The organism is Arthrobacter sp. PM3 (assembly GCF_003352915.1).
Classification (GTDB): domain Bacteria; phylum Actinomycetota; class Actinomycetes; order Actinomycetales; family Micrococcaceae; genus Arthrobacter.
In genome coordinates, this window is record NZ_CP022314.1 from 2,896,679 (window position 1) to 2,950,896 (window position 54,218).

Consider the following 54,218-nt stretch of genomic DNA (forward strand, 5'->3'; position numbering starts at 1 on the left):
CGTTCGATCCGGTCGCTGATGCGCAGGGCGCCCATCTTGTCGCAGATCTGGATGATGTTGTGCTTCTCGTGCGTGGCGAACGCGACGTGGTGCATGCGGGGTCCGTTGCCGCCGGTCAGGGCGGTGTCGTGGACGGTCTGCTTGCGGTGCATCCAGGCGGCGTACGTGACGCCGTCGGAGTCCTGGATGTCTTCGGAGACTCGGAAGCCGAGGTCTTCGAGGTACTTGCGGCCGCGCGGGACGTCCGGGGTGACCTGGTTGAAGTGGTCCAGCCGGACGAGTTCGCCGGCGGAGTAGAGGTCGTAGCGCTGGGTGAGGCGCTCCACGTGCTCGACCTCGTAGAAGAACTCGTAGGGGAAGCCCAGCGGGTCCTCGACGCGGACGGAGTCGCCGATGCCCTTGGTGAAGCCGTCCTTGCGGCGTTCGGTGCGGCAGCCGAGTTCCTTGTAGTAGGCCTCGGCGGCGTCGACCTCGGCGGGGGATTTCACCCGGTAGGCGAAGGCGGCGACGGCGGCGATGGGGCCCTTGCGGAGCACCAGGTTGTGGTGGATGAACTCCTCGAGGGAGCGCAGGTAGATCGCGTTCTCGTCTTCCTCGGTCACGTGCAGGCCGAGCAGGTCCACGTAGAAGGCGCGGGACTTGGCGAGGTCGGTGACCACGATTTCCATGTAGGCGCAGCGGACGATGTCCGGGGCCGGGACGCTGGGGGTGGGGATGACGTTGCTCATGGTGTTCTCTCTTCGTTGAGTGAGGGTTCTGCTGCAGCGGCTGGATGTGGTCCTACTTGCGTGTGCCGAAGCGAGGGGAGTGGGCTTCGTTGAGATTGATCTGCACGGACTGCTGTGTCGTGTAGAAATCCACTGAGCGGTAGCCGCCTTCGCGACCGAGACCGGAGGCTTTGACGCCGCCGAAGGGGGTGCGGAGGTCGCGGACGTTGTTGGAATTGAGCCACACCATGCCTGACTCGATGCCGTTGGCGAAGTTGTGGGCCCGCTTGAGGTTTTCGGTCCAGACGTAGGCCGCGAGCCCGTACTTGGTATTGTTCGCGAGTTCGAGGGCCTCTTCATCGTTCTCGAAGGGTGTGATCGCCACGACGGGACCGAAGATCTCCTCCTGGAAGATCCGCGCGTCAGGGGCCACATCCGCGAAGACGGTCGGGGCGACGTAGTTTCCGGAGGTGAAGCCCTCGGCGCGGCCACCGCCGGCGAGGAGCCGGCCCTCGGACTTGCCGATCTCGATGTAGCTCAGGACCTTCTCGCAGTGGTTGGGATGGACGAGCGATCCTACTTCCGTGGCCGGGTCGCTGGGCAGCCCGACGACGATGTTCTTGGCGCGTTCGGCGAAGCGGGTGACAAAGTCGTCGTAGATGTCCCGGTGCACCAGCACCCGGCTGCCGGCGGTGCAGCGTTCGCCGTTGAGGCTGAAGACGCCGAAAACGGTGGCATCCAGGGCCGCTTCGATATCCGCATCGGCGAAGATCACGGCCGGGCTCTTGCCTCCCAGTTCAAGGGAAAGGCTCTTGAATTGCGGCGCGGCCGCGGTGGAGATCGTCGCCCCGGTCGAGCTGTCGCCCGTGAAGGAAATGATGGGCACGTCGGGGTGCCTGACCAGGTAGTCCCCGGCAACGCCGCCGGATCCAAAGACCAGGTTGAAGACGCCGTCGGGCAGGCCGGCCTCGCGGAAGATCTCCGGCCAGAGGACGGCGGAGAGGGGGGTGTAGCTTGCAGGCTTCATGACCACGGTGTTGCCGGTGGCGATGGCCGGGGCGAGCTTCCAGGACTCCTGCATGAACGGGACGTTCCAGGGGGTGATGAGGCCGGCGACGCCGATCGGCTTGCGGTTCACGTAGTTGATCTGGCGGCCGGGGACCTTGAAGGCGTTGTCTTCCTGGGCCACGATCAGGTCGGCGAAGAAGCGGAAGTTCTCAGCAGCACGGCGGGCCTGGCCCTTGGCCTGGGTGATGGGAAGCCCAGAGTCGAAGCTTTCGAGTAAGGCAAGTTCGTCGTCGCGGGATTCGACGATGTCGGCGATCTTGTGCAGCACACGCGAGCGTTCCCGTGGGAGCATCTTCGACCACGGGCCTTCCTTGAACGCGCGCAAGGCGGCCGCCACGGCGAGGTCGACGTCCTCCTCGTGGGCAGAAGCGGCCGTCGCGTAGTTCTCATTCGATACCGGGTCCAGGACGGCGAAAGTCTTGCCACTGATCGAGTCGACGAATTTCCCATCTATGAAGTGCTGCAGGTGTGTCGGGAGGTTTTCGGGAATGAAGTGTTTAGCGGTCTCTACTGAGGTCGTCATCGATGAAGTCCTTTTCGCTAAGGGTGGGCTGGTTGGTCGGAGCTTGCGGGGCGGGAGCTGAGGGCGGCAACCCGCGCCGAAGAATCAAGTACGAAATCGTATACGAAACTATGCACTGTCACTGTGATGCGGGTCAAGCTTTTTTCCCAGCCTCGCAACCCCCATGTCCGCGTCTTGTGGCTTGGCCCACAGTCAACCGAGCTAGTGCTCAATTGTTCTTTTATAGAATATGGTGTTCTATTATCGAACACTAAGCTAGCCACGAAGAAGTGAGGAAAGCCCGTGCAGTTCCACCATCACGGCTACGTATCCGGAGACCCGAGGGCCCAGGCGCCCGCGGGAGTCGGCATTGAGCGGCTCAGTGAGCTCCCTGATGAAGTCGATGTGCTCATCGTGGGCAGCGGGCCTGCCGGCATGCTGACGGCCGCACAATTGTCGCAGTTTCCAGGTGTTACCACCCGGATCGTCGAGCGCCGGCCCGGCCGCTTGGCCATTGGGCAGGCTGACGGTATCCAGGCCCGGAGCGTAGAGACGTTCCAGGCCTTTGGTTTCGCGGAGCAAATAACAGCTGAGGCGTACCGGATTACTGAGATGGCGTTCTGGAAGCCGGACCCCGCCGACCATTCAAAAATCGTCCGCAGTGCGCGGGCAGTCGACGACCCGGCAGGGATCAGCGAGTTCCCGCACCTGATCGTGAACCAGGCACGCGTGTTGGACTATTTCGCCGAGTTCATGGCCAACTCTCCGGCCCGTATGCGGCCGGACTACGGGTATGAATTCGTGGGCCTGGAGGTCACTGGTGAGGGTGAATACCCCGTCACGGTGACCCTTGCCCGCACCTCGGGCCCGGATGAAGGCCGCGAACGCGTGGTCCGTGCCAAGTACGTCGTCGGTGCGGACGGGGCGCGCAGTAAGGTGCGTTCAGCGATTGGTTGCACGTTGGCCGGGGACCAGGCCAACCACGCATGGGGTGTCATGGACGTGCTGGCAGTGACAGACTTCCCGGATATCCGTTTGAAGTGCGCCATACAGTCCGGAGAGGGCGGGAGCATCCTGCTGATTCCCCGCGAAGGCGGACACCTGTTCCGCATGTACGTAGACCTCGGAGAAGTCGCTGCCGACGATCACGGCGCGGTCCGCAAGACCACCATCGAGCAGATCATCGCCAAGGCCAACGACATCCTCCGCCCGTACACCCTCGATGTCCGCAACGTGGCGTGGCACAGCGTCTACGAGGTAGGCCACCGCCTCACGGACAGGTTCGACGATGTCCTCCCGGAGGAACGCGGTACGCGCAGTCCCAGGGTGTTCATCACCGGCGATGCCTGCCACACCCACAGCGCCAAAGCCGGCCAGGGCATGAACGTCTCCATGCAGGACGGGTTCAACATCGGCTGGAAGCTCGGTCACGTCCTGGAGGGCCGCAGCCCCGAAACCCTCCTGGACACCTATTCCGCCGAGCGGCAGATCGTGGCGAAGAACCTGATCGACTTCGATAAAGAATGGTCCACGCTCATGGCCAAGAAGCCGGAGGAGTTCACGGATCCCACCGAACTGGAAACCTTTTACACCAGCACCGCGGAATTCCCCGCCGGCTTCATGACCCAGTACGGGCCCTCCATGCTCATTGCCGAACCTAAGCACCAGGACTTGGCCACCGATTTCCCGATCGGCAAGCGCTTCAAGTCCGCCCCCGTGCAGCGGGTCTGCGATACCAACCCCGTCCACCTCGGCCACCATGCGAAAGCAGACGGCCGCTGGCGCATCTACGTCTTCGCTGATACCGCAACGGCCGGCACCCCGGGACCCGTGGCGGACTTCGCCGAGTGGCTCGCGACCGCGAGTGACTCCCCGCTGGCCGCGACACCGTTAGACCTTGATCGCGACGCCTGGTTCGACGTCAAGGTGATCTATCAGCAGGACCACACCGGTGTGGACATCAACGCCGTCCCGGCCGTCTTCAAACCCACCGTCGGGCCGTTCAAGCTCACCTACCTGGAGAAAGTCTTCGGAACCGATCCAGCGGCCGACATCTTCGACCAGCGCGGCCTCAGCCGCGACGGCGTGGTCGTCGTCGTGCGCCCCGACCAGTACGTCGCGAACGTTCTCCCCCTGACCGCGACGGCGGAACTGGCCCTGTTCTTCGCCGGGCTCCAGACCACGGCGCGGAGCTACGAGTTGGCCTAGAAACCTGAGTTCGCCAAGCGGCCTCCTGGCCGTTTAATGGTGACCTGACGGGATCGCGTCGAAGCATCAAGCTAAAGCGTTGAATAGCAGCCTAGGGGCGAACAAAAGGTGGCCTCGAACAGATTTGTTCGAGGCCACCTTTTCGTGAACCTACACTGTGCCGTGGGATGGCAGTCGCCAGACTTCTTCCCCTTCACTTCTCAAGTACAGACGGCGGCCGCCGCCGTCACTGAGGTGAAGCCAGAGGATTTCACCGTCTTCGGTCACGGTGTCCACCGATCCTGCTGACACCTCCGTACCGTTCATGACTAGCAGTACTTCATCACCGGGACCTAACTTCGTCCAATCAGAGATGTACTCGCCGGTTTCCGTACTTGGTTCCCCAACCTTTGGGTTCGTTCCACCCAGGGGTTGAATAAGGGACGGCCGCCGTCCCTGGAGCAGGGCACCGGGCGAGCCGTGGTGCCTCATGGCTGGCCTGCGTGCTTGAGCGAATCACCGGGGCTAAGGGCAAGACCGCCTGGATCGACTGATATCATCCCGCCGTCCACCGGTATCACGGCGGCATTAACGTAGGAGGCCTTGTCCGAGAGCAGCCAGGCGATAACGTCGGCTACTTCTGCGGCCTCTGCGGGCCTGCGGGCCGGCACAAAGGAGGTTGCTGCCTTGTATGCGTCGTCGGAGCTTAACCCCAGTTCTGCTCCGTATTCCTTCATCTCCATGTCGGCCATTTCGGTCCTTGTCCAACCGGGGCAGACGACGTTGGCCCTCACGCCACGGGGACCGTAGTCAACGGCGATGGACTGAACCAGCATCGCCAGGCCGGCTTTGGTTGCGCTGTAGCCGGCCGTGCCTGCCGTCGCCCTAAGGGCAGCCGCGGAGGACACGCCGACGATCGCGCCGTTGGTATCGAGCAAGTGGGGCATCGCTTCACGGATCAGGCGGAAAGGACCCGTGAGGTTTGTTCCGATCATGGCGTCCCAGTCCTCGTTCGACAATTCCCCTGCTGATCCCGGGCGGACAATTCCGGCGTTCAGAACCAGTCCGCTGACAGAGCCAAATCGGGCGAGCGCCGACTCGACAAGCCTGCTCACATCCTGCTGCAAGCAGGCGTCGGCTACCACCGGGAAAGCGCCGGTTGCCTCCGCTATCCGCTGCAACGGCTCGGCGCGGCGACCGGAGATTACCACCTCCCATCCCTGTGCCCTAAGCGCGCCCGCCGCGGCGCTGCCTATCCCCGTGCCTCCTCCTGTAACGATTGCGACTGGACGGTTGCTCATGTGGTTCCTTTGCATTGATGGCTAACGTGCTGTGTTAAAGACCGATGCCCACGCTTCAGGGGAGGCGTGGGCATCGGTCAGGTGCTTGGGTGCGTCCGGTCAGCCGTTGATGACTTGGGGGACACCGACGGCTTTGAGGCCTTCGACGCCGAACTCGAGGCCGTATCCTGATTGCTTGGCGCCACCGAACGGGATGCGGGGGTCAACGGTGCCGTGCTTGTTGATCCACACCGTGCCTGCTTCGATCCGGCCTGCAACTTCGCGTGCAAGGTCGAGGTTGCTGCTCCAGACGGAAGCGCCGAGGCCGACATCCAGGCCGTTGGCTTTCTCTACGGCTTCATCGATGGTGCTGTATTTGATGATTGGCAGCGCGGGACCGAACTGTTCCTCGGCGACGAGCGGGTTGTCGTTGTCGATGTCGGCCACGAGGGTGGTGGGGTAGAAGTAGCCGGGCTGGCCGGTGTCCGGGTTCCCGCCGAGCAGCACGCGCGCGCCGGAATCCTTGGCCGCGTTTACAAGGTTGGTCACGATGTCGTACTGCGACTTGTTCTGCAGCGGTCCGAGGACGTTTTTCTCGTCCAGGCCGTTGCCCATTGGCATGGCGGCGGCAACCTTGGTCAGCTCATCGCATACTGCCTCGTAGATGTCTTCGTGGACGTAGAGTCGCTTGAGGGCTGCGCAGGTCTGGCCGGTGTTGATGAATGCACCCCAAAAGACGTCCTCGGCGATGGCCTTCGGATCGGCATCCGGCAGCACGATGCCGGCGTCGTTGCCGCCCAGTTCCAAGGTCAGGCGTTTGACGGTGTCGGCAGAGGACTTGATGATAGCGCGCCCGGCGGCGGTGGAACCGGTAAACATAACTTTGCCGATCGCCGGGTGCTCAGTGAGGCGCGCCCCTACGTCCCGTCCACATGAAACAGCCGTCAGGATCCCCTCTGGCAGAGCTTCGTTAATAACCCTGACCAAGGCCAAGACGGACAGGGGAGTGTTCCCTGAAGGCTTGACCACCACCGTATTGCCCATCCGCAAGGCCGGCGCAAGCTGCCATACGGCGATCATCATGGGCCAGTTCCATGGTCCGATCGCGGCCACGACGCCGATCGGCTTGTAGTGGAGCTGGGCGCGGGTTTCACCGTCGTCGACGACAGTTTCCGGCTTCAGTTCGATGGTTGCCGCCGACCGCAGCCAGGCTGCGCAGGCGCCGACCTCGAAGCGTGCGTTGGGTCCGTTCAGGGGTTTGCCTTGCTCGCGGGAGAGGATCTGTGCCAGTTCCTCGGCTGAGCGTTCCACGGCGTCGGCTGCTTTCAGCAGCGCCTCGGACCGTCCCTCATGGCCGAGAGCGGCCCACGAGGGCTGGGCGGCTTGGGCTGCAGCTACCACCGTTTCCAGGTACTCGAGATCATGGATCGGCGCCTCACCAACAACCCCTCCGGTAGCAGGATCAAGAATCGTGCGCGTCGGGCCGGTAAATGAGGTGATGTCATCCAGTAGTGATTCGTGAGTTTTCATGTGGTTCTCCTCTTCGAGTGGTGTTTTGCGTTGTCCGGGGGGCCGGGCTGGAGATTTACGAGAATTCGAGTGCCGGTTGGGCTGATCGTGCCAAATATCCGAAGTCAGCGACGATGCTGGTCCCGTTGATGGGCGCGCTGACCGGGGATGCGAGGAATGCTGCGTGGCGCCCGATCTGCTGTGCATCAATAACGGGAAGCCCGGTGCCCGCAAAACCTTGCGGCCGACCAAGGTCCGCGCGGGACATCGGAGTGTCAACCACGCCCGGGCACAAGCAGTTCACCCTCAGTCCGTCGTGATCGACGCTCAGAGCCTTGGTCAGCATCAGCACGGCACCCTTGGAGGTGCTGTACGGCGTCATGCCCTCGAACGCCACGAGCGCGGAGTCGGAAGCGAGGAACACGATGGATGCAATGTCACTTCGCTTTAGCAGCGGTATGGTGTGCTTGGCGACCAGGAAGTTCCCGCGGACGTTGACAGCCATAACGCGGTCCCAGTCTTCGACGGTAATGTCCTCTGCCGTTGCCCCCACGGGGCCTGATACTCCGGCGCAGCCGATAACGGTGTCCAGTTGACCGTAAAACTCGTCCAACCTTTGCACGACGGCGCGCACGTCGCTTTCGTCCGTGACGTCCGCTTGGGCGAATTCGACATCATGGCCCCTGCTGATCAGCTCCTCCGCAACTGCAGCGCCCGCCGTGTTCCGGTCAACAATGAAAACCTTCGCTCCTTCGGCGGCAAGGGCTTCGACGCACGCCCGTCCGATGCCGGAGCCGCCCCCCGTCACCAGAGCTACACGGTTTCGCAGTCCCATATCCAAGGTCTTGTCCGATCTCCTGCTTACTGCCGGGGCCGTGGGCGTCCCGGCGCCCCACCTGGCATGGAGGAAGGTGCCCAGTCCCGGGCGGGAGGTGTCCAGCCGAGCGGCTGGACACCTCCCAATGATTAATGCTTGTGAGTGTCCGCCGGGTACACGGTGGTGTTAAGGACGCTGAGCCGCGAGTTGAACGGCAGGATGACCGGTTCGTTGGCGGGGTCGTCCCAACCGAACATCCGGCCAATGGAACGCTCCTCGCGCAGGTCAACCAACAGCACGGCCTCAACACACATGACCTTTTCCGTCCAGAAGAAGATGAACAGGTCCTCGGCAACTTCCCAGGTCATGCAGCGGTCAGTGTCAGCCAGACCGGCCTCGCCGCCGCGAATGCAGTTCCAAGTGAACGTGCCCGGGTTGAGGTAAATGTGCTCGTAGGTTTCGACGTCGCTGTAGCGGTAGAAGATCCGCTTGCCAACCAGGCCGCTGGAACGCTCGTGCTTCACATCGGCACCGTTGATGTTGACCTGGCTGAAGTCCGTGGTGCTGCGGGTCCTGCCGTCAACGTCGAGGAAGCGCGATACGCCGGTGGTGGCGGCGCCGGTGTTGCGGTCAAGGATGACGGTGATGTTTTCGGCGTTGAACCCTTCGCCCCGTACGAAGTCGATGATGAAGATGCCGGGCCTTGCCTCGATGGCCTTGTAGGTGGCCTCGCCGCTGGTCTTTTCCTCGCCCCGCCTCTCGGTCCAGAGAAGGGAGGACTCGTTCTGGAATGCGTAGTCGGCTGTGTAACCGTCGGCAGGCAGCGTCAGGGTCGTGCCCGCGAGAGCGGCGGAGGCCGGAAGGGTTTGGTCCCCGAAGCCTTCGAGCATGGCGGATACCGGCGGCCACTGATCTTCCGGAATGAAGTCCTGGATGTCAACTGAAGTCATGGTTGTTTTCCTTGTTCTTGTTACTTTGTGGGATGGACTGATGGAAGTTGCAGGCGGCGCTCAGCCGACGACAGCGGCGAAGTCAATTTCCTTCTTTTGTGCCCCTCGGGCGAGGCCGGCGACGAAGAAGAGGGGGATGGCCAGCAGCAGCCACCGGGCGGCACCGCCCGCGCCGCCGAGCAGCGCGTCGTAGTTATCCAGGGTCAGGTACCCGATGACGATGAAGGCGAGGAAGGACAACGCGGGCGCGATGACCGTAACCCAAAGGTTGTCCCGCATCCGGTTCCGTGCAAAGAACACGATGATCGCGGCCGAGGTGACCAACAGGATGGTGATGAATCCCGCGGTGCCCAGTGCGACGAACCAGGAGAAGACTGTGGTGATGGGGTCGGCGCCGGCAAAAAGGAAGGCGCTGATGATCAGCAGAACGACGATGCCGTTGATCAGGCCGGCAACGTGCGGTGCACCGGTCGTTGACACGGCAGACAGCCGTGCCGGCAGCGCCCCGGAGCGTCCGAGCGAGAAGAGGTACCTCGAGAACATGTTGGACAGACCCAGCAGCATGGCGAGGAAGCTGGTGACGACCAGGACCTGCATGGTCATGCTCAGCCAGTAGCCGGCACTGTTGTCCGCCAGATCGAAAATCATGCTGGCAGGATTTTCGGTCGCAACGGTTTGAATGTTGTCAATGCCGATGGCGCCACTGATGGCCCAGGTCGAGATGGTGTAGAAGATGCCGACGAAGGCAATAACGAAGTACGCGGCGCGGGGGATGGTCCTGCGCGGGTCCTTAGCTTCCTCAGCGAACACCACGGTGGCTTCGAAGCTTGTAAAGCAGGCGAAAGCGAACAGCAGGGAAATACCCAGGCCCGGACCAAAGACGTTGGCTCCGGTAAAGCCATCAAAGCTGAAAATGCCGAAGCCCTTTTGTGCGATGAGCGAGATCACGAGGGCTGCCACCGCGAATGCCTCACCCAGGATGAGAATCCCCAGGACCTTAAGGCTCGCGTCCACGCCCCGCATCGTCAGCCCGGTGACCACTGCAAGCAGTACAGCGATCCAGATGTAAACCGGCACACTGATTCCCGTAAGTCCTTCAACCAGGAGCTGCGCGAAGACACCAAACTGGGACCACAATCCGATTTGCAGGCTGAGGTACGTGACGATGGCGATCCCAGCACCGCCGGTAGCCCACTTGGTGCCAAGCCCTTTCGCCATGTAGGCGACGAAGCCGCCCGCGTTGGTGATGTGCTGGCTCATCCGCAGGTACCCCACGGAGAACAGTGCAACCAGAAGGGCGGCAATTACATAGATCACGGGCGTTCCAGCTCCGGTCGCCGAAAACAGGACGGGGCTGGCGCCTACCACGGCCGCCATGGGAGCTGCCGCAGCGATGGCAAAGAACGCGATGGCTATGACACCGAGCTTGTTGGCCCTCAACCGCACGGGAACGTCTATGGGGCCGTGCGCTTCAAGCCCGGGCTGCACTGCAGATACGACTGGTTCTTGATTCATCCGTTGGCTCTTTCAAAGAGTGCATGGCCTGTAGCCGATGCGGAAGACATATGGAAAATCCCTGCGCCACCCGCGCCGCACTGCGCTGGGGAAATGGGAGGGGAAACGTTCACTCCGGCTGCGGTCGGGGTAGTGATCCCAACCACAAGCGAAACTCTACGCTTGTTTAGTTCTTGCTGTCAACGACTCCTATTTCCCGCCCTGGGCACGATAAACTCGGTTCATGAAGCAACCTTCAGGCCGCCTGCCTTACGGCGACGGGCGGGAAGCCCTGCTCGCCGCTGTCATCGACGTGGTGGGCCGAAAGGGACTCAGGGGCGTCACCTACCGTGCCGTTGCGGCGAAGGCCGGCGTTAACCACACCCTGGTGACTCATCACTTTGGTTCAATCGAGGGCCTCTTGTCGGCCACCATGGAATGGGCAGTCCAAAGGTCCATCGAGGAAACAGGACTGGAAAGGATTGGGGACTTCGACGAGGAGTTTGCTGATTCGCTGATTGCAACCGTGTCGGCCGAGCCGGAATTGCAGCTGTTCCAGTTTGAAATGCTGCTGGAGTCGAGACGCAATCCTGAGGTACGGAAGCTGGTGCAGCGGCTGTACGCCAATTACATGCAGACCGTGGAGGACGCCCTTCTGAAGCGGGGGCTGCCGGCAGATGATTCGATATCCCTTGCCATCTTTGCCGCTTTGGACGGGCTCATGCTTCAGTTCCTGACAATCAGCGACCCGGTCAGGATCCGGGCCGCTGTTGTGCAGGTCGGTAAGCTCGCCGCCGAACTCGAAGCGCGACGCGGAGCGTCCCGCGACCCCGGCGATGAGGTCCAGCCGATATCGGAGAAGGCCGGGACTTTCCCCGTAGCTTAGCGGCGGCCCGGAGGAAGTCAGGCTATGCGGCGACGGTCGTGGTCGTGTCTCCGGGCGGGCTTGCCATGCTGGGCAATCCCGTGCCCGGCCCAGGCGCATCCCCACCCAGCGGCAAAACAGGGTGTGGACATTGTCAACACTTATATCCGCTTTATTGAGGGTAGTAGGGGCGGCGTCCGGTGTCAGGTTTGGACCTCCGGGGTCATTGTGGCTGAGTCAGAACAGAACGAAACCGAGCCAAATCCGACGAGCTCTCACCACAGCCTGGCGTCAGCTTGGGGCGTGCCTCAGCTGTACTGAAGAATATGTCCGGTTCTCCGAACGCCTCCCTTGGAGCCCTCGGTGGCGCGACCATTGGTTGCTGACAGATCGCGTTCACCCTTCGTCAGCTGAAGCTTCAGCATTCGGCGACGTTGAGTGCGAGGCGGCCCCGTGAAGTTTCTTTCTACCTGGGTGCACTGTAGTGCCGAAGCCCGGGCCGGTCTCCGGGTATGGATGGACGAAGCCCAGGGTGGCCCGGCCGTTCTCGTCGATGAGCCGGCCAAGGTGCTTGCTCATTCCGAAAACTACGCTCCGATCCACAATCCGGGCGCTGGGAACTGCTGCTTCCAGGGCCGCCTCGAACCGCATGACATCGGTGAGTTCCCGCAGCCATACGGCCACGACCATGTTGTACTGGCTTGCCACGGCCAGCGCCGTCCGGGCCTCGGGGATCCGCGCCATGAGTCCGTGCATTTGCTCGATGTGTTTGGCCGCGGTGCGCACGAAGTACCAGGCATAGACTGGCCAGCCGGTCACGCTTCTGGCCACGTCGGTACGGATCCGCAGTTTGCCGTCGGCTCGCATGCGGGCCATGCCGTCAGCCACCCGTTGTTCGCTGAGGCCGTGTTCGGCTGCGATGCGGCTGACGGGACGGCGGCCGTCCTCCATCAGGCAATGCACCAAGGCGAGTTCGACGTCGGGATGCACAGTCCGCGGTGCCCGCGCCCGAGGCGGCTTGGGCTTGGCGATCTTGGCCGCCTCCTGCGAAGAGAGAGAGCGCAGTCTCCAGTCGGAGGCCTCCATGATCATTTCGGTGACCAGATGCGTTTGGGTGTTCCGGATTCCTTCCAATGCGCCGATTTGGTTGGTGACTACATCCCAAACAGCCCTGGGGTTCTCGGCCAGTACGGTGGCGAGCAGGTCCCGCCCTCCTGAGGTGTGGTCGAGGGTCATCACGGCGGGTAGTTGCGCCATCTGACGTGCAACGTCACTGGTGTGTTGCGGCAGGCAGGTGATGTCCACCAAGGCCGAGGCGCCTGTCGGGAAGATCCCCGTGACCCACGCGAGGCCACGTTCCCGCAATGATTCCCAGCGCCGGGCCAGCGTCACGGCGTCAACGCCAATCACCGGTGCCAGCTCAGTCCACGGTGCCCGGCCCTCAATCTGCAGAGCATGGATCATGCGTTCCTCGAGCGGGTCCAGCACATATTCCTTCACAGGATGAAGACTATCCGGGGAAAGCTTCAATTTCACCTGTCAGAAACATACCCCCTTGATGATTGTGTGATCCCGTTCACTACTCATAAAAATCGGAGTGCACATGCGTTCACTTGCGCAGACATCCAAACCGGCTGGGGGAGTTGTTGGCTTTCTGGTTGTCATGGAGATCGGCAGCGGCATCCTGCAGGGCTGGCTGAGTCCACTGTTTTCCTCGATCGGACAGCATTACGGCGTGTCGGCCGCGTCCCTGAACTGGATCAGCGCGGCCTACCTGCTGTCCACAGCGCTGGTGGTCCCCCTGCTCTCAAAACTGGGTGACATCTTCGGCCACAAACGTCTCCTGATGATCTCCACCGCGATCGTCGCCGGCGCATCAGTCCTTGTGGCCGTGGCACCGAGCTACGAGCTGTTCCTTCTGGGCCGGGCCATCCAGGCGCCATTGGCCGTCTTCCTGCCCCTTGAGTTCGCGATTGTCCACCAGCGCGACTCGGAAAGATCAGGACGCAGCATCGGCAGGCTCGTGGCGGCCCTAACCTTGGGCGCCACATTTGGCGGTCTGCTGTCCGGCTTTGTCCTGGACGCCGTAGGCAGCCTCTCGATAACCCTGCTCGTGCCGGCCATCTTCGTTGCCCTCTGCGTCCCGGGTATCGCGATCTTCGTGAGGGAGACCCCGCTGCGCACCCAAGGCCGGGTCGATTATCTCGGAGCCGTACTGCTCGGCGGTGGCCTGGTGGCCGTCCTGGGTGGGGCATCCAATCTTGCAACGTGGCCTCCGCTGGCAACCGCAGCGGCCATGCTGGTGGGCGGCCTCCTGCTGGTGGCCTGGGTTGTGTCTGCCCGACGCATCCAACACCCACTGGTGGACCTGAACATGCTGCTCCGCGGCGGTATCGGTTTGCCCATCTTCGTCGCATTCCTCTACGGAGCCACGCTCTTCGGGGCCCAGGCGCCCATCTCCATCTACCTTCGCACAGATCCTTCCACCCAAGGCTTCGGCTTCGGCGCGTCGGCATCCACTGCCGGACTGGTACTGAGCGTCCTTGCCGTCGCAGCCTTCATTGGCGCTTCCCTTGGGGACCGTGTTTCAAGGGTCCTCGGAGGTGCACGCACCGTGGCGTTGGGCGGCGCGCTTGGGGCGATCGCATTCGTGCTGATGATCCTCATCCCAGGCAGCCTTGTAATCTTCACGGTGTGGCTGGCGGTCTCGGGCCTGGGTTCAGGCCTTGTCATCAGCTCTCTGCCAACGCTGGTGGTTCAACGCGCCAAAGCCGATTCAGTCGGCATCGCCTCGGGACTCTACAACACCGCACGCACGGCGGCAGGCGGCGTCGCGGGGGCGCTCTTCGCCCTGCTGATGGCGGCCCTTTCAACACCCACCACAACCGGCACACGCGCGGCCACACAGCTTTCTTTCCACGCGGTGTGGTGGATCTGCGCCGGACTCTCTGTCGCTTTCGCCCTCGCCGTCCTCTTCATCAAGCGCCCGCAAGCCGTCGCTCCGGCGGTCCAGCCGGTCGCCGTTGCCGAAACCCTCGAACCCATCAACTGATCAGGCAAAAGGAAGAACATCATGACAATTTCAGTGGACACCCGGACAATCAGCCAGCAACTGCGCGAGATTGTACGAACCTCGGTTGCCGACGCCGGACCTTCCCTCCTCGAACTCAGCCACAAGATCCACTCTCTCGCCGAGGTCTCCTGGGAAGAGCACCAATCCGCCTCGCTAGTAGCATCGTTCCTGCGTGAGAACGGCTTCGACGTCACCGAGGCCGCCTATGGGTTGCCTACTTCCATCGAAGCCGTGTACGGCACCGGTGAGCTGACTGTCGTCGTCTGCGCCGAGTACGACGCACTGCCGGAAGTCGGCCACGCCTGCGGCCACAACATGATCGCCGCCGCAGGAGTTGGCGCCGTGTTGGCCCTCAAGCCAGTGGCCGACTCCGCCGGACTGCGCATCAAGCTCCTGGGCACGCCCGCCGAGGAACACGGCGGAGGCAAAGTGTCGCTGCTGCAGGCCGGCGCGTGGGAAGACGCTGCCTTCTCCCTCATGGTCCACGGTGCAACCGGCCCCGACCGTAGCGTCGCAGCTATGGGGGTCGCCGCCGTCGAACGTTTTGAAGTGCAGTACAAAGGCAGCGAAGCCCACGCAGCCGGAGCCCCCGACAAAGCCATCAACGCCGGGGCCGCCGCGAGCCTTGCCTTGGTGAACATGGCCATGCTGCGCCAGCACCTCCCGAAGAACGCCAACATCAACGCCTTCATCTCCCACGGTGGAGGAGCCACCAACGTCATCGCCGGGGAAACCACTCTCCAGGTGGAAGTTCGTGCCGGGGACATCGACGTCTGGCGTGGCCTCAAGCGCCGCGTGCTGGCCTGCTTCGAAGGCGCCGCTATCGCCACTGGATGCACCTGGACGCACCACCAAACCGAACACCCTTACGCACCCCTGAATACCCACAATGGGCTGGGTAAAGCCTGGGACAACAACATGGGAGAAATCGGCCGGCCCGTGGACACCACCCCGATCTTCGGCGGCGGATCCACGGACATGGGCAACGTCTCTCAAGTCATCCCCGCCCTGCACGGCATGGTCTCGGTCCGCGACAGCACAGCCGTACCGCACCACCCGAACTTCACCGCTGCAGCATCATCCCCGGAAGGCGACCAAATGGTCCTCGATGGCGCAACCGTCATGGCCCTGACCGTCCTGGACGCCGCCCTCGACCCAGCACTCCGGGCCGAACTGCTGGAACTGCAGGCCGCCCGGGAGCCGGGCGCTACGACAACCACGCTGGAAGCCTGAGGTCAGGTTCCGCAACCAGAGCCGCTAGGCAGGCGCAGTTGTCGAAGGCTCCGAATTCAGGATGGCCGGCCACACGTGATGATGAGCCTGCCATCTCACCGGGGCCGCGGCGATTCTGACGTTCACACCGGAGCCACAGGCTCACGCCCATTAGGGCCGGCCCCCTTCTTCCTCCCGCGCCAGCGCGGAACCAACCCCCTCGAAAGGAAAGCAATGACCATCGACAGCACCACGCCACCCGGCACCCTGCACACCGACCACCTGGGCGCGCTCACCGAGCGGACGTCGGCCGCCGCCCCTGAGTTCACGGCGATGGCCGACGCGATCTGGGACGACCCGGAAATGCGCTGGGAGGAATTCCGCGCCCAGGAAAAGCACCAAGCTGCCGCCCGATCACACGGATTCACGATCACAGAGAAGGTGGCCGGCATTCCGACGGCCTTCCACGCAGAACGCGGAACCGGGGGGCCCGTCATCGCCTTCCTGGGTGAATACGACGCACTGGCCGACATCAGTCAGGAGTCCGGGAACCCGCTGCGCACCCCGGACCCGGCGAACACCTCCGGCAACGGGCACGGCTGCCACCACCACCTGCTCGGCTCCGGTGCGCTGCTAGCCGCTGTGGTCACCGCCGAGTACTTCGAGGCGGCGGGCATCGAGGCCCGGGTGCGCTACTACGGCTGCCCGGCCGAGGAGGCGGCCGCCGGAAAGACGTTCATGGTCAAGGCCGGGGCGTTCAATGACGTCGACGCGGCCGTGACCTGGCATCCGACGCCCCTCACCCGAAGCCGCCAGTCCCTGACGCTGTCGTACTCGCAGGTCTACTTCCACTTCACGGGCCTGGCGGCCCACGCAGGAGCGATGCCCCATCTCGGGCGCTCCGCGCTGGACGCCGTCGAACTGATGAATGTCGGCGTAAACTTCCTGCGGGAGCATATGCCCGACTCCGCACGCGTGCACTATGCGATCACCGATGCAGGCGGCCGTTCCCCCAATGTGGTCCAGGCCCATGCCAGCGTCTACTACGTGATCCGCGCCGAGGACACGCGCCAAATGAGGGACCTCCACGAGCGGGTTGTGCGGATCGCCCGCGGTGCAGCGCTGATGACGGAGACGGAACTGGAGATTGAGTTCGACGGCGCGTGCGCCGAGGTGCTGCCCAACGAGGTGCTCGAGCGCACCCTGGAGGGCGTCCTGCAACAGCTCGGCCCGGTGCCGTTCGATGCCGCCGACCAACTCGCCGCCACCGAGTTCGCTATTGGCCTTGATGGCCGGGAGATTGCCGCAGCGAAGCGGCTCGTCGGCTGGGACGTGCGCGATGAACGCGCCCTGCACGACGAGGTCGCCCCGTATTCTCCGGAACAGCCGCGCCCGCAGATGACAGGCTCAACGGACGTGGGCGACGTCAGTTGGGTGGTGCCCACGGTACAGATCTCGTCCGCCACCGCGGCGCTGGGCACTCCTTTCCACGCTTGGCAAACCGTGGCGCAGGGCAAAATGCCGGCCGCGCACAAGGGCATGATCCATGCTGCTACCTCGATGGCTGCCACAGCCGCTGCCATCGTCATCGACCGCGAAGTTCTGACAGCGGCACAGCGGGAGCATTCGGACATCCTCGCGCTAACCCCGTACCTCGAGCCGATCCCCGACGGCGTCGTGGCCCCGCCCCTGCGCGCCGACGGCCGCTCGACTAAGCACTAGCCCTTCCCGCAGCTGCAAACGCTGGCCGTGTCGGGGTGGATGGTTGAACGCCTCGTGCTTTCCAACTTCTACCCCTACACGGTGGCTTTGACTGCCGCCCCAGCGCGCCGTCGTCGGCGTGCTCATTCTCGCCGCTAGCTCGGCCGCGGCAGCGCGGCGCGTAAGGGAGATTATTGACCAAGGCGTGATGTCCGGACAGTTCCGGGCCGTTGAGGCGGCCTTTGCTTCAGAGCTGGTTGTTCTAGCCATCGACGGGGTGCAGCCCGGTCGGCTGCTGCGCCCCACCGGGCTCACCGCGGGTGAAGCATTCGCGGGGTAGCCGACGTCGCGCTCGACGGGCTGCAGAACCAGTCGCCCCGTTAAAAGGCGTGTGTGACTAGCCGAGGCATCCTCTGTCAGGTTGGGCTGTATTCCAATCAGACGGAGCCGGAGAAGACCCCGCGCAACGGCCGCGGCATTTACTGCCAACCCGGTATTGGCTTGCGGCCGGTCGTGAGCTCGTTGATGGCGGTGTATTCGTCGCGGGAGGAACTATCCTTGCGGAATCGAATTTCCGTTCGAGATGTTCTAACGGGGTTGTGCCTGGGCTGGGGCAGGACTACGGGCGACCGGTGCAGTAACAGGGCCCGTGGCAGGTCATTGGAGGTACCTGAACGCGCTCCACTTCGGGGTGATCACCTTGCAGCCTGCTGCGTGCCGGGCCCCGAAACTGGGAAGTGCGTTGCGTCCGGACTTGCGAAAGAACGCTTTGCCCCCGCAAGCGATGCATATGAGATGGGAACGCCGGCCATGGATTTCGGATTGTCCAAGAGCACTGAATTCATCGACTTCCCATTCTCTTTTATCGGTCACGCATAGAACCAACTTCACACCCCGTTCCTCCTTCATTACTGCGCCGCTGAGCAAATCTCGGTCCTTCGTTGCGGCCCGCAGAACCGGGCTTTGGGAGTGCGGGATCTCTTGCTCTCGCAGTTGCCTGGTGCAGTGCGCTTTGACCAGCGGCGTCGGGCCGGCGTCCTCGCTGAGTTCGGCGTGCACAACACGAGCGAATCCGCGGGAATTCATCAGTCGATGGCATGATCTCGCCAGGGACGTTCTGTGGAGGCTGCTTGCGGCTGGTTATCCGGTCAGTGGACCGGCTTGGGGGCTGCTGCATGGTGGTTCGGTGCAGCGATGGCCTCGACCGGGACCGGGTCGAGGGCATCCCCCTAGTGTGGGGCGTCAGGGGTCGGAAGTGCAGCAGTGCCGGGAGGACACTTTTAGGCTTCCGGCCCGACGACGGGACAGGCGAGGGGGACCGCCCCGTGCAGCGGTGCTCTGCCCGCAAGGGCGGGCTCGGGCAATGCCTGGGTATGGCGGGCGCTGTGGTGGCGGGCGCTGTGGTGGCGGGGCTCCCGCCACTCCCGGGCGACGGCTACGTCAATTCCCCGGTATCGGTAAAGATCGGGCTCTAAGACTTGGAGCTGGGTCGACCAGGAATGTGGCTAAGAATAGACTTGGAGAAGCCGCCATCGACACAGATGTCCTGCCCGGTGACATAACCCGATAGCGGACCTACAAGTAACTCGATCACGTTCGCAATGTCCATGGGATCACCAATTCTTGCCAGCGGGATGATATCTTCCCTTGCCTTCTTGATTTGGGGATCTTCATACATTTTTTCCGTCATCCGTGTATGGGTCATGCCCGGGGAGACGACGTTTGCACGGATTCCGTCAGGCGCCCATTCCAGCGCGAGCGTTTGGGCCAGCATCGTCAACGCAGCTTTGCTTGGGCTGTAAGCGCCTGATCCCGCATGTGGTTGTTGACCGGACATTGAGGAGGTAAAACAGGCGGCGCCGCGGCTCTGCTTCAAGTGCGGGTAGCTTGCTTTGGCAAGAAGCCATGCGCCGCGAAGGTTGACGGAGAACATCCTCTCCCAGTCCTCAAGCGACACGTCACAGATGGGGCCCGGGTTGGCGATTCCGGCGTTCGCTACCAACGCGTCCAGGCCACCGAATTCCGCTACTGTAGCCTCTATCAGTTGGCTTGGTACGTCGGGGTCGCCGAGATCGCCGGCCATTGCGATGGCGGAACCGCCCATGGACTGGATTGAACGAACGATTTGTTCTTGACTGCTGTTCGATTCCTGTCCACATACGGCAATCATCGGGTGCACGCCCCGGGCAAGAGCCGCCTCTGCGAGTCTCAGGCATGCAGCTGCGCCTATGCCGCTAGTTCCGCCACTGACCAGTGCTCTCATTGCACGCACTCCTTATTAACATCGATTCATATGAAACTGTTTTAACCATCAAATATGGTAGAAAATCATGGACCGCAAAGTCGGCCACTTTGCAGATTCGCAGCAAATGTAAACCGATTCTATTATTTCCTCGCAAACATCGGCTCATCGGCCGCGATCTCAAACGCTGGGTTAGCTACCCAGATCCCAGCCTTGGTTCTTGAGATCCTGCATTGCTTTCTTGAATTCCTGCACTGGGTTCTCTTCGCGGATGATCTCAAGGACTACGTTATTGACGCCGCACGTTGCGTCGACGGCTTTGCCCAATCTATTCCAGTCGATTACTCCGGTGCCGATTGGATCATGCCCCCAGATTTCCGTGCCGGTATCGGAAATATGCACAAGTCCAATTGACTGGTGGTTGGAGAGCAGACTTTCGACGGGATCCTCTCCAATGTAGGCGGCGTTGGCGACGTCGTACACGATCTTTACAGCATCGTCGTTGATAGTGCTTACCACGCCTGCCAGGTCCTGGATGGTTGGGGTGAAGCAGTATGGAGTGTTTTCGAAAAGCAGTCGTGTGCCGGCCTGTTTGGCCAGCGGAATGAGAGCCTCCAGACTCTCGTACATCCACCCGTAGGTCTTCTCGAGTGAAGGTGAGATCATTGGGCGTCTTGTGCCGGGGGATATCACAACGTCGCGGACATCCCAGGCTGCGGCCAGGTCGATCACCGATTGAATGTGCTCGATGCTTTTGCGGCGCATATTGGCGCCCGGGCTGGCCAGGTTAATGTCGTATCCACCGGCGTTCAGCGACCTGATTGTGGCGCCGTATTCAGCGAGTCTTGCACGAGTCTCCGCGCGCTTCGCGTCGGGAATTTCATCCGGCCAGCAATGTGGAGAGCTGACCGGAACCTCAAAGGTGTTGTAACCGTTGTCGACCAGTTCAGCTATCGCATCAATTGCCGTAGATGACCATAGATAAGAGAACGTGTTAATAATCATTTGGTTCACTTGAAGGCATCCTCTCTATTCTTCGCCTATCGAGAAAAAGTGTTATAACGCAACGTGAGTTTCCATCCTGCCAAGGGACCGCCCCTTGGCGAGCCGGACGGCTCGACGAGGCCCGGGGCAGACACGCCCCTTCTTGCCCGGTCGAGCCGCCACGGCTTCCTGGGGACCAGCGTTCCTACCGGGAACGCTTCGCCTGGTCAGTGGCCGACGAAGTGCCCAAGAGCAGGTGTTCGCCTTCGAGTACCTCGGTGTCGGCGGGAGCCACGGTGACACGCCCGGCCCGGCTTCCGGTCTCGGGGAGGGTGAAGTAGACGATGAGGCAGAGCGCGACAATGGCGATCATGTAGACCGCGACGAGCATCGGCTGTCCGGCGCCGACGAACGCGGCGGCGATCAGCGGGGCGGTTCCACCGAAGACGGCGATGACGATCTGGTGTGCGAATCCGATGCCCGATACCCGTACCGCAGCCGGGAACAGCTCTGCCTGGATGGTCGGGTAGACGGCCTGCCAGATGCCGAGAACCACCCACCCGGACGCCGATACCAGGACGTAGACGCCGAAGCCCGGCTGGTTCAGCAGCAAGAGCATGGGGTAGAAGAGGACGATCATGCCGATGGCACCGATGATGGGGAAGATCTTGCGTCGGCCGAGCCGGTCCGAGAGCGCGCCGCAGACCGGCACGATGATAACGAGCAAGGCCAGCCCGATAACGTTTCCGGCCAGGGTGGAGGACAGGTCCCGGCCGGTGGTCAGCTTGGCGTAGGTGGGAAGGAAGGTGGCCCAGGTGTAGTAGGCCACGGCCGGGGCAGAGAGCGCTGCCGCCTGCAAGAGCGCCTTCGGGTGTTCGCGAAGCAGGTCCATCAGGCGGGCGGGGGCGGACTTGTGATCGACGAGGGCAGTTGCCTCAAACTCAGGGGTTTCATCCGAGCGGGCCCGCAGGATGAGACCGGCGATGCCGAGGATGCCGCCCACGATGAACGGGATGCGCCAACCAAAGGCGGCCAGGTCCGCTGGGGCAAAGGCCGAGGTCACCATTGCCGCTGCGCCGGTCGCTGCGAGGGTCGCGAGGCCGCTTGCCATGTTGGTGAACGAACCGAACAGGCCCCTCCGGTTTGCCGGAGCGTGTTCAACCATGAATGCGATGGCGCTCTGTCCCTCGCTGCCGGCCGAGATGCCCTGGAGGATGCGTGCGACCAGAAAAAGAATCGGTGCTGCGTAGCCGATGGTCGCAAATGACGGCGTGAGGCCGATGATCAGAGCACCTAGCGCCATGCCGGAGATGGACAGTGTGAGGATCAGCCGTCGTCCGAAGCGGTCGGCCAGTGGAGAGATGATGATTCCGCTGAGCGGGCGTACAACAAACCCGAGTGCGTACGTGAGCAGCGCCGCGATCAGGGACGCGAACGGGGAATCGCTTGGAAATATCTGCGATGAGAACACCGCTGCCAGCAGCCCGTAGACGTACCAGTCGTACCACTCCACGAAGTGGCCGATCGTGCCTGCCACCATATTGACGTTGCGGCGACGGTGGTCAGGCACTTCGGAAAGCTCCGAGTCTGGACTGTCTACGGCTTCTTTTGAGGTCTTCATTGAACTCTCCATACTTTCACGTTTGCTGGGGAGGGGAATTGGATTATTCGGGACAACCGAAGCGACGTGGTGGGCGGCTCCCTTGGCCGCCCTTTTCTCGCTTTAAGGTGTTGCTAACGGCCAACTTTTGGGGGACCGATGCGGCTGCTCTGGTGCTGATGAGATCGGTTGCAGTAATCACGTCGCTGAGATCGGTTGCTGAGATCGGTTGCAAGCAACGATACGTAGGCTCGTCAGCTCTGTCAATGGGTCATTTTGGATTCCGGGAACGGGGGTCCGAACCTTTCGCCGGCATATAGCAGGAGGACGAGCGGGGACCGATCCGCGAGCCCGACCCGCAGGGTCATCCCTGAGTTGGCAGGGACTTTTCATTGTTGAGATCAAGGAAGCGGACTCCGGACCAGGTGCAGTCCAGGCTGCCGTAGGATGCCCAGTACTCGTCCCAGTGCGCAAGTTTCCACCGGTCCCTGTCCAGGCCGCGCTGAAGAAGTCGTCCTCGGAGCACGTCCTGGGGGACCTGAACCCGCACCACGGTGGTCTCCGATGCGGGCCAGTCGAATTCTTCCGCGGCGCGGATCAGGTAGTCCGGTACGGCGAAGTACGCCCCGAAGGGTGCATCGAGTACGACCGATCGTCCCAGCCGCAGGTTCGCTCCGGCGACATCCATGAGTGTCTGGTACTCCAGGGGCAGCAGATTGTCCCGGTAGAAAGCGTTGGCTTCGCGGTCGGTGGGGTCGTGTCCGGTTGCCTTCAGCGCGAACTCGACGAGGCGGCCGCAGATCCGGTCCTTGTCCAGATATGCGGCTCCATGCTCTTTTGCTGTTTGCTGGGCAATGGACGTCTTTCCGGAGCCGGCAGGGCCGATGACGATGAAGACTTTCGGGGCTGTCATTGGCGTGCCTTTGCCACTGCTGAGAGGAACTCCTCGGCGGCCTCGGTGACGCGGGAGAAGTCGCCGTCGGGTTGCCATGCTTTGGTCACGTAGCTGCCGACGCCGACACCTGCTACGCCGGCGGCGAACCATTCGCCAACGTTCTCTACAGTTACGCCGCCTGCCGGCATGATCGGCAGGTGCGCGAGCGGGGCGAGGACTGACTTGGTGTAGGGGATGCCACCGGCTTCGGTGGGGAAGAGCTTGAGGATGTCAGCGCCTGCCTCGGCGGAGTTAACGAGCTCAGTGGGCGTGTAGGCGCCGCTGATGGTGGGTATCTGGTAGCGGTTGGCTGTCCGGATCATTGCCGGGTTCAGCTGGGGACTGACCAGGAAATCGGCGCCGGCGCGGATGCATTCGTAGGCTGAGTGCTCGTCCAGGACGGTTCCCGCCCCGACCGCTACTCCGTCGGGCCCGTGCTTGGCGGAGAGTTGGCGGATCACGTCCACGGCGCCCGGGATCGAGAGCGTGATTTCCAGGGCGCGGAAACCGCCGGCTATCGCCGCTTCCGCCACCCGTTCTGCCACGTCAGCGTTTTCGAGGCGGACGATGAGGACGGCACCGGATTCGTCGATGGTCTGCAGGGTGCGAAGTTTTCTGTACATTGCTGGCCTTTCTTCTGGCCCAGCCGGTCGGCTCATTCCGGAGCGTCCGCGGGCCGCTGTTGAAGTGTCGTTGACAAACTCTCCCACCATCCATACTGTTATTGCAACCGATCTCAGCAATCGATCTCACGCTGAGTCACACAATCGAACTCCTACTTAGCAAAGGGGCTGGCAGGGTGGGTAAAACTCGCACGATCATCCTTGGTGCTTCACACTGGCACGTCCCGCTGTGTGCGCGTGCGATCGCCGAAGAGCACCAGGTCGTCGGCATCAGTGACGGGGACGTATCGCGTGTACGGGGACTTGCCGAAGCGTGGGGCGCCCCGGTGGAGGCTGACTGGCGGCGCCTGGTGGATCTTCCGGATCTCGGGCTTGCCTACGTCTTCGGCCCGCACAGTGGCATGGCGGAAAAGTGTTTTGCCCTGATCGAGCGCGGCATTCCGTTCGTGGTGGAGAAGCCGCTGGGAACGTCCCTGGCGGAACTTTCCCGGGTGCGGAAGGCTGCGGAGGCAGCCGGGGTACCCGCGACGGTTCCGCTCGTTCAGCGGGGCGGTCCCGTCGACCGGTGGCTGGCCAAGGCGGGCCGGCCGGCGTACCAAAGGATGTCCTTTATCGCCGGACCGCCCTCGCGTTACCTGGATAGCGGCAATTCCTGGATGCTGGACCCTGCTGCCGCAGGGGGCGGGTGCCTGGCCAACCTGGGGCCGCATTTCGTTGACCTGTTCCTGCGGGCCTGCGACGAGTCAGCGGAGAGCGTCGATTCCCGGCTATCTTCCATACTGCACGGCGGGGCTGTTGAGGATCATGCCAGCCTCATCATTACCACCCCGGGCGGGCGTGAAGCCATCGTGGAGGTGGGATACGCCTTTCCGGGTTCGCCGTTGAAGCGGTACTGCAGCTACACGTCGGCGGGCGCGGCGGGATTCGCCGCCATCAGCTCGGACGGTTCGGCCACGTTCACGGCGTTGGACGGTACAACGGAGTCCGCAGTGATCGAGGTGGACAGCGACCCCCTCTACGATCCGTTTGTGCGCCGTGTCGCGCAGACGCTGGAAGATGGATTCGGGGGGCTGCCGACACTGGCGCAGCTCGAAGATGTGATGCGCCCGATTTGGCAGGCATATGACGACCAGCATGGAGGAAAAGAAAATGGCCGACCTTAGTATTGACGTTGTCGCGAAGGCGGCCGGTGTCCACCGTTCCACGGTTTCCCGGGCATTCTCCCGCCCGGAAGCGGTAAAGAGTGAGACCCGTGAGCACATTCTGCGGGTCGCCGAGGGGCTCGGTTACACGATGAGCCCACTCGCCCAGGCGCTTCGCCGAAAAACTAGCACCTTCGTCCCGCTGATCGTGCCTGACATCACCAACCCGTTCTTTGCGGAACTTGCCAAGACGATGACGCAGGCCGCTGATGAGCGCGGCTACCAGCTGCTGCTGTGCGTCACGAACGGAGACCCCGCCAAGACCGACGGCTACTTCACCGCGATGCAAGCCATGTACGCGCCCTTCGGGATCGTCGCACCCTCCACAAAGGTCGATACCGAGGCCCTAAAACGCTTCGATTTCGGCCACAAGGTGGTCGTGATTGACCGCGTGGAAGGGGACACTTCGGTCCCAACGGTCACCGTCGACAGCCGCCGCGGAATCATGCTGGCCCTGGACCACCTGCATTCGCTGGGTCACACCTCGATCGGCTACGTTTCCGGTATCGCCGGGACCCACACCGCCCAGGACCGGATGGACGCCTACCTGGAGCTGTCCGCCGAAGGCAACGGCACGCCCCTTGTACTCGAAAGCGGCTCCGATCCGGATGCAGGAGCGCGCGCGGCGAAACACTACCTGGAGATGGAGAATCCGCCCACGGCCATTATCGCCGCCAATGACATGGTCGCCTTCGCGGTCATCTCGGCCCTGGGCCAAAGCGGCATCCGCGTACCGGAGGACGTATCGGTCATCGGCTTTGACGGCCTGGCGCTGGGGGCCCGGTTCAACCCGCCCCTGACCACGGTGCGCCAGCCGATCGCAGACATGGGAAACATCGCCATCGAACTGGCAGAAAAGCAGAACCTGAACGGCTCGGTGGACCACGTCGTTCTGGAACCTGAACTGCTGGTGCGCGCCTCGACTGCAGGGCCGCGCAAATGACCGCGACCAGCGTAAGGACGCTGCGCCGGCTGCCCGGGCTGCGGCACACCGACCACGTCGGCCTGACCGTTCCAAACCTCGAGGACGCCATCCGGTTCTTCGTCGAGGTGCTCGGCGCCGAGGAGCTGTACCGCTCCGACCGCGGACCCGACGAAGAGTTCATGCCCACGAATTTCGCTGTCCCTGCTGACGCCCGGCTCACCCTCGCGATGCTGCGACTGCCCCCTAACCTGAACATCGAACTTTTCGAATGGAGCAGCACCGAGCGGCGGGAAACCCCGCCGCGGCACTGCGACGCCGGCGGGCACCACCTGTGCTTCGTGGTCGACGACGTCGACGAAGCGATCGCGGTGCTACAGGAAATACCCGGCGTCCGCGTGCTGGGGGAGCGTAAGGAAGTCGCCGGCGACAGTCCGCGCGTGGCCGGCAACCGCTGGACCTACTTCATCACCCCTTGGGGGCTGCTGATGGAAATCGTCGACCGATCCCGCGTCGCAGCCCCACCCCGGCTCGTCGGTCCCTCGGACTGGACAGCCACCCAAAACACATCCCGGAAGGACATTCAACAATGAGGCTTGCAGGTCACACACTCGGCACCCCGGACCATACGGTCCCCCAGGCACTAAAGCTCTTCCGAGCCGCCGGGCTGGATGCCGCCGAAGTCATCTACCAGGACGGCTACACCTCAGGACTCCCCCAGGGAGACCGGCGCGCCGCGATGGAGGCACTGAAAGCGGCAGAGGGCGAGGGCCTGCCCATCATTGGCCTCACGCCCTACACCACAGCCATCAACTCCTTGGATGACAGTGAGTGGCGTGGGGGAGTCGACGAATTCCGCGGCGCGATTGAGACCGCTCACCTTCTCGGGGCCGACCGGGTGCGCGTGTACGCGGGATCCTGGCATCCGGGCGACTCCGATCATGACCGGCGATGGGCCAAACTGCGGGAGGCCCTGCAGACCCTGGCACCCGAGGCTGAACAGGCCGGCGTGCGGCTGTGCGTGGAGAACCACTTCGGCACCATGACCCAGACCGCGGCAGAAACCGCCGCGCTCGTCCGCGAAGTTGCCCACCCCGCCGTTCGCGTTCTCTACGACCAGGCCAACCTCACCTTCACCCACGACGAGACGTTCGAGGAGGCCTTTGCTGTCCAGGGCGACCTGATCGGTCACGTCCACGTTAAGGACCTCGTCTTCACCGATCCCTCGGCGGCCTTCCGCGCCACGGAAACGGCCCGCGTCGACGCATCGGAGCGTGCCGTTCGGTCCCGGGTCGTCGGCACCGGTGTCCTTCCCTGGCCACAGATCCTCGCTGCCCTGCTGCGCCACGGCTACGATGACCTGCTGAGCATCGAGTACGAGTACCGCTGGCACCCGCAAGACCTCCCAAGCCCCGAGACAGGTTTCCGGGAATCCGCGACCGCAATGCGCGCAATGCTTTCTGAACTGGCAGAAATGGAGAACGCCCGATGAACGGCCAGCGCCTCCGCGTCGGCGTTATCGGCGCTGGCAACATCGCCACCATTGCCCAACTGCCCACACTCGTCCAGCGCGAGGATGTCGAACTGGCAGCCCTGGTATCCCGGCGCGAGGACCCGGGGCACCTGGTCCGGCGCTGGGGTTTCGGCGCCGCCTATCGGTCAGTGGAGGACATGCTGGAGGCGCAGGATCTGGACGCCGTCTTCGTCCTCACACCCCGGTCCGAACACGCCCACGCCGTCCAGCTGTGCCTTAACAACGACGTCGACGTGTTCTGCGAAAAGCCCCTTGCCCCGGCCACGGAAGAAGCCGAGCGTCTGGCGGACCTCGCCGACGAGCGCGGCCGCATCCTGATGGTCGACTTCAACCGCCGCTACGCACCCGTCTACACCGCCGGCCGCGAGCTGTTCGGCGCGAAAGGCGCGACTTTCTGCGTCGCCCAAAAGAACCGCCCCGGATCGGAATACCGCGCGACGTTCGAGAACGCCATCCACATGGTCGACCTGCTGCGCTGGTACTGCGGCGGCGAACCGGTGGACGTGGCCGCCCACGCCGCCGGTAATGACCCCTGGGAAGAAGACGGCACCGCAGCCATCATCCGCTTCAGCACCGGCAACACCGGGGTACTCCTGGCGGCCCGAACCGCGGGCGCCTGGAACGAGAAACTCGACGCCTACGGCGACGGCAAGACCGTGGAAGTGCGCGCGCCCGAAACAGTGTCGACCACCGTCCGGGGAGTCACCACATCACGCGAACTCAGCTCCGAAGCCTACGGCTGGGCAACAGCGACCGACACACTCGGCTTCTCCGCCGCCGTCCACCACTTCCTGGACCGGGTTGCCGACCGGGAACAGCCACTGACCTCCGGTCGCGAAGCCGTCCACACCCAGCGCCTGCTCGACCGGATCCTCGCCGCCTCCGGACTGCCCACCGAAGAACAAGAAGGCCGGCAATGGGCAAGCCACGCCACCAGCGGCAACAGATAGACGGTGTTTGCCCCTTGGGCTGCGGACGCCGCCCAGCCCGGGCCTGAAGGCATGCACGTGCCCTGCGCGTTCATGACAGCAGCGACGACTACAGGCACGCCACACCTGCCAACAAACACCCGTATAAGGAACTCTGAAGGTGAAACGAGCTACCCGCAAACCACCACCTGGAGAGCAGTACACCAGCCAGCACAGGAGCGGAATATTCAAATGAGTCTCAAGGACCAGATCGTTCTGGTGACGGGATCGAGCGGCGGCATCGGCAATGCGCTCGTCGATGCACTCACAGCCGCCGGCGCCATGGTTGTCGGCGCCGACCGCGCCCCCAAGGAGAGCCAAACGCTGGCCGACTTCTTCCCGCTCGACGTCACCTCGGAAACGCAATGCGCCGCCGTCGTCCGCGACACCACAGCGAAGTACGGGCGCATCGATGCCCTCGTGCACGCAGCCGGAGTCCTGGGCGTCACGCCCGAGATCATGGAGACAACGACGGAAGAATTCGACTCCATCATGCGGATCAACGCCTCCGGCACATTTTCAATGGTCCGGGAAACCGCCCAATCAATGATCGGGACCGGAACGGCCGGCGCCATCGTTATCCTCTCCTCAGTGGCAGCCAAAGAAGCACGCCTCAACTACTTGCCCTACAACGCAAGCAAACTCGCGGTACTCCACATCATGTGGTCCTTCGCTCAACTGCTTGGCCCCAACGGCATATCGGTCAACGCCATCGCGCCTGGCCCGGTAAACACTCCCATGTGGGCACAATTTGCAAAAGACTCAGGACCGGACGCAACCGCCAACCGGGCCAAGCGCGCCGCCCAACTTCCCATGCGCCGGTTCGCCGAACCAGACGAAGTCGCCCGCGCCATCCTTTTCCTGGCCGACCCGGACAACCGTTACATAACCGGCGTATCCCTGGATGTGGCAGGCGGCGCGCACCTCGGTATGGGGACCTGAGAGCAGCGAGGCAAGGAGGAGGAGATCTTGGCCTCGCGAAGGGACCGTGGATACGAGCGGTGGCTGCGTGTGGTCGATTCTGGCGGAACAAACCCTTAGAATCGCCAAAATGTAATCACCTGCTTGGTGCTCCCGCTGAACTTTCACACTCGAAGAAACCGACCCATTCCCAATTGCGGTTGCACCGGACTCAACCGGCACTACTGTCCACACTTTTTGTCTCGGAATGGCTCGTATAGTCCTCAGACTCTTTCGGATTCCGCATGCTCTCGCGGACTTCCACTGTTTTAAGGGTGGGAATGTAGTTCGAGTCCCACCTCGGGCACGACGTTTTCCCTCGTCAGAGGGAATTTTGCTTTGACGTGTGTACAAAGCTTGTTCGCGTCGCTCTGACGCGAGTTGCGCGGGCTGTGGCCTGGCCGCCGCAGTGGCCTGTTCAGGTGTGTGGGTGGCGGGTTCAAGTCCTTGGCTGGTGGTCTTCCGCCTGCTGAGGTGGGGTTATTCGGTTCCTCGTTCCGGTTTGGTCGGGTGGGCCTGGGGTGGCCTACACCTATTCATGGGCCGGCGGAGCAGGGACGACATGACCACAGCGATGTCGACGTTGGCTTCCGGGTAAGTGTTCCGGGGACCGTTCGAGAAGCCCTGTACCTGTGTTAGTCCAGCCAAAGAGGGTGTGGACATTTTCCACACTTATATCCGCTTTATTGAGGGTGGCAGGAGCCGCGTCCGGTGTCACGTTTGGACCTCGGAGTTCCTTGCGGCTGTGTCAGAACAGAACGAAACCGAGCCAAATCTGACGAGCTCTCACCATAGCCGGGCGTCAGCTTGGGGCGTGTCTCAAATGGACATGAGGCGACGACAGCAGGCTTACTAACAGTCCGGGTCGACGCCTTCACCGTAAGTAGAACCTGAACGCTGCCCGTTGCCGCCGGTCATCGGTTCTGGCGGGAGATGGGCTTAGGGCCCACACTATGGATCGATCTGGTAAGACTGAAGCCGTCCGACTGCTGGAGCAGCCGTGATTTTTACCTTGTCCCAGCGAGTTGGGCTCAACTCGATTTGGATTGCCAGGGCAGTGCAAACGGCAGCGGCTTGGAGGACTTCAGCTTCGCGTTCCGGTCCGGGGCTGGCGTCGAGTAGGAAGGCTATGCCGTTGTTGTGGGCGAATCCTGCAGACGCCCACAGGAGTGTCTCTTCCGGGTAGCCCCGGCCCCCGCCGTAGCCGGCGTATTCAACGAGGGTGGGCAGGGGGCCGGTGGCGCCCCGGGGACTACGCAGCCAGGCTGTTGACCAGGATGTCCAGCCGGCCGAACCGTTCCACGGTCTGGTCCACGGCGGACTGCGCCTGGGCGTGGTCGGTGATGTCGGCTTCGATGACCAGCGCGGTGCCGCCGGCCTTCTCGATCTCGGCGGCGAGGGCCTGCAAACGGTCCCGTCAGCGGGCCACGAGCGTCACGGAGGCGCCGAGCTGCCGGGCTGTGGCCGCGCCGATGCCGCTGCTGGCACCGGTGACGAGCCCTGCGGTTCCGGTCAGTTTCGATGTCATGTGTGGGTTCTCCCTAGGTGTTTGTACCCGTTTTGGGCAGCCGCAAGCCATTGGCGTCCCTCGGGTCTGTAGTGGGCGACGGCGGGAGTCCCCGCCGTCGTCCCTTGCCTAGGTGTCAGGCGTCGTCGTGCGCGAGGTTGCTGGAGAGCTCGCGGTGGGCGTTGGCCTGGTCTTGGAGTTGTTTGGCCCTGGAATCGAACAGGCCGACAGCATCGGCGCCGGCGGCGAACCGCAGGGGCAGCTCGTCCAGTTCGGCCAGGTGGATCAGGGCGGCGGCGAGTTTGGCCGGGTCCCCGCCCTGTTGTCCGTTCATGCCCTTCCACGCGGTGACCGTCTGCTCGGTCCGCTCGGCGTAGTCCTCGATGGTGGATGCGGCGTAGCTGGTGGATTCGGGGGTGAGCAGCTCGGTGCGGAAGAACCCCGGCTCCACGATCATGGTGCGGATGCCGAACGGGGCGACTTCGGTAGCCAGGGACTCCGCCCAGCCCTCGACACCGAACTTCGACGCCGCGTAGGCGGTGAGGAATTCCCCGCCGGCGATGCCGGCGGTCGAGGAGATCGTGACGAGCAGGCCGGAGCGCTGGGCCCGCAGGACCGGCAGGGCGGCGCGGGTGACGTTCATGGGCCCGAACATGGTGGTTTCGACCTGGGCACGGAAGTCCTCCGGGGTGATTTCCTCGAAGAACCCGGCGTAGAAGTTCCCGGCGTTGTTGACCAGGACGTCGATCCGGCCGAACCGGTCCACGGCGGCTTGTACGGCGGCCGTGGCGTCGGCGGGGTCGGTGACGTCCAGCCTGACGGCCAGAAGGGCGTCGTTTTGGCCGATCGCCCGGGTGACCTTTTCCGGGTTTCGGCCGGTGGCAACCACGGCGTGGCCGGCGGCCAGGGCCGCCTTGGCGATGTCGGTGCCCATGCCGCGGCCGGCACCGGTGATGAACCAGACCTTCTTGCCGGCCACGGTTTCGTTCTGTTCAGTCATGTGTTGGTTCTGTCTTTCCTGGAGTGTGTGTCCCTGGCTGGGCGCGGGGGCGCGTTTCGGGGACGGTGGATCCACCGGCAGGACCGCCGGCGGTGGCTGTGTCGGGCGGCGATGCCGCCCAGCTGGCGAGGAATGCCAGCGCGTTTTCGGATGCAGAGCCCGGCTCCGCTGTGAAGGTGAACAGGGTCTGTCCCTCGTCGCCGGGAAGGTCCAGCGTCTCGTACTGCAGGGACAAATCTCCGGCGACCGGGTGGTGGAAGCGCTTGGTCCCGGTGGTGTGGATGCGTACGTCGTGCCCGGCCCATAGCGCGGCGAACAGCCCGCTGCGCGTGGTCAGCTCTCCGACCAGCTCGTTCAGGGCCCGGTCATGGGGGTTCCGGCCCGCTTCCAGGCGTAGCATCGCGACCGTGGTGGCCGCGATCGCGCGCCAGTCCGGGTAGAAGTCTGCTGCGCCCGGGTCGAGGAAGATGTAGCGCGCCTGGTTCGGCAACCGGCGCGGAGCGTCCGGCGCCGGCGGTTCGGCAAAGGTGAACACCGGCCCGTACAGCGCCCGTCCCAGCGGGTTGGCTGCCAGCACGTCGGAACGGCCGTTTTGCACCATGGCGGCCACTCCGGTCATGCCGTCCAGCAGGCGAAGCACCCCGGGACGGACCCGCTGCTGCGGCGGCCGGCGGGCCATACGGCGCGCCGGCGTTTTGGATGTCCGTGCCAGGTCCATCAGGTGGGCCCGCTCGGCATCGTCCAGCTGAAGCGCTGAGGCCACTGCCTCAAGCACAGAATCTGAGACGCCGCGTAGGCTGCCGCGTTCCAGCCGCGTGTAGTAGTCAGCGCTCACCCCGGCAAGCTGCGCCACTTCTTCCCGGCGCAGGCCGGGCACACGCCGCAACTCCCCGTAGCTGGGGATGCCGGCCTGCTCCGGGCTGATCTTCGCGCGACGCGAGATCAGGAAATCACGGATGTCGTTCTTTCTGTCCACATCCACCAAGCTACGCAGCCCCGGCAGCCGGTGGTAGTGTCTATCAGACACCCCCAAGCCGGGCGGAAAGGGCACGGTACCGGACGCCGGTGGCTGGTCCGGGCTGGTGCATGCGGGGCATTGATGGAGGTGTTCTCCGGCGGGTAGGCCGCAGGTCAGGCTTTTTGCAGAGGGGATCGGGCTGCAAGGGCCTGCGTGGTACTGGTTTGGTACCATGGGTGTATGGCTATGAATCTGCGTGTTCCCGAAGAACTGGACCGGCGTCTGGAACAGCTCGCTGCCGAAGAGCATACATCCAAGTCCGCATTGCTGCTCCAGGGTGCAGAGCTTGTGCTGCAGCGTCACCGGCGCAGCCGTGACATCGGAGAGGGTTTGGATTTCGTCATGAGCCATGACGCGGAGCTCCTCACCCGCCTTGAGGATGCGTGACCGCGTCCCTCGAAATCGAAGATGCGTTGCAGGTCGTTGACCGGTATGGGTTCCATATCCGTGACATCGGGCTCCTGGCCTCGGCATTGGCGCGGCCGGCAACAACAGTCTTGGGTGCAGAGGTCTATCCGCAGCTGCCTATGAAGGCGGCAGCCCTAATGGAGTCGGTGGCGCGGTTCCACCCGCTGATCGATGGCAACAAGCGCACGGCGTGGACTCTGATGGTTTTGATGCTCTGGATCAATGGCTACCGGCATGACTTCACCACGGATGCGGCATTTGACCTCGTCGTGGGTGTGGCCGCCGGCGATGTCCCGCTTGAAGTCAGCGCCGGGCTAATTGCCACGCATCTCGTCAGGCGCTAGCTAGACACCAGGCCCGTGGGCTTTCCCGGCTGGCTGCTTCTTGATCCATCAGGCGAGTCGGCGGAGGTCAGGTCATGAGCTGACTGAACAGAGGCGACAGCGACCATGAAGGTCCAGGAAGCTGGCCAGGACGCTTGGCAAGCGTCTGGCTCTTTTGCGGCGTCCCGTCGGTCTCGGGGTGAAACCCAGAACTTCCTCAAGCGGAGCAAAATCTGTCAGGACAAAGAAGGACCGCGTCCCGTTGTTGCGGCGTGCGGTCGTTGGGCTGAGAGCTTTGAGGCGGCCAATTTGGGGTGTGTGCAACGTACACACTTTGGGCTGCGGATCGGGCCGTATATGGGTCAGACTGGGCCGGATTCGTTATGTTTCCGGGACTTGCCAGTGATTGCGGGGCCGGGAATGCAGCTCGAGTCCCACCTCGGGCACAGTGTTTCCGCAGGTCAGGAGCCTGTTGGGTCGCCAAGTGTGTACTCGAGCGTACCGTGTTCCTATGGCCAGCATCGCTACACGCACCAAAAAGGACGATTCCAAGTCCTATATGGTGCGTTGGCGGGATCCGAAGACCCAGTCCAACCAAGGGCCCACCGTCGGAACGCTTCTTGAAGCCAAGACTCTGAAAAGGCTGCTGGACGCCAACGGCCAGTCCTTCGAGATTGCGCAGCATGCCAACCTCTCCAACGCCATGGGTGCATGTGCGGCGGGCATGTAATGTCCAAGGCGACCGGTGGTCTCTTGGCCCAATTCGAGGCGAAGGAAGTCGTGGGCAGCCCGCCGCCGTCCTGGAAGGTGGCGCCCACGTCCTCGCTTGGAATGGGAAGTGCGACAGATTGGAACTGCCGGCCTCCGGATACGCCGAGGGCCAATCGCGCAACAAGCTGCTGCGCGGTTGGCCCCGCGTTTTCGGCTAGCCGACGTTGACCGGTGCGCTGGATACCCGCAATCCGGTGAACGAGACGCCCGGCACGATGATGTACGAGACGACGGTGATGGACTTGCCCTTGTCGGCGGCCGTCAGCTTGTACGTGGCCGCGCCGGCGCCCTTGATGTCCACGCCGTTGCGCTGCCATTTGAATCCGACGTTTGTCGGCATCCGCCAGATGCCCTTCTTGGCGGTCAGTATGGATCCGACCTTGGCCGTGCCGGAGATCGTGGGAGCGGCCTCCTTGGGGGCCCCGGCCTTCACCTTGGGCAGGAAGGTGCCGACCTCGACCGTCAGGGGCGCGAAGCCGGCCAGGGAGCCGGTGATGGCGGCCGTGAGCCTCTTGCCCACATCAGCGGCGACCGGGTCGTAAGACGTGCCGGTTGCGCCGGGGATCGGTTCGCCGTTGCGCAGCCACTGGTAGGTGGTCTTGACGCGAGGGTCACCCCAGATCGGCGGGATCGGAAGCGAGGTGGTGGCGCCGACCGTCGGGTAGCCCAGCAGGCTTGGCATGTACCCCTTCGGCACCTTCGGGAGCGTTGAAGGCTTCACGGGGAGGGAGTAGACGGCGTCGATGACTGCCTTGCTGGGGCCGATTCCCTGGGTGCGAAGCACGAGGGAAGCCTTCAGGTCAGCGGCCGTGAGCTTGTAGTTGAGGGAAGTCGCCCCCGGGATAGCGACGCCGTTGCGCAGCCACTGGTATTTCATCGTCACCGGCACCGTGGCGATCCAGGGGTCCACAGAGGGGTATCCGACGAGCTCCGAGCCGACGGTCTGTCCCGTTTCAAAGACGGTCGGTGACGGGGTCCGGTTGTTGATCGGGGCTGTGCTGTCGGAGGTAAGGGTGACGGACTTGTACCCGGGAGCCGACCCGGTCACCCGGAAACTGATCTTAGCTCCGACGTCGGAGGCCCTGACCTCGTAGTAGGCCGACGTCGCGCCGGGGATTACGGCCCCGTTGCGCAGCCACTGGAAGGTCCGCTTGGTGCCCTTGGTCGTCCACGGGCTCGGGACGCCGGCCAGGCCGGAGGCGTCGTTGGCGTACAGCTGGAACCCAATATCAGAGGCTCCAGAGACTGCGACGGCGGGCGGGGCGGCGACCGGCTTCAGGGCGGCGGCTTCGGCGGTGACAGCGGGCCTCGCCCGCTGGGCTTCGGCGGCCTGGGCGGGAAGGCCCACGGCGGTTACGGACAATGCGGCTAGCGTTCCGGCTACGCCGAGACGGATGACTCTTCGTATCAAAGTTCCCCCAGGTCAGGACCACGCCGGGATGGCATGGCATTCGAGATCAGCGTAGCCGGGAAGCACACCTGTCCTAGCGCTTACGCGCCATGACATGGGGCAGAATCGTCTTATGTGCGTTCGCTACGTGATGAGCAGGGCCACCGGAGACCTTCTGGCCCGTTTCGAGGCCAAGGAAGTCGAGGGCACCCCCCGCCGCCGTCCCGGAATGTGGCGCGCACGCAGGACGTGCCGATTATCGCCGAGAGGCTGGACGAGGACGCGGTGGCTCGCCCGCTCCTGACCGCCCGCTGGGGGCTCGTCCCGTCAGCATCTGCTGAGCACCGTCTGCAACGTCGTGAAGAGTGACCCCAACGCTCTCGGTGTCGTTGACGTCGGTCGTATCCGGTACTCGTCTTCAACAGGAGGGAACGAGTTCCGGTGTGTCGGGACGGCTTCAGGCGCCTCGACGTGTGTCTCATAACTGACGGTGAATACCAAGATTCAACCAGATGGTTTCGAGACGTAGTTATGAGAATCGGCAGTGCCTGGAAGTTTCACAAGAACCGCATCCTTTCGTTGCAGGGGCGCGGCCGTTGGTTCGTGTGTCGTGAAGGAGCGGGAATTGGGCTGTGTACAGTGTGCACACTTCGGGCGTCTGACCGGATCCTACTGTTGCCCGACTGGTCAGGATTCCGCATGTTTCCTGGGGAGCCCAGTGTTTGCAAAGCGGGGAATGCAGTTGGATTCCCAGCGTCTCCGGGATGTCAGGGGGTTGCGGGTGCCGTTTGTCCTGCCAAATCGGGTGTGGACGCTGTCAACACTTACGTCTGATTTACAGAAAACGTGTCCGTGGCGACTCTCGCAGTCCGAAATTCCTCTGGGCGTGCTGCGGCCTGGCTGCGGCTCGGGGCGGCTTAGCGAACCAGAAAATCCGGAATCGGAAGTAGCCAGTTTGCTGTGATTTTTGGCGCTACGTGGCGGGGTTTGATAGCGGTATTTGCCGTGTGCCCCTAGGCTCACGCGTCTCGTGCTTCTTAACTCGAAAGAGGCTTGACCGGCGCTTGGTTGTCGCTGGATGTTTGTAAGTTCTTCCTGTGATCGCTGCCGCGCATGCGGACGGCAACGATGAGGCCCGACCCGGCGGTCAGCAAGGCGACGGCGGTGACGGCAGCCGGGATGCCGTAAAGGTCGGCGAGGACACCGGACAGCAAGGCACCGACGGCGAATCCGCCGTCGCGCCACAGCCGGTAGACACCCAATGAGCGGGCCCGCCAGGCCGGGTGGGACACGTCTCCGATGGCGGCCAGCAGGGTGGGGTAGACCAGTGCGGTACCCAGGCCGAGGACGACGGCGGCGGCGAGCCAGGGCGCGAAGCCGTGGGCTGAGGCGATGATCCCCAGGGCGGCGGCCTGGACCAGCATGCCGGCGGTGATAAACCATTTGCGGCCCCACCGGTCGGAGGCGGCGCCCGTAACGAGTTGTGCCGCGCCCCAGGCGGCGGGGTAGGCGGCGGCCAGGATGCCGATCTGGCCAAGGCTCAGCCCGGCCCCGGCGAACAGGATCGGGAAGAGACCCCAGGCCAGGCCGTCGTTGAGGTTGTTCACCAGGCCGGCCTGGCTGGCTGCCGAGAGTGAACGGTCCTTGAAGCTCGTGAGGGCGAAGACCTGGCCGGTGGTGAGCCCGGCGTGGGCGATGTCCTGGCCGCTGACGTGCTGCGCGGCTTCGGTCCTGGCGTGGTGGTGGGTCTCCTTCACGGCCAGGACTGTCAGTCCCAGGCCGAGGGCGATGTACGCTGCACCCAGCAGGAAGGGGGCGGGGCGCAGGCCGTAGGCGGTGGCCAGGTAGCCGGTGGCCAATGCGGTGACGGCCACGCCCAGGTAGCCCGCCGCCTCGTTGAAGCCCATGGCCAGGCCGCGCTGTTTGGGGCCCACCAGGTCCATTTTCATGATTACGGCGGTGGACCAGGTGAGGCCTTGGCTGATGCCCAGCAGGACGTTGGCCGCCACGATCCAACCCCACGAGGGGCCGAAGATGAGCATCAGCGGGACGGGAACTGCTGCAAGCCAGCCGGCCACGTGGACGGGTTTGCGGCCGTAGCGGTCGGAGAGGGTGCCGGCGAAGTAGTTCATGGCTGCCTTGGACAGGCCGAAGGCCAGGATGTACGTCAGCGCACCGGTGTACAGGTCGAGGTGGAAGGTCTGGGACGCGAGCAGCGGCAGTACGGTGCGTTCCTGGCCCAGCGTGCCGCCGACCAGTGCGTTCACGGCCACCAGCAGCATGAACTGTGCCAGGTTTTGCCGCAGGCCCAGCACTGCATCGCCCGGACTGGCGGTGTGGCGGGGAAGTGTTCTGCCCGGCATTGGAGGTGCTCCATTCGTGGGGTGGCAAAAAGGTGGCCCGGGCGTGTGGGGGCACGCCCGGGCCGGAACCCGGGGCAGGCGGGGGCCTGCCCGGGCGGTATTGCCGTGGTCTGGTTAGACGGCGGGGACGCTGTTCTGCCAGGCGTTCCACGCGTTGTAGCTGCCGTCGAGTTCGACGACGTTGTACCCGGCGCGGCGCAGGGCGCTGGCGGCGACGGAGTTCCGTACACCGGACTGGCAGTAGGAGACGATGGTCCCGCCGGCGGGGAGTTCGTCCAGGTGCCACATGACGCGGCCGCCGCTGAGCTGGTGGGAGCCGGGAATGTGTCCGGCGTTGTGCTCGGTTTTGTTGCGGACGTCCAGGATCATGGCGGCGTTGAAACCGTCGAGTTCCTCGGGCTGGATCAGGGCCGGGGTGAAGGCGGGCAGTCCCTGGATGCCGGTCAGGTAGCCGGCGACGTTGTCGATGCCGACCCGGACCAGGTGGTCCCACATGTCCTGGGCCTGTTCCTGGTCGTTGGCCAGCAGCACCAGGGGGTTCGTGTCCGTTTCCGGGTTGATGACCCAGGCGCCGTAGCTGGCGACGGACTTGCCGGCCGGGACGTTCAGGGACCGGGCCACGGTGCCGTCGTGGACTTCGCTGTTGGAGCGGGTGTCGATGAAGGTCAGGGTGTCGTCGGCCAGGCCTGCGGCAACGATGTCGGTGGAGAGTTCGGGCAGCGGGGCGCGTTCGCCCATCACGTCCGGGCCGACGCGGTTTTCGCGTTTCATCCGGCCGAAGTAGGCGTGGGCGTCGGGCTGGCCGTCGAGGAGTTCATCGATAAAGCCCTGTTCGTCGTTGGCGGCCAGGTAGGGGCCCCACCAGGCGTAGAGGCGCTCGTAGCCGACCGTGGAGGAGGGGATGGCGCCGAGGGCTTTGCCGCAGGCGCTGCCGGCGCCGTGGGCGGGGTGGACCTGGACGTAGTCGGGCAGGGTGAGGAACTTGTCCCGCAGGCTGGCGAAGAGCTGCCTGGCGCCGGCGAAGCGGGTGTCGATGCCGCCGGCGGCCTCGTCGAGCAGGTCGGGCCGGCCCAGGTCGCCGGAGAAGACGAAGTCTCCGGAGAGCAGGTAGCCGGGCTTGTCGCTGAACGCGCCGTCGGTGACCAGGAAGGACAGGTGCTCCGGGGTGTGGCCGGGGGTGTGTACCGCCTTGATGCTGATGTTGCCCAGGGCGATGGTGTCGCCGTCGTAGAGCCGCTCGCCGTCGAACCCGTACTGCCAGTCCGGGCCGCCCTCGCCCGAGACGTAGATCCTGGCGCCGGTCGCGGCGGCCAGTTCGCGGGTGCCGGAGAGGTAGTCGGCGTGGATGTGGGTCTCGGTCACGGCCACGATCTTCATGCCGTTCTTCGCGGCAAGGTCCTGGTAGACGGCGATGTCGCGCCGGCCGTCCACCACGATCGCTTCACCCTTGGCCTGGCAGCCGATCAGGTAGCTGGCCTGGGCAAGGTCTTCATCGTAAATGCGCTCGATAAGCATGGGTGCTCTCCTTCATTTTGAAAGGGGATTGGGGGTGTTCTGAATCAACGGTGCCGAACGCGTGGTGGCCCGTCGTGGTGTCAGTTGTGCTGGTGTCCGGCTTCGGCGCGGAGTTTGTCGATGTCCAGGTTCTTGACAGCCTGGATGACTTCTTCGAGGCTGGCGGCGTTGAGTGCTCCGGGCTGGGAGAAGACGAGGGTCTTGTCCTTGAAGGCCATCAGGGTGGGGATGGAGGTGATGTTCGCTGCGGCGGAGAGTGCCTGTTCGGCTTCGGTGTCCACCTTGGCGAAGGTGATGTCCGGGTGCCGTTCGGCAGCGGCGCCGTAGGTGGGGGCGAACATGCGGCAGGGGCCGCACCATGCTGCCCAGAAGTCGACGAAGACGATGTCGTTCTCCTCCAGGGTCTGGGCGAAGGTTTGGTCGGTGATGTCGATGGTTGCCATGATCTGTCGAGTCCTTTCGGGCGGGTGGGGCGGGTGCCCTGCGGCGTGGGCCTAGGTGGTGGGGAGTCCGGCGCGGGTCCAGGCGGTCATGCCGCCGGCCATGGTGTCGGCTTTGTAGCCGGCGCCGTTGAGGGCATCGGCGACGGCGGCGCTGCGGTTGCCGCTGCGGCATACGGCGATCACGGGGACTGCCGGGTCCAGCTCGCCCAGGCGCGCCTGCAGTTGGCCCATGGGGATGTGCAGGGCGTCGGGGATCATGCCCTCGGCGACCTCGAAGTCCTCTCGGACGTCCAGGATGCGGGCGGTGGAGCGGCGCTGTTCGGCTTCGGTGATGGTGATTTCAGCCATGGTGGTTCTCCTTCGAAATGGTTTTGGCTGGTGGTTGAGGTGGTGTTGGCCTCTAGGGATGGGTCAGGCGGTGACCGTGCCGGCGGTGACCCACGCCGCGACGGCGAAAATGAGTACTGCGAACGAGATTCGGATGTGCTTGTCGTGCAGGCGCCGGGCAAACCGGGCGGCAACCACTGATCCCACGATGGCCGGGATGGCGAACGCCAGGGTGGTGGCCCAGTCGATGGTGTAGCCGGCCGCGTGGGCGCTGAACCCGGCGGCGGAGTTGACCACGATGATCGCCAACGATGTGCCAACGGCCTGTTTCATGCGCAGGCCCAGGAAAATGGTGAGCGCGGGGGTGATGAGGAAGCCGCCGCCCACGCCGAGGAGCCCGGTGAGGAACCCGACGAGCAGGCCCACCCCTACGGCCTTGGGGGCGCAGGACCGGAAGGCCCGGTGCGGTCCGGTGCTGCAGGAGCCTTCGCTTTCGCGGGGTTTGCTGAGCATCCGGATGCCCGCGGCCACCATGATCCCGGCGAAGGCGAGCATCAGGATGTTCGGGTCCAGCAGCTTGCCCACGGCCGCTCCGGCCCAGGCCGCCGGGATTCCGGCAGCCCCTACCAGGGCGATGACAGGCCAGTTTAAACCCTCGCGAATGCGGGGAAGCAAGGCGGCCAGCGAGGAGATGCCCACCACCAGCAGTGAGGTGGGGATGGCCTGGGCGGGACTCATGCCCACGCCGTATACCAGGGCCGGAACAGCGATGATGGACCCCCCGCCGCCCACAACGCCCAGTACGACGCCGACGACGAGCCCCAGTCCCAGGGCCGGGATCATGCCGCTGCGCCCTCTTCGGCCCTCTTTACGGGCAGCTGCAGGATGGCGCTTTCGCGGGTGGGTTCCTTGGCAGACGTGTTCCACGGCATGGCAGACAGGGCTTTGCCCATGGCGCAGGTGTTTGTCGCAGCCGAGAACGTCAGCCCGGTGCCGATGGCGCCGGCCAGCATGCGGACCTTGGGGGAGAGGAACTTGCCTCCGGCCAGGCCCAGCATCACCAGGGAGCCGGCGGCCAGGCGGACCTGGCGCTCCAGGTCCCAGCGGTCCCTGCCCTTGACCACGTCGCCGCCGGCGGCGGCGAAGCCGGGAACTCCGCCGGTGAGGACATAGGCGGTGTCCAGGCCGACGGTGGCCAAGCGCTGGCGGGCCTGTTCGGCGCGGACGCCGGACTGGCAGACCAGGACCACGCGGGAGCCCAGACGGGCGGCGAGCTCATCGGTGTGCTCGGCAAGCAGGGGAAGCGGCACGTTGTAGGAGCCGCGGATGTGCATGGATTCGAACTCGGCGGCCGAGCGAACGTCGATCACCACCAGGTCCTGGTGCTCCTTGACCCAGGACTGGAGGGTCTCGGGAGCCAGCGCGGTCACGGCGTTTGCCTTGGAAGGGGGAGTCATAAGTGGCCTCTCGGAAGGGGTCTGGTGGATACCCCACCGAGTATTACAGATACCCCCGGGGGTAGTCAAAATACCCATGGGGGTATATAGTTGAGGGCAGCACCTTATCGATGGAGACACCTCTTATGGAACTGAACCCAACCGAACTCACGCCCGTGATCAACCGCCTCAAGCGTGCCCAGGGCCAGCTCGCCGCCGTCACCCGGATGCTCGAAGAAGGCCGGGACTGTAAGGATGTCGTTACCCAGTTGGCGGCCGTGTCCAAGGCCCTTGACCGTGCCGGCTTCGCGATCATTGCCACCGGACTGGAGCAATGCATCGTCCAAAAGGACGAAACCATGGACCAGAAGGACCTGGAGAAGCTCTTCCTCTCCCTGGCCTGATTAGCTGTCCAAATCAGCCCCCTAGGCACCGACCGTCCGGCAACTTCGAGGAGCACCATGACCTACACCCTGGCCACCGCCGTCGACCTTCCCTGGGCCGAAGCGCTGGAACGCACCCGCGAAGCCCTTGCGGCGCAGGGATTCGGAATCCTGACCGAGACTAATGTCCGATCCACCTTCGAAGCCAAGCTGGGCGCTGAAGCCGCGGACGCCGTCGGCGACTACGTCATCCTCGGCGCTTGCAACCCGTCCCTTGCCAGCCGTGCCCTCGCCGCCGAGCCGGAAATCGGCGCGCTGCTCCCGTGCAACGTCGTCGTGCGCCGGAACAAGGATGCCGGCGTAACCACTGTGGAAGCCATCGATCCGCAGACCATGGTCCAGTTAAGCGCTACCCCATCAGTCAAAGAAGTTGCCGACGACGCCGGAAGGCGCCTCCGGAAGGCCCTCGCCGACTTGGGCAAGGCGGCGAACTAGGGTGTCCGTGCAAACAACGGTTCCAGAGACAGCGCAGGCCCCACCGGCCTGCTCATTCACTCAGCCGGCCCGCTCGAGAAGGATGCCCTGACCGGCATCCTGCCGGGTATGGCTTCATTATTGCCCGGAGCGGGTCAGCCGGTGCGGGGGGAACGAGCTGGCTGCACGCGCGCCGGTGCCGGGAACGGCGCGGGCCGGCGACTTAAGAAGCGGGGGAGCGGCGTTCAATCAGGATGGTGTCGCGCCATTGTCCGGCGAGCGGGCCGTGGGTCATCCTCGCGATGCGTTGCCTGCGTCCGACGACGGTGTAGCCGTTGGCGAGATGCACATTGAGGCTGGCTGCATTTTCAGGAAAGACGCTGGCCTGGATGGTCCAGATCCCGTCAGTCTCGGCGGTGTTCCGAGCCGGGGGCCCGGGCTTCGAAGGTGGCGTGGCCGGTATCGATTCCTTCCTGGTAGATGCGCCGGACGTCGGGCCGGTCGGCGGGTTCCATGGCCCGGATCGCCCCGGAGCTCACAGCTTGGCGAGGAGGCCGGCGACGTCGTCCAGCGCACCGGGGGCCAGGGAGAAGTAGGCCCAGGTGCCGCGCTTTTCCCGGTGCAGCAGTCCCGCTTCAACCAGGATCTTCAGGTGGTGGGATACCGTGGGCTGGCTCAGGTCCAGTGGGTCGGTCAGGTCGCACACGCAGGTGGCCCCGGTGGATGAGGCCTTGATGATGGAGAGCAGCCTCAGCCGGTTCGGGTCGGCCAGTGCTTTGAACACCAGGGCGTGGTGCTTCGCTTCCTCCGCGCCCAGGGCAGGCTGGCCTGCCGGTCCACAGCAGGCGTCATCCGTGGCGGGTTGGGCGAGGACGGGCAGCAGGTTCATGTACCCATTATGCGCCAATATCGATATTCATCAATGTAGGGTCGGAGGCGCGGCAGGTGCCCGTCCTCCCGCCGGCACAGCTTCGGTCTGGGAAATGGCCTTTCCGGCTTCATGGGGAAGGATGACGTCATTTGCGGCGCGGCCCGCCGAGGGAAGCAGGAGGGTGAGGAGGCCCAGTCCGACGGCCCCGCCGATGAGCTGGGCGAGAACGAAGCCGGGCACGGAGCCCGGTGCGATGCCCGCGGCGGTGTCGGTGAAGATGCGCCCGATCGTCACGGCCGGGTTGGCGAAGGACGTCGAGGAGGTAAACCAGTATGCGGCCCCGATGTAGGCGCCCACGGCGGGCGCGGCCAGGGTGCCCCGCCGTGTCGCCGCGAGAGTGAAGATCAGCAGGATGAGTCCGGCGGTCGCGACGACTTCACCGAGCAGGTGGCCGTCGGTGGCGCGGGGCGTGGCGGAGATGGAGGTGCCCACCTCGAACATGGCATTGGCGATGATGCTGCCGCTGATGGCCCCTGCGGTCTGCGCCGCCGCGTATGCGCCGAGCTCCGGCAGGGTCAACCCGGTGCCGCTGCGCCGCCCCAAGGCCCAGTCGACGAGCGAGACCACCGGGTTGAAGTGCGCGCCGCCCAGGGGCCCGAAGATGAGGATCAGCACGGTGAGTCCGAGCGCGGTCGCGGTGCTGTTCTGCAGTAGCTGCAGCCCGGCGTCGCTGGGGGAGAGTTGCTGCGCAGCGATTCCGGAGCCGACGACGATCATCACGAGAAGGCTGGTGCCGAGCAGTTCGGCGACGGCGCGGCGCCACAGCGCCGGCTGGTTGGAAGTCATGGCACCAGCTTGACCGAGAAAATTAACTCAGTCAAAATTGAATCAATGAACACTGAGTCAGCTGATGCTTTCAAGGCGCGGGTTGCCAAGCACGCGGCCCTGGCCGATCCTGCACGGCTGCGCATCGTCGACCTGCTGACCCTGGGTGACTTGTCGCCCACGGAACTGCAGGCCGAACTGGGCATGCCCTCAAACCTGCTGTCCCATCACCTGCGGACCTTGGAGTCCGCGGGCCTGACCACCCGGCACCGCTCCGAAGCCGACCGGCGCCGCAGCTACGTCCGGCTGGCCGCCGGCGCGACCGAGGGGCTCGTTCCCGGCGTCGAACATGGCGTCGGCCGGATTCTGTTCGTTTGCACGCGGAACAGCGCCCGGTCCCAACTGGCCGCGGCGCTCTGGGGGCAGGTCAGCGACATCCCCTCGGTGTCGGCAGGAACGCACCCGGCCGAGCGCATCGCCGAGGGGGCGCTCAATGTCGCCCGACGGCACGGACTGGACCTGGCCGACCGCCGTCCCCGCGGCCTGAACGAGGTCGGCGGCGACTGGGGCTTCGTCGTGACCGTGTGCGACAACGCCCACGAGGAACTCACCAATCCCGGCGACGTCCACTGGTCCGTGCCCGATCCCCTCCGGCTCAACACCGACGAAGCCTTCGAGAACGCCTTCACCGACATCTCCCACCGCATCAACGACCTCGCGCCCCGGCTGCACGCCGCCTGACCCCGGGATCCCCTCCCGGGCACGAGGCACGCCGGGGCGCAAGCCATATATTGACAATTATCAATGAATCGTCCGATACTCCATACATCGATCAGCATCAATATTTGCGTGGCGATGCAGGACGCGGACGCTTCCACCGAACCAGACCGTTTCACCCGTCCCCTAACTAACTCCAGGAGAAAACCAGTGAGCACCGAAGCCGCCAAGAAGCCTTCCGTCCTGTTCGTCTGTATCCACAATGCGGGCCGCTCCCAGATGGCCGCCGCCTTCCTTACCACCCTCGGCAAGGGCCAGATCGAGGTCCGCTCTGCCGGGTCCCAGCCCGCCGACAAGATCAACCCGGCCGCCGTCGAGGCCATGGCCGAGCTGGGCATCGACATGTCCGCCGAGATCCCCAAGGTCCTGACCACCGAGGCCGTGAAGGAGTCCGACGTGGTGATCACCATGGGCTGCGGCGACGAGTGCCCGTACTTCCCGGGCAAGCGCTACGAGGACTGGGTCCTGAAGGACCCTGCAGGCAAGGGCGTGGAGTCCGTCCGGCCGATCCGGGACCAGATCAAGACCCGGATCGAGGGCCTGATCGAATCCCTCGTCCCGGCCGCCAAGTAGCATGCCCAACACCCGGACGGGGAGGAGGTGAGCTGAATGAGGACAGGATGCTGCGGCGACGGCTGCTGCGATGGCGATCAGGACTGTGACCAGGACTGCTGCTGAACCTCCGTCTGCCGGATCCCGAATAGATCCGGCAGGCACCCCACACCCGACACCACCAAATGATGAGAAAAGAGGACAGCATGGACGCACCAAAGACCGTTCCGGTTGCCGTGATCGGCGCCGGACCCGTAGGCCTGGCCGCCGCAGCCCACCTGATCGAACGCGGCCTCGAACCGCTGATCCTCGAAGCCGGCCCGACGGCGGGCGCCGCCATCGAGCAGTGGCGCCACATCCGGCTGTTCTCGCCCTGGAGGTTCAACCTCGACGCCGCCGCCGTGCGGCTCCTCGAGGCGTCCGGCTGGGAATCTCCCCGCCCGACCGCCCTGCCCTATGGGGGCGAACTCATCGACAAATACCTCGCACCCCTGGCCGCCCTGCCTGAGATCGCCTCCCGGCTACAGACCGGCGCCCGGGTCGTCGCCGTCACCCGGCAGGGCATGGACAGGACCCACAGCCGGGACCGCGGCACCACACCCTTCGTGGTCCGGGTCGAACGCGCCGACGGCGAGGTTAGGGAGTACCAGGCCGCCGCTGTCATCGACGCGTCCGGCACTTGGTCCACCCGCAACCCGCTCGGAACCTCCGGCTTGCCCGCGGTTGGCGAAGACGCCGCCGCTGCCCACATTTCATCGCCGCTGCCGGACGTCCTGGGCCGGGACCGCGAAGCGTTTGCAGGGCACACCGCCGTCGTGATCGGTGCGGGCCATTCCGCCGCCAACACCCTGATCAACCTGTCGGAGCTCGCCGCCCAGACGCCCGGGACAAAGATTGTGTGGGCGATCCGCGGCGCTTCCGCGGCCAAGGTCTACGGGGGAGGCGACGCCGACGGCCTCGCCGCGCGCGGCCAGCTCGGCAGCCGGCTCCGCGCCCTGGTCGAATCCGGCACCGTGGAACTGCACACCGGCTTCGGGATCGCCTCCCTCGCCACGGCCGACGGCGCCGTCACCCTGACCGCCACCAACAGCCGGACCCTGAAGGCCGACGTCGTGGTCCCGGCCACCGGCTTCCGCCCCGATCTGGACATCCTCCGGGAACTTCGGCTCGAACTGGACCCCGCCGTGGAAGCCCCGCGTGAGCTCGGCCCGCTGATCGACCCCGAATTCCACTCCTGCGGCACCGTCGAGCCCCACGGCGCCAGGATGCTGGCCCACCCGGAACAGGACTTCTACATCGTCGGCATGAAGTCCTACGGCCGGGCCCCCACCTTCCTGCTCGCCACCGGCTACGAGCAGGTCCGCTCCGTCGCGGCCGCCCTGGCCGGGGACCGCGAGGCCGCCGACACCGTCCAGCTCGACCTTCCCGAAACCGGCGTCTGCTCCTCGGACATCGGCACCAGCTGCGACGTCCCCGCAGCCGTACCCGCAGGGTTTGTCGTCGAAACCGCCGGCGGCTGCTGCGGAGCACCCGAACCCGTCCTCGTCGGATTCCCCACCGGACTGGCCCACGGTCGCTCCGGCGAAAACTGACCACTGTCCCTTGCTGCGTCCACTGAACACACTGGAGAGCCGACATGACTGACCACCACGAACACCGGGGCCTGCAGGACAACACCGAACTCCTGCACCGGATCAGCGCGCGCCTGGCAGACCGGTTCGCCGGGGTGTTCGCGGCGGAGACGGTCGAACGCTACGTCTTCGAGTCCTACACGGCCCTGGCCCGGACGGCGAAGATCACCACGCACCTGCCATCCACCACCGAGCACTTCGCCGGCGACCGTCTTAATGCCCTGGTCAAATCTAAGGACGCCGTCGCGTCCGAGGTCCCCGAAGTGCTGTTTGTCTGCGTGCAGAACGCCGGCCGGTCCCAGATGGCCGCGGCCCCACTCACCGTCGAGGCCAAAGGCAGGATCCACGTCCGGTCCGCCGGCTCCCTGCCGGCTGCCGAGCTGGACCCGGCCGTCGTCGCTGCGATGTCCGAAATGGGCCTCGACCTGACCAAGGACTACCCCAAGCCCTTGACCGACGACGTCGTGCGCGCCTCCGACGTCGTGATCACGATGGGCTGCGGCGACTCCTGCCCCATCTACCCCGGCAAACGCTACGAGGACTGGGAACTGGCCGACCCGGCCGGTCTGCCCGTCGCGGCCGTGCGGATCATCCGCGACGAGATCCACGACCGGGTCAAGGCGCTGGCTTCATCATTGCTCCATGACCCCAGCTCAGAAAAGGAAGAATCAAGCGCATGACCGAGACCACGACAACGCCTGGCGTCCTGTTCGTCTGCAGCAAGAACGGCGGAAAATCCCAGCTCGCCGCCGGCCTCATGAACCAGCTCGCCGGCGGAGACGTCACCGTCTACTCGGCAGGGACCAAACCCGGGACATCCCTGAACCCGCAGGCCGTGGAATCCCTGGCCGAACTTGGCATCGACATCACCGGCGAACACCCCAAGCCCGTATCCGGGGAGGTGCTCGACGCCGTCGACGTGGTAGTGGTGCTGGGCACTGAAGCGAAACTCGAATCCCGCGGGGGCGCCCGCTTCGAGGTGTGGGAAACGGACGAGCCCTCCGAGCGCGGCATTGAAGGCATGGAGCGGATGCGCCTGGTCCGGGACGACATCAAAGCCCGGGTCCAGAAGCTCCACACGGAGCTCACCGGGCACTAAGCATGCCGGCCCCAGCGGTATCCCGGGCACTGGCCGCGGTCCGGCCCATCAGCGCCGACACCGGCTGGGACCCGGCGCTGGTCACCGGGGCATTCTCCGCCGGGCTCGTGGTGTCCGCCGGGGCTGGAATCGCGGTTTTCTAGAGTTTCCAGTATTTGCAAGGCCTGGAATGCAGTTCGATTCCCACCTCGGGCACGTGTTCTCCCTGTTCAGGGGCTTGGTGCCTCTGAGTGTGCACATAGCTCCATTCCGGGTCGGACGTTCCACGCTCTCGGCGGTTGTGGTGGGACCGGGCTTTGGCCGGAGCGGCGCCGCCAGCGACGGGCATGGCGGCGGTATCGATGGAGGATGGGTCGAGCTTGAGCGTTGTGAGCGGATATCCCGCAGCATGGCTCAGGACGAATACGCTCCTCGTAGTCATCCAGGGCGACGCTTCCGGCGTCGATAATGTCCCTTAGCTGGGCTGCAGCGGAAACCGTAGGCAGGGCGGCCCACTTTTGGTATTCGTCTGGCCGAGTTGCCTTGCTAAACTGCCCCCGACGGTTCGTTGAGCCGGAAGGAGACCCGGATGTCGCAGGGAAGCGCGCCGTGGACGCCACGGGACCAGTGGTGGGTTAGGGACAACCTGCGGGAGGCCATCGACCATCTCGTGGAGCTCGGTTACTCGGTGCGCGGGGGACAGGGCGAGGACCCGGAACTGATCGATCCCGGCGGTTCGGCCGTGGAGACGTGGCGTGAGGGCTATCCCTACGAGGAACGGATGTCCCGCGAGGACTACGAGCTGGAGAAATACCGGCTGCAGGTTGAGCTGCTGAAGTTCCAGTACTGGGGCCAGGACCGGGAACTCCGGAACGTGATCGTTTTCGAGGGTCGGGATGCCGCCGGCAAGGGCGGAACGATCAAACGCTTCACCGAACACTTGAATCCCCGCTCGGCCCGTGCCGTTGCGCTGGCCAAACCCTCCGACCGTGAACAGGGCCAGTGGTATTTCCAGCGCTACATCCAGCACCTGCCCTCGGCAGGGGAGATCGTGATGTTCGATCGCTCCTGGTACAACCGGGCGAATGTCGAGCGGGTCATGGGTTTCTGTTCGGACCAGGACTACGAGACCTTTATGGTTCAGGCGCCGCTCTTCGAGAGGATGCTGGTGGACTCCGGTATCCACCTCACTAAGTTCTGGTTTTCGGTGACCCGCCACGAACAGCGCACCCGCTTCGCCATCCGGCAGATCGACCCCGTGCGGCGCTGGAAGCTCTCGCCGATGGACCTGGCTTCCCTGGATCGGTGGGAGGCGTACACAGCGGCCAAGGAAGAGACGTTTCTGCGCACCGATACGGACCATGCACCATGGATGACTATCAAGTCCAACGACAAGAAGCGGGGGCGAATCAACGCCATGCGCTTCTTCCTCAACCAGTTCGACTACGAGGATAAGGACACCTCGGTGGTCCACGACGCCGACCCGCTCATCGTGCGGCGTGGGCGCGAGGCCGCTGGCGACTGAGCCAGGCGGATATTCGCGGCAAGCCGGACAGCGTTTCCCCGGGCTTCCCGGCCTCAGTGCCCGCCGAGGATCTCCACGAGTGCGAACGAGAGGCCGAAGCCGACGGCGATCGCGATGCCGGCGGCGGCGCCGGCATCGCGGGTCCCCTCCGGCACCATGCGGACCGTCACGTTAGTCAGGATGCCGCCGCCGGCGAAGGCCAGCGCGAAGGCCACGACCTCGGGCCGGGCTGCCCCCAGCAGCACCATGAAGACGGCAACCGACGCGGCGCATAAGAACGCCATGGCCAGCCAGGCAAACAGGACATGGCGGGTGGTCATGCCTGATTCGCGCAACGGTCCGGTGTCGGCCATGGCCTCGGGCACGCCGCAGAGGAAGACGGCGGCAAGCACCGCGGCACTGATGCCGGAGCCGCTCAGCAGCGCCCCTGTGATGACAACACCTTCGGCGACCACGGACAGCCCGATCACAAGGAATCTCGGCTCGTGGACGACAGGCGCGGTCAGCCGCCGGCCGCGCACGGCACCGGTCACAACCCACGCCGTCGCTACGGCCCCGCCGATCAGTCCCACCCCGACATAACCGCTTCCGCCGGCCAGCCTGCCGGCCTCGGAGACGAGCTTGTAGGCGACGGCCGAAAGCAGGGCGCCGGCGCCGAAACCGGTCAGGATGCCGAGCAGGACGCTGTTGCCGACGCGCCACCGCAGGGCGAGCAGTCCACCCAGGAAATACGAGGACCCGGCAAGCATCCCCCAGCCAAATGCCTGCAGCATTGGCGGCCCCTTTCGGCTTAGGCGCTAAAGCACCGCGCCTAGGCATCATCCCGAACGGCCGGGGGAAATGGCAAGGGCCGCGAGGCGCCACGGGATGGACGATGTGCTCCGGCCCCGCGGGAAGGGGGCCGAGCATCGTTCCCGTTAGGTTGCTTGTAGGGGCCGGGCCCGGTGATGCGCGGTCTTGGCCGTACCGTGGGTGTGTTCGATGGCATCGAGCACGACGGCGGTCAGACGCTGGGTGCTCAGCATGGTTTCGCGTTGCCGGCGTGATCCCGTACCGGACGCGAGGATCCCGGCGACGTCTTGGGCCACTTGCTCCTCCTCCCCACTGCTGGCCAGGGCTGGCCGGATGTGGTTCAGGAGGGCCTGAATGGCTTCGGCGGCCGGGCACGGCGTGTTCAGCAGGGGGTGCAGCAGCGTGTCCTCCACCCCGGACTTGCTGGCCTGCCATCCAGCCAGGCCCAGCTGCGCGGCGGACAGGCGGGGCGCGGGTATTCCGGCGGACCATTCCTGGGCAGCCCGTTCGACGAGGGCCCGGACGATGGCAGCGATCGCGGCCGTATGCGAGGCCTCCATGCAGACGTCGGCGATGCGTACCTCCACAGTTGGGTGATTGCGGGACAGGCGCGCGTCGAAATACACCATGCCTTCATCGAGGAGTACTCCGGTAGCCAGCAACGATTGCACGTAACGGCGGTATGCGCGTTCTGATCCAAATCTTTCGCACGGACCGGCGGTCTGCCAGCGGCTCCACGCCTGGTAGCGGAAGCTCGCATAGCCTGTGTCGGCGCCTTGCCAGAACGGCGAATTCGCGCTGAGCGCCAACAGGACGGGCAACCAGACGCGAATCCGGTCCAGGACTGCCACGCCTTCCTCACCGTCGGTGACACTGACATGAACGTGGACGCCGCAGGTGAGTTGCTCCCGGAGGGTCAATCCGAACCGGTCGGCCATGTTTAAGAAGCGCGGCTGCGGAACGAGGGTAGGGGTGGCCGGGACCGGGCTGGTAGCCAGGGCGACCGCTCTTGCGCCTACCGACCGTGCTGCCTCATCGGCGAGGCGCCGGCCCTCCCGGATGCCCGCTGCGATTTCCTGCAGGGTGGAACAGACAGGACCGACGGCTTCGAGCTGCTCCTGTTTGACCTCCAGGGCCAAAGTGGGTGCGCTGCCGGTTTCAGGGCGCCGTGGTTCGTTGGCCAAGCACTTTTCCGCGGCGGCTACGGGCTGTCCTGTCGCCGGGTCGACGAGCAGGAATTCCTCCTCGACGCCGAAGGTCCTCTGAAGCCTGCCACCAGAAGCGATGTGTGGTCTGTTCGTCGAAGGTTTCAAGGCGGTTCCTAACGCCAGGGGCCTCCAGCCGGGCGAACGCAGGCGGCTGCCGGTGAAGCGATACATCACTGCTACACAAGGCACGCTCTCTGGCCCGAATAGGCTGCTGATCTCCTCAGGCTAACCCCGGCAGCAGGCTGCCGGAAGTGGAACTCCTGAAGGGCCTCGGGCGGAGGGACGTCAGGCGCGGCCCGGTAACGTCCACGGTGGCCCACCTGTCTGTAGCGGTCGGCGGCAGCGACGAGCATGGGTGCGCTGTCCACACTGCGGGCTGTGGATCGAGTCGGGCAGTGTTCCGCATGTTTCCGGGGAAATCGGCGGTACTGGATTGGTACCCCTGGTGCATCGCTATGAATTTGCGTGTCCCGCAGGCCTGGATCGGCGTTTGGACATGCTTGCGATTGCGGGAACACACACAGAAGTATGCCTTGCTGCTCCAAGGTGCAGAACTTGTGCTCCGCATCACTGGGCCTCTGAGTTTGGCCTGTTCGCTGGCGTTCCGGGCTTAGGCGGGAAGAGCTGAGAAGAAGCAGGTGGGATTTCTCTTCAGCGTCGTTGGCTGTTCCCCTGACTTCTCCCTACGCCGCTCGTGGTGACTTTGCTGATTCTTCAGGGTGGGGCAGACGTCAGGGAAACCATTCGTCGGGTTCGAGGGTGGTGGCGGCGTCGAGGGCGTCGTCGACGACGATGAGGTAGTTGTCGCGTCCGGCGGCCATGGGGACGGAATGGTCGCCGTATTTGTTGTAGGCGAGGTCGACGGCGTCGTTGGCGTTGGTGATGTTGAGTTTGGGGAGGAGTCGGGCGATGTCGAGGGTGTCCTTGTCGCGTTCGGCGGCGATTTTCATTGCCAGGAGTGTTTCGGTGTCCGCGGCCTGGATGGTCAGTCCATCCAGTTGTTCCAGTTGAACCCAGGTGGCGTAGTCCGAAACGACGGCTGAGGTGTTGGAGTTCAGCCAGTAGGGGGAGAGGCCGTAGTCTGCGGCCATTTCGGTGACGATGGGTGTCCCCGCGTCGGATCAGCGTGTCGGCCGCGCACCCGATCAAAGGATTGGACGGGCTCGGAGTTGAACGAGGGCCCCGCGGCTGCCTGTCCATCCAAAGACTGTCATAGGGTGCTTCCATTCAGCGGAAACGACCCAGCGGCACGTACTAGGAGACTGCTGAATTAGTCGCGGGGCGGGCGTGTCCGCTGGACTGGTGGGCCTGGTGGTTAAGACTGGTCTTATGCAGGGACGCGAGGAGGCGCAACGCGGGTATTTGGATGTGGAGGCGCTGGCCGGGGAGTTGTTGGCTCCGGGCAGCGTCTTCGCGTTTCTGGCCAGTCATCGGGGGCGGTTGTTTCCGGATTCAATGATGGAGGACCTCTTCCCGTCGCGGAGGGGCCGGCCTTCGGTTCCGGCGCCGGTGATCGGGTCGGTGCTGGTACTGCAGGCGTTGCAGGGCCTTTCAGACCGGGAGACCGCGGAGGCGTTGACCTATGATCTGCGCTGGAAGGCCGCGTGCGGGTACGGGCTGACCGACACGGCGTTCCATCCGAGCACGCTGACGTATTGGCGGCGCCGTCTTGCCGGATCGGGAAATCCGCACCGGATTATGGAGGCCATCGCGGAGGTCGTTGCCGAGACCGGAGTCCTGAAGGGCAAGCGGCGGCGGGCGGTGGACTCCACGGTCCTGGACGACGCGGTGGCCAGGCAGGACACCATCACGCAGCTGATCGCCGCGGTCCGCCGCTTCGGCCGGGACGTTCCCGGCGGCCAGGACCTGGTCGGCGTCCACGCGAAGGGGTATGACTACACCCGCACCGGCAAACCGGACATCGCCTGGGATGATCCGGACGCCAAAGACGGACTGATCTGCGTGCTGGTGACCGATGCGTTGGCGCTGCTGGCGGTGGTCGATCCCGAAACCCTGGAGGGCACGGCCGCTGATGCGTATGCGCTGCTGGCCTTGGTCGCCGGGCAGGATGTCGAACCGGCCGAGGATTCGGACGGGACGGACGGGCGGTGGCGGATCGCCCGGAAGGTCGCCCCGGACCGGGTCATCTCCACGGTGGACCCGGATACCCGGCACGCGCATAAGACCCAGTCACGCCAGCAGGACGGCTACAAAGCCCACATCGTGATCGAGCCCGACACCGGGCTGATCACCGTCGCGGAACTGAC

The 54,218-nt window shown here is 64.5% G+C and carries 53 protein-coding genes; 24 read left to right on the top strand and 29 right to left on the bottom strand.

Features of this window, described 5'->3' with window-relative positions:
- Positions 1 to 728: VOC family protein (locus CFN17_RS13150; RefSeq protein ID WP_208751485.1), on the bottom strand; the 728-nt coding region annotated here is incomplete at its 3' end.
- Between the two features lie 52 nt (positions 729 to 780).
- Positions 781 to 2,298 carry a 5-carboxymethyl-2-hydroxymuconate semialdehyde dehydrogenase gene (gene hpaE, locus CFN17_RS13155; RefSeq protein ID WP_208748237.1) on the bottom strand — a complete coding sequence of 506 codons (1,518 nt, stop codon included), beginning with the start codon at positions 2,296 to 2,298 and terminating at the stop codon, positions 781 to 783.
- Positions 2,299 to 2,580: 282 nt separating this feature from the next.
- On the opposite strand from hpaE, the gene CFN17_RS13160 reads away from it, so the two are divergent.
- The gene (locus CFN17_RS13160; protein WP_208748238.1) at positions 2,581 to 4,485 is read left to right on the top strand and encodes an FAD-binding monooxygenase; all 1,905 of its coding nucleotides are present in this window, start codon (positions 2,581 to 2,583) and stop codon (positions 4,483 to 4,485) included.
- Between the two features lie 467 nt (positions 4,486 to 4,952).
- On the opposite strand, the gene CFN17_RS13165 is transcribed toward CFN17_RS13160, so the two are convergent.
- The 5 genes from CFN17_RS13165 to CFN17_RS13185 form a co-directional block, all read right to left on the bottom strand.
- Positions 4,953 to 5,765 carry an SDR family NAD(P)-dependent oxidoreductase gene (locus CFN17_RS13165; RefSeq protein ID WP_208748239.1) on the bottom strand — a complete coding sequence of 271 codons (813 nt, stop codon included), beginning with the start codon at positions 5,763 to 5,765 and terminating at the stop codon, positions 4,953 to 4,955.
- A 99-nt stretch (positions 5,766 to 5,864) separates the two neighbouring features.
- Positions 5,865 to 7,274 (bottom strand): aldehyde dehydrogenase family protein, encoded by a 1,410-nt coding sequence (locus CFN17_RS13170; RefSeq protein ID WP_208748240.1) that lies wholly within the window; start codon positions 7,272 to 7,274, stop codon positions 5,865 to 5,867.
- Between the two features lie 55 nt (positions 7,275 to 7,329).
- Positions 7,330 to 8,088: an SDR family NAD(P)-dependent oxidoreductase gene (locus tag CFN17_RS13175; RefSeq protein ID WP_208748241.1), complete on the bottom strand. Its 759-nt coding sequence runs from the start codon at positions 8,086 to 8,088 to the stop codon at positions 7,330 to 7,332.
- A 131-nt stretch (positions 8,089 to 8,219) separates the two neighbouring features.
- Positions 8,220 to 9,020, bottom strand: coding sequence for a MoaF C-terminal domain-containing protein (locus CFN17_RS13180; RefSeq protein ID WP_208748242.1), 801 nt, complete (start codon positions 9,018 to 9,020; stop codon positions 8,220 to 8,222).
- Positions 9,021 to 9,080: 60 nt separating this feature from the next.
- A complete protein-coding gene (locus CFN17_RS13185) occupies positions 9,081 to 10,535 on the bottom strand; it encodes an APC family permease (protein WP_208748243.1) in 1,455 nt (484 codons plus the stop codon).
- Between the two features lie 223 nt (positions 10,536 to 10,758).
- Between CFN17_RS13185 and CFN17_RS13190 the strand changes: the two genes are divergently transcribed.
- On the top strand, positions 10,759 to 11,400 hold the full coding sequence (locus CFN17_RS13190; RefSeq protein WP_208748244.1) for a TetR/AcrR family transcriptional regulator: 642 nt from the start codon (positions 10,759 to 10,761) through the stop codon (positions 11,398 to 11,400).
- Positions 11,401 to 11,775: 375 nt separating this feature from the next.
- Here the strand turns inward: CFN17_RS13190 and CFN17_RS13195 are convergent, their stop codons facing one another.
- Positions 11,776 to 12,879 (bottom strand): Lrp/AsnC family transcriptional regulator, encoded by a 1,104-nt coding sequence (locus CFN17_RS13195; protein WP_261792194.1) that lies wholly within the window; start codon positions 12,877 to 12,879, stop codon positions 11,776 to 11,778.
- 163 nt (positions 12,880 to 13,042) lie between these two features.
- Here CFN17_RS13195 and CFN17_RS13200 point away from each other — a divergent pair, with 163 nt between their 5' ends.
- From CFN17_RS13200 to CFN17_RS13210, 3 genes are all read left to right on the top strand, one after another.
- Positions 13,043 to 14,431 carry an MFS transporter gene (locus tag CFN17_RS13200; protein ID WP_261792195.1) on the top strand — a complete coding sequence of 463 codons (1,389 nt, stop codon included), beginning with the start codon at positions 13,043 to 13,045 and terminating at the stop codon, positions 14,429 to 14,431.
- A 21-nt stretch (positions 14,432 to 14,452) separates the two neighbouring features.
- Complete coding sequence (locus CFN17_RS13205; protein WP_208748246.1) at positions 14,453 to 15,685, top strand: amidohydrolase; 1,233 nt, start codon at positions 14,453 to 14,455, stop codon at positions 15,683 to 15,685.
- A gap of 213 nt (positions 15,686 to 15,898) precedes the next feature.
- The gene (locus tag CFN17_RS13210) at positions 15,899 to 17,386 is read left to right on the top strand and encodes an amidohydrolase (protein WP_208748247.1); all 1,488 of its coding nucleotides are present in this window, start codon (positions 15,899 to 15,901) and stop codon (positions 17,384 to 17,386) included.
- 1,450 nt (positions 17,387 to 18,836) lie between these two features.
- Here the strand turns inward: CFN17_RS13210 and CFN17_RS13215 are convergent.
- From CFN17_RS13215 to CFN17_RS13235, 5 genes are all read right to left on the bottom strand, one after another.
- Complete coding sequence (locus tag CFN17_RS13215; RefSeq protein WP_208748248.1) at positions 18,837 to 19,628, bottom strand: SDR family NAD(P)-dependent oxidoreductase; 792 nt, start codon at positions 19,626 to 19,628, stop codon at positions 18,837 to 18,839.
- A gap of 171 nt (positions 19,629 to 19,799) precedes the next feature.
- Positions 19,800 to 20,612 carry a sugar phosphate isomerase/epimerase gene (locus CFN17_RS13220; protein WP_208751487.1) on the bottom strand — a complete coding sequence of 271 codons (813 nt, stop codon included), beginning with the start codon at positions 20,610 to 20,612 and terminating at the stop codon, positions 19,800 to 19,802.
- A gap of 184 nt (positions 20,613 to 20,796) precedes the next feature.
- Positions 20,797 to 22,161, bottom strand: coding sequence for an MFS transporter (locus CFN17_RS13225; RefSeq protein ID WP_261792196.1), 1,365 nt, complete (start codon positions 22,159 to 22,161; stop codon positions 20,797 to 20,799).
- A gap of 394 nt (positions 22,162 to 22,555) precedes the next feature.
- Positions 22,556 to 23,104, bottom strand: a complete 549-nt coding sequence (locus tag CFN17_RS13230; RefSeq protein ID WP_208748250.1) for an ATP-binding protein — start codon at positions 23,102 to 23,104, stop codon at positions 22,556 to 22,558.
- Positions 23,101 to 23,748 (bottom strand): bifunctional 4-hydroxy-2-oxoglutarate aldolase/2-dehydro-3-deoxy-phosphogluconate aldolase, encoded by a 648-nt coding sequence (locus CFN17_RS13235; RefSeq protein ID WP_208748251.1) that lies wholly within the window; start codon positions 23,746 to 23,748, stop codon positions 23,101 to 23,103. Before CFN17_RS13235 ends, CFN17_RS13230 begins: the two co-directional genes overlap by 4 nt.
- A gap of 176 nt (positions 23,749 to 23,924) precedes the next feature.
- Here CFN17_RS13235 and CFN17_RS13240 point away from each other — a divergent pair, with 176 nt between their 5' ends.
- The 6 genes from CFN17_RS13240 (at position 23,925) to CFN17_RS13265 (ending at position 29,316) form a co-directional block, all read left to right on the top strand.
- A complete protein-coding gene (locus tag CFN17_RS13240) occupies positions 23,925 to 24,911 on the top strand; it encodes a Gfo/Idh/MocA family protein (protein ID WP_208748252.1) in 987 nt (328 codons plus the stop codon).
- Positions 24,898 to 25,893 (top strand): LacI family DNA-binding transcriptional regulator, encoded by a 996-nt coding sequence (locus tag CFN17_RS13245; protein WP_208748253.1) that lies wholly within the window; start codon positions 24,898 to 24,900, stop codon positions 25,891 to 25,893. The genes CFN17_RS13240 and CFN17_RS13245 overlap by 14 nt, the downstream gene beginning before the upstream one ends.
- Positions 25,890 to 26,465 (top strand): VOC family protein, encoded by a 576-nt coding sequence (locus tag CFN17_RS13250; RefSeq protein ID WP_208748254.1) that lies wholly within the window; start codon positions 25,890 to 25,892, stop codon positions 26,463 to 26,465. Before CFN17_RS13245 ends, CFN17_RS13250 begins: the two co-directional genes overlap by 4 nt.
- Complete coding sequence (locus CFN17_RS13255) at positions 26,462 to 27,364, top strand: sugar phosphate isomerase/epimerase (protein WP_208748255.1); 903 nt, start codon at positions 26,462 to 26,464, stop codon at positions 27,362 to 27,364. The genes CFN17_RS13250 and CFN17_RS13255 overlap by 4 nt, the downstream gene beginning before the upstream one ends.
- Positions 27,361 to 28,356, top strand: coding sequence for a Gfo/Idh/MocA family protein (locus tag CFN17_RS13260; protein ID WP_208748256.1), 996 nt, complete (start codon positions 27,361 to 27,363; stop codon positions 28,354 to 28,356). The genes CFN17_RS13255 and CFN17_RS13260 overlap by 4 nt, the downstream gene beginning before the upstream one ends.
- A gap of 210 nt (positions 28,357 to 28,566) precedes the next feature.
- Positions 28,567 to 29,316, top strand: a complete 750-nt coding sequence (locus tag CFN17_RS13265) for an SDR family NAD(P)-dependent oxidoreductase (RefSeq protein WP_208751488.1) — start codon at positions 28,567 to 28,569, stop codon at positions 29,314 to 29,316.
- Between the two features lie 969 nt (positions 29,317 to 30,285).
- Here CFN17_RS13265 and CFN17_RS20085 read toward each other — a convergent pair.
- The 4 genes from CFN17_RS20085 to CFN17_RS13285 form a co-directional block, all read right to left on the bottom strand.
- Complete coding sequence (locus CFN17_RS20085; protein ID WP_208751489.1) at positions 30,286 to 30,594, bottom strand: acetylxylan esterase; 309 nt, start codon at positions 30,592 to 30,594, stop codon at positions 30,286 to 30,288.
- Positions 30,587 to 30,742: an SDR family NAD(P)-dependent oxidoreductase gene (locus CFN17_RS19975; RefSeq protein WP_261792197.1), complete on the bottom strand. Its 156-nt coding sequence runs from the start codon at positions 30,740 to 30,742 to the stop codon at positions 30,587 to 30,589. Before CFN17_RS19975 ends, CFN17_RS20085 begins: the two co-directional genes overlap by 8 nt.
- Before the next feature lie 235 nt (positions 30,743 to 30,977).
- Entirely contained in the window at positions 30,978 to 31,841 is an 864-nt protein-coding gene (locus CFN17_RS13280; protein WP_222612634.1) for an SDR family oxidoreductase, read from the bottom strand.
- Complete coding sequence (locus CFN17_RS13285) at positions 31,834 to 32,817, bottom strand: helix-turn-helix transcriptional regulator (protein ID WP_208748257.1); 984 nt, start codon at positions 32,815 to 32,817, stop codon at positions 31,834 to 31,836. The genes CFN17_RS13280 and CFN17_RS13285 overlap by 8 nt, the downstream gene beginning before the upstream one ends.
- A gap of 222 nt (positions 32,818 to 33,039) precedes the next feature.
- Between CFN17_RS13285 and CFN17_RS13290 the strand changes: the two genes are divergently transcribed.
- The 3 genes from CFN17_RS13290 (at position 33,040) to CFN17_RS13300 (ending at position 34,320) form a co-directional block, all read left to right on the top strand.
- Positions 33,040 to 33,246 (top strand): ribbon-helix-helix protein, CopG family, encoded by a 207-nt coding sequence (locus tag CFN17_RS13290; RefSeq protein ID WP_261792198.1) that lies wholly within the window; start codon positions 33,040 to 33,042, stop codon positions 33,244 to 33,246.
- Positions 33,243 to 33,611: a type II toxin-antitoxin system death-on-curing family toxin gene (locus CFN17_RS13295; protein WP_208748258.1), complete on the top strand. Its 369-nt coding sequence runs from the start codon at positions 33,243 to 33,245 to the stop codon at positions 33,609 to 33,611. The genes CFN17_RS13290 and CFN17_RS13295 overlap by 4 nt, the downstream gene beginning before the upstream one ends.
- 490 nt (positions 33,612 to 34,101) lie before the next feature.
- Positions 34,102 to 34,320, top strand: a complete 219-nt coding sequence (locus CFN17_RS13300; RefSeq protein ID WP_208748259.1) for a hypothetical protein — start codon at positions 34,102 to 34,104, stop codon at positions 34,318 to 34,320.
- 195 nt (positions 34,321 to 34,515) lie between these two features.
- On the opposite strand, the gene CFN17_RS13305 is transcribed toward CFN17_RS13300, so the two are convergent.
- The 7 genes from CFN17_RS13305 to CFN17_RS13335 form a co-directional block, all read right to left on the bottom strand.
- Complete coding sequence (locus CFN17_RS13305) at positions 34,516 to 35,724, bottom strand: hypothetical protein (protein WP_208748260.1); 1,209 nt, start codon at positions 35,722 to 35,724, stop codon at positions 34,516 to 34,518.
- Between the two features lie 1,064 nt (positions 35,725 to 36,788).
- On the bottom strand, positions 36,789 to 38,114 hold the full coding sequence (locus tag CFN17_RS13310) for an MFS transporter (protein WP_208748261.1): 1,326 nt from the start codon (positions 38,112 to 38,114) through the stop codon (positions 36,789 to 36,791).
- A gap of 114 nt (positions 38,115 to 38,228) precedes the next feature.
- Positions 38,229 to 39,629: a rhodanese-like domain-containing protein gene (locus tag CFN17_RS13315; protein WP_208748262.1), complete on the bottom strand. Its 1,401-nt coding sequence runs from the start codon at positions 39,627 to 39,629 to the stop codon at positions 38,229 to 38,231.
- Positions 39,630 to 39,709: 80 nt separating this feature from the next.
- On the bottom strand, positions 39,710 to 40,072 hold the full coding sequence (trxA, locus tag CFN17_RS13320) for a thioredoxin (RefSeq protein ID WP_208748263.1): 363 nt from the start codon (positions 40,070 to 40,072) through the stop codon (positions 39,710 to 39,712).
- A 51-nt stretch (positions 40,073 to 40,123) separates the two neighbouring features.
- Positions 40,124 to 40,420 (bottom strand): rhodanese-like domain-containing protein, encoded by a 297-nt coding sequence (locus tag CFN17_RS13325; RefSeq protein WP_208748264.1) that lies wholly within the window; start codon positions 40,418 to 40,420, stop codon positions 40,124 to 40,126.
- A gap of 63 nt (positions 40,421 to 40,483) precedes the next feature.
- Positions 40,484 to 41,242: a sulfite exporter TauE/SafE family protein gene (locus tag CFN17_RS13330; RefSeq protein WP_208748265.1), complete on the bottom strand. Its 759-nt coding sequence runs from the start codon at positions 41,240 to 41,242 to the stop codon at positions 40,484 to 40,486.
- Positions 41,239 to 41,856, bottom strand: coding sequence for a rhodanese-like domain-containing protein (locus CFN17_RS13335; protein WP_208748266.1), 618 nt, complete (start codon positions 41,854 to 41,856; stop codon positions 41,239 to 41,241). The genes CFN17_RS13330 and CFN17_RS13335 overlap by 4 nt, the downstream gene beginning before the upstream one ends.
- Positions 41,857 to 41,981: 125 nt before the next feature.
- On the opposite strand from CFN17_RS13335, the gene CFN17_RS13340 reads away from it, so the two are divergent.
- Positions 41,982 to 42,239 carry a metal-sensitive transcriptional regulator gene (locus CFN17_RS13340; RefSeq protein WP_208748267.1) on the top strand — a complete coding sequence of 86 codons (258 nt, stop codon included), beginning with the start codon at positions 41,982 to 41,984 and terminating at the stop codon, positions 42,237 to 42,239.
- 57 nt (positions 42,240 to 42,296) lie between these two features.
- Complete coding sequence (locus CFN17_RS13345) at positions 42,297 to 42,713, top strand: DUF302 domain-containing protein (RefSeq protein WP_208748268.1); 417 nt, start codon at positions 42,297 to 42,299, stop codon at positions 42,711 to 42,713.
- 514 nt (positions 42,714 to 43,227) lie between these two features.
- On the opposite strand, the gene CFN17_RS13355 is transcribed toward CFN17_RS13345, so the two are convergent.
- Positions 43,228 to 43,581, bottom strand: coding sequence for a helix-turn-helix transcriptional regulator (locus CFN17_RS13355; RefSeq protein WP_208748269.1), 354 nt, complete (start codon positions 43,579 to 43,581; stop codon positions 43,228 to 43,230).
- A gap of 30 nt (positions 43,582 to 43,611) precedes the next feature.
- Positions 43,612 to 44,409 carry an aquaporin gene (locus CFN17_RS13360; RefSeq protein WP_208748270.1) on the bottom strand — a complete coding sequence of 266 codons (798 nt, stop codon included), beginning with the start codon at positions 44,407 to 44,409 and terminating at the stop codon, positions 43,612 to 43,614.
- A 45-nt stretch (positions 44,410 to 44,454) separates the two neighbouring features.
- Between CFN17_RS13360 and CFN17_RS13365 the strand changes: the two genes are divergently transcribed.
- The 7 genes from CFN17_RS13365 (at position 44,455) to ppk2 (ending at position 49,951) form a co-directional block, all read left to right on the top strand.
- The gene (locus tag CFN17_RS13365; protein WP_208748271.1) at positions 44,455 to 45,129 is read left to right on the top strand and encodes a helix-turn-helix domain-containing protein; all 675 of its coding nucleotides are present in this window, start codon (positions 44,455 to 44,457) and stop codon (positions 45,127 to 45,129) included.
- Positions 45,130 to 45,315: 186 nt separating this feature from the next.
- The gene (locus CFN17_RS13370) at positions 45,316 to 45,738 is read left to right on the top strand and encodes an arsenate reductase ArsC (protein ID WP_208748272.1); all 423 of its coding nucleotides are present in this window, start codon (positions 45,316 to 45,318) and stop codon (positions 45,736 to 45,738) included.
- A 185-nt stretch (positions 45,739 to 45,923) separates the two neighbouring features.
- The gene (locus CFN17_RS13375) at positions 45,924 to 47,309 is read left to right on the top strand and encodes an NAD(P)-binding domain-containing protein (RefSeq protein WP_208748273.1); all 1,386 of its coding nucleotides are present in this window, start codon (positions 45,924 to 45,926) and stop codon (positions 47,307 to 47,309) included.
- A 44-nt stretch (positions 47,310 to 47,353) separates the two neighbouring features.
- Positions 47,354 to 48,028, top strand: coding sequence for an arsenate reductase ArsC (locus CFN17_RS13380; protein ID WP_208748274.1), 675 nt, complete (start codon positions 47,354 to 47,356; stop codon positions 48,026 to 48,028).
- Positions 48,025 to 48,447, top strand: a complete 423-nt coding sequence (locus CFN17_RS13385) for a low molecular weight phosphatase family protein (protein ID WP_208748275.1) — start codon at positions 48,025 to 48,027, stop codon at positions 48,445 to 48,447. The genes CFN17_RS13380 and CFN17_RS13385 overlap by 4 nt, the downstream gene beginning before the upstream one ends.
- A 2-nt stretch (positions 48,448 to 48,449) precedes the next feature.
- Complete coding sequence (locus CFN17_RS13390; protein ID WP_208751614.1) at positions 48,450 to 48,590, top strand: hypothetical protein; 141 nt, start codon at positions 48,450 to 48,452, stop codon at positions 48,588 to 48,590.
- A 425-nt stretch (positions 48,591 to 49,015) separates the two neighbouring features.
- Entirely contained in the window at positions 49,016 to 49,951 is a 936-nt protein-coding gene (ppk2, locus tag CFN17_RS13395) for a polyphosphate kinase 2 (protein ID WP_208748276.1), read from the top strand.
- Positions 49,952 to 50,004: 53 nt separating this feature from the next.
- On the opposite strand, the gene CFN17_RS13400 is transcribed toward ppk2, so the two are convergent.
- From CFN17_RS13400 to CFN17_RS13410, 3 genes are all read right to left on the bottom strand, one after another.
- Positions 50,005 to 50,724 carry a ZIP family metal transporter gene (locus tag CFN17_RS13400; protein ID WP_208748277.1) on the bottom strand — a complete coding sequence of 240 codons (720 nt, stop codon included), beginning with the start codon at positions 50,722 to 50,724 and terminating at the stop codon, positions 50,005 to 50,007.
- Between the two features lie 144 nt (positions 50,725 to 50,868).
- Complete coding sequence (locus CFN17_RS13405; protein ID WP_261792199.1) at positions 50,869 to 52,056, bottom strand: glutamate--cysteine ligase; 1,188 nt, start codon at positions 52,054 to 52,056, stop codon at positions 50,869 to 50,871.
- 626 nt (positions 52,057 to 52,682) lie between these two features.
- Positions 52,683 to 53,042, bottom strand: a complete 360-nt coding sequence (locus CFN17_RS13410; RefSeq protein ID WP_261792200.1) for a hypothetical protein — start codon at positions 53,040 to 53,042, stop codon at positions 52,683 to 52,685.
- Positions 53,043 to 53,280: 238 nt separating this feature from the next.
- On the opposite strand from CFN17_RS13410, the gene CFN17_RS13415 reads away from it, so the two are divergent.
- On the top strand, positions 53,281 to 54,218 hold a 938-nt coding region (locus CFN17_RS13415; RefSeq protein ID WP_208748279.1), incomplete at its 3' end, for a transposase.

Bases quoted from the DNA above. Each gene is read 5' to 3' on its own strand.
- hpaE (WP_208748237.1), bottom strand. From the start codon at position 2,298: ATGACGACCTCAGTAGAGACCGCTAAACACTTCATTCCCGAAAACCTC.
- CFN17_RS13165 (WP_208748239.1), bottom strand. From the start codon at position 5,765: ATGAGCAACCGTCCAGTCGCAATCGTTACAGGAGGAGGCACGGGGATA.
- CFN17_RS13170 (WP_208748240.1), bottom strand. From the start codon at position 7,274: ATGAAAACTCACGAATCACTACTGGATGACATCACCTCATTTACCGGC.
- CFN17_RS13175 (WP_208748241.1), bottom strand. From the start codon at position 8,088: ATGGGACTGCGAAACCGTGTAGCTCTGGTGACGGGGGGCGGCTCCGGC.
- CFN17_RS13180 (WP_208748242.1), bottom strand. From the start codon at position 9,020: ATGACTTCAGTTGACATCCAGGACTTCATTCCGGAAGATCAGTGGCCG.
- CFN17_RS13185 (WP_208748243.1), bottom strand. From the start codon at position 10,535: ATGAATCAAGAACCAGTCGTATCTGCAGTGCAGCCCGGGCTTGAAGCG.
- CFN17_RS13190 (WP_208748244.1), top strand. From the start codon at position 10,759: ATGAAGCAACCTTCAGGCCGCCTGCCTTACGGCGACGGGCGGGAAGCC.
- CFN17_RS13200 (WP_261792195.1), top strand. From the start codon at position 13,043: ATGGAGATCGGCAGCGGCATCCTGCAGGGCTGGCTGAGTCCACTGTTT.
- CFN17_RS13205 (WP_208748246.1), top strand. From the start codon at position 14,453: ATGACAATTTCAGTGGACACCCGGACAATCAGCCAGCAACTGCGCGAG.
- CFN17_RS13210 (WP_208748247.1), top strand. From the start codon at position 15,899: ATGACCATCGACAGCACCACGCCACCCGGCACCCTGCACACCGACCAC.
- CFN17_RS13215 (WP_208748248.1), bottom strand. From the start codon at position 19,628: ATGAGAGCACTGGTCAGTGGCGGAACTAGCGGCATAGGCGCAGCTGCA.
- CFN17_RS13220 (WP_208751487.1), bottom strand. From the start codon at position 20,612: ATGATTATTAACACGTTCTCTTATCTATGGTCATCTACGGCAATTGAT.
- CFN17_RS13230 (WP_208748250.1), bottom strand. From the start codon at position 23,104: ATGACAGCCCCGAAAGTCTTCATCGTCATCGGCCCTGCCGGCTCCGGA.
- CFN17_RS13235 (WP_208748251.1), bottom strand. From the start codon at position 23,748: ATGTACAGAAAACTTCGCACCCTGCAGACCATCGACGAATCCGGTGCC.
- CFN17_RS13245 (WP_208748253.1), top strand. From the start codon at position 24,898: ATGGCCGACCTTAGTATTGACGTTGTCGCGAAGGCGGCCGGTGTCCAC.
- CFN17_RS13250 (WP_208748254.1), top strand. From the start codon at position 25,890: ATGACCGCGACCAGCGTAAGGACGCTGCGCCGGCTGCCCGGGCTGCGG.
- CFN17_RS13255 (WP_208748255.1), top strand. From the start codon at position 26,462: ATGAGGCTTGCAGGTCACACACTCGGCACCCCGGACCATACGGTCCCC.
- CFN17_RS13260 (WP_208748256.1), top strand. From the start codon at position 27,361: ATGAACGGCCAGCGCCTCCGCGTCGGCGTTATCGGCGCTGGCAACATC.
- CFN17_RS13265 (WP_208751488.1), top strand. From the start codon at position 28,567: ATGAGTCTCAAGGACCAGATCGTTCTGGTGACGGGATCGAGCGGCGGC.
- CFN17_RS13280 (WP_222612634.1), bottom strand. From the start codon at position 31,841: ATGACTGAACAGAACGAAACCGTGGCCGGCAAGAAGGTCTGGTTCATC.
- CFN17_RS13290 (WP_261792198.1), top strand. From the start codon at position 33,040: ATGGCTATGAATCTGCGTGTTCCCGAAGAACTGGACCGGCGTCTGGAA.
- CFN17_RS13300 (WP_208748259.1), top strand. From the start codon at position 34,102: ATGGCCAGCATCGCTACACGCACCAAAAAGGACGATTCCAAGTCCTAT.
- CFN17_RS13310 (WP_208748261.1), bottom strand. From the start codon at position 38,114: ATGCCGGGCAGAACACTTCCCCGCCACACCGCCAGTCCGGGCGATGCA.
- CFN17_RS13315 (WP_208748262.1), bottom strand. From the start codon at position 39,629: ATGCTTATCGAGCGCATTTACGATGAAGACCTTGCCCAGGCCAGCTAC.
- trxA (WP_208748263.1), bottom strand. From the start codon at position 40,072: ATGGCAACCATCGACATCACCGACCAAACCTTCGCCCAGACCCTGGAG.
- CFN17_RS13325 (WP_208748264.1), bottom strand. From the start codon at position 40,420: ATGGCTGAAATCACCATCACCGAAGCCGAACAGCGCCGCTCCACCGCC.
- CFN17_RS13330 (WP_208748265.1), bottom strand. From the start codon at position 41,242: ATGATCCCGGCCCTGGGACTGGGGCTCGTCGTCGGCGTCGTACTGGGC.
- CFN17_RS13335 (WP_208748266.1), bottom strand. From the start codon at position 41,856: ATGACTCCCCCTTCCAAGGCAAACGCCGTGACCGCGCTGGCTCCCGAG.
- CFN17_RS13340 (WP_208748267.1), top strand. From the start codon at position 41,982: ATGGAACTGAACCCAACCGAACTCACGCCCGTGATCAACCGCCTCAAG.
- CFN17_RS13345 (WP_208748268.1), top strand. From the start codon at position 42,297: ATGACCTACACCCTGGCCACCGCCGTCGACCTTCCCTGGGCCGAAGCG.
- CFN17_RS13355 (WP_208748269.1), bottom strand. From the start codon at position 43,581: ATGAACCTGCTGCCCGTCCTCGCCCAACCCGCCACGGATGACGCCTGC.
- CFN17_RS13360 (WP_208748270.1), bottom strand. From the start codon at position 44,409: ATGACTTCCAACCAGCCGGCGCTGTGGCGCCGCGCCGTCGCCGAACTG.
- CFN17_RS13365 (WP_208748271.1), top strand. From the start codon at position 44,455: ATGAACACTGAGTCAGCTGATGCTTTCAAGGCGCGGGTTGCCAAGCAC.
- CFN17_RS13375 (WP_208748273.1), top strand. From the start codon at position 45,924: ATGGACGCACCAAAGACCGTTCCGGTTGCCGTGATCGGCGCCGGACCC.
- CFN17_RS13380 (WP_208748274.1), top strand. From the start codon at position 47,354: ATGACTGACCACCACGAACACCGGGGCCTGCAGGACAACACCGAACTC.
- CFN17_RS13385 (WP_208748275.1), top strand. From the start codon at position 48,025: ATGACCGAGACCACGACAACGCCTGGCGTCCTGTTCGTCTGCAGCAAG.
- CFN17_RS13390 (WP_208751614.1), top strand. From the start codon at position 48,450: ATGCCGGCCCCAGCGGTATCCCGGGCACTGGCCGCGGTCCGGCCCATC.
- ppk2 (WP_208748276.1), top strand. From the start codon at position 49,016: ATGTCGCAGGGAAGCGCGCCGTGGACGCCACGGGACCAGTGGTGGGTT.
- CFN17_RS13400 (WP_208748277.1), bottom strand. From the start codon at position 50,724: ATGCTGCAGGCATTTGGCTGGGGGATGCTTGCCGGGTCCTCGTATTTC.
- CFN17_RS13410 (WP_261792200.1), bottom strand. From the start codon at position 53,042: ATGGCCGCAGACTACGGCCTCTCCCCCTACTGGCTGAACTCCAACACC.